Annotated in this window: 50 protein-coding genes (1 of these 50 running past the window's edge); 33 read left to right on the forward strand and 17 right to left on the reverse strand. The window is 42.7% G+C overall.

What is annotated here, in order from left to right; all coding sequences use genetic code 11:
• Together ACQKMF_RS20875 and ACQKMF_RS20880 are read right to left on the reverse strand one after the other, a co-directional pair.
• Positions 1–144: tryptophan 7-halogenase (locus ACQKMF_RS20875; protein ID WP_427575029.1), on the reverse strand; the 144-nt coding region annotated here is incomplete at its 3' end.
• Between the two features lie 39 nt (positions 145–183).
• Positions 184–615: a DUF1641 domain-containing protein gene (locus ACQKMF_RS20880; protein WP_101224421.1), complete on the reverse strand. Its 432-nt coding sequence runs from the start codon at positions 613–615 to the stop codon at positions 184–186.
• A 321-nt stretch (positions 616–936) separates the two neighbouring features.
• On the opposite strand from ACQKMF_RS20880, the gene ACQKMF_RS20885 reads away from it, so the two are divergent.
• Together ACQKMF_RS20885 and ACQKMF_RS20890 are read left to right on the forward strand one after the other, a co-directional pair.
• Positions 937–1,107 (forward strand): hypothetical protein, encoded by a 171-nt coding sequence (locus ACQKMF_RS20885; protein ID WP_157831108.1) that lies wholly within the window; start codon positions 937–939, stop codon positions 1,105–1,107.
• Positions 1,108–1,196: 89 nt separating this feature from the next.
• Positions 1,197–1,352: a hypothetical protein gene (locus tag ACQKMF_RS20890; protein WP_157831107.1), complete on the forward strand. Its 156-nt coding sequence runs from the start codon at positions 1,197–1,199 to the stop codon at positions 1,350–1,352.
• A 187-nt stretch (positions 1,353–1,539) separates the two neighbouring features.
• Here the strand turns inward: ACQKMF_RS20890 and ACQKMF_RS20895 are convergent, their stop codons facing one another.
• A complete protein-coding gene (locus tag ACQKMF_RS20895) occupies positions 1,540–2,124 on the reverse strand; it encodes a DJ-1/PfpI family protein (RefSeq protein WP_427574762.1) in 585 nt (194 codons plus the stop codon).
• A 149-nt stretch (positions 2,125–2,273) separates the two neighbouring features.
• Here ACQKMF_RS20895 and ACQKMF_RS20900 point away from each other — a divergent pair, with 149 nt between their 5' ends.
• Together ACQKMF_RS20900 and ACQKMF_RS20905 are read left to right on the forward strand one after the other, a co-directional pair.
• On the forward strand, positions 2,274–2,705 hold the full coding sequence (locus tag ACQKMF_RS20900; RefSeq protein WP_101224419.1) for an Lrp/AsnC family transcriptional regulator: 432 nt from the start codon (positions 2,274–2,276) through the stop codon (positions 2,703–2,705).
• 145 nt (positions 2,706–2,850) lie between these two features.
• A complete protein-coding gene (locus ACQKMF_RS20905; protein ID WP_402940674.1) occupies positions 2,851–3,681 on the forward strand; it encodes an STAS domain-containing protein in 831 nt (276 codons plus the stop codon).
• 548 nt (positions 3,682–4,229) lie between these two features.
• On the opposite strand, the gene ACQKMF_RS20910 is transcribed toward ACQKMF_RS20905, so the two are convergent.
• The gene (locus tag ACQKMF_RS20910) at positions 4,230–4,754 is read right to left on the reverse strand and encodes a GNAT family N-acetyltransferase (RefSeq protein WP_402940677.1); all 525 of its coding nucleotides are present in this window, start codon (positions 4,752–4,754) and stop codon (positions 4,230–4,232) included.
• A gap of 173 nt (positions 4,755–4,927) precedes the next feature.
• On the opposite strand from ACQKMF_RS20910, the gene ACQKMF_RS20915 reads away from it, so the two are divergent.
• From ACQKMF_RS20915 to ACQKMF_RS20925, 3 genes are all read left to right on the forward strand, one after another.
• Positions 4,928–5,074, forward strand: coding sequence for a hypothetical protein (locus tag ACQKMF_RS20915; RefSeq protein ID WP_100298038.1), 147 nt, complete (start codon positions 4,928–4,930; stop codon positions 5,072–5,074).
• A 115-nt stretch (positions 5,075–5,189) separates the two neighbouring features.
• Positions 5,190–6,155: a quinone oxidoreductase family protein gene (locus tag ACQKMF_RS20920; protein WP_402940680.1), complete on the forward strand. Its 966-nt coding sequence runs from the start codon at positions 5,190–5,192 to the stop codon at positions 6,153–6,155.
• A gap of 842 nt (positions 6,156–6,997) precedes the next feature.
• The gene (locus ACQKMF_RS20925) at positions 6,998–8,758 is read left to right on the forward strand and encodes a hypothetical protein (RefSeq protein WP_427574766.1); all 1,761 of its coding nucleotides are present in this window, start codon (positions 6,998–7,000) and stop codon (positions 8,756–8,758) included.
• A 97-nt stretch (positions 8,759–8,855) separates the two neighbouring features.
• Here the strand turns inward: ACQKMF_RS20925 and ACQKMF_RS20930 are convergent, their stop codons facing one another.
• Complete coding sequence (locus ACQKMF_RS20930; RefSeq protein ID WP_427574768.1) at positions 8,856–9,551, reverse strand: FHA domain-containing protein; 696 nt, start codon at positions 9,549–9,551, stop codon at positions 8,856–8,858.
• A 706-nt stretch (positions 9,552–10,257) separates the two neighbouring features.
• Between ACQKMF_RS20930 and ACQKMF_RS20935 the strand changes: the two genes are divergently transcribed.
• Together ACQKMF_RS20935 and ACQKMF_RS20940 are read left to right on the forward strand one after the other, a co-directional pair.
• Entirely contained in the window at positions 10,258–10,677 is a 420-nt protein-coding gene (locus ACQKMF_RS20935; protein WP_427574770.1) for a hypothetical protein, read from the forward strand.
• A gap of 337 nt (positions 10,678–11,014) precedes the next feature.
• Positions 11,015–12,472, forward strand: a complete 1,458-nt coding sequence (locus ACQKMF_RS20940; RefSeq protein WP_402942875.1) for a protein adenylyltransferase SelO — start codon at positions 11,015–11,017, stop codon at positions 12,470–12,472.
• Positions 12,473–12,555: 83 nt separating this feature from the next.
• Here ACQKMF_RS20940 and ACQKMF_RS20945 read toward each other — a convergent pair whose 3' ends face one another.
• Positions 12,556–12,984, reverse strand: a complete 429-nt coding sequence (locus tag ACQKMF_RS20945) for a MarR family winged helix-turn-helix transcriptional regulator (protein WP_427574772.1) — start codon at positions 12,982–12,984, stop codon at positions 12,556–12,558.
• A 120-nt stretch (positions 12,985–13,104) separates the two neighbouring features.
• On the opposite strand from ACQKMF_RS20945, the gene ACQKMF_RS20950 reads away from it, so the two are divergent.
• The gene (locus ACQKMF_RS20950) at positions 13,105–13,692 is read left to right on the forward strand and encodes an NAD(P)H-dependent oxidoreductase (protein ID WP_402940693.1); all 588 of its coding nucleotides are present in this window, start codon (positions 13,105–13,107) and stop codon (positions 13,690–13,692) included.
• Between the two features lie 281 nt (positions 13,693–13,973).
• Here ACQKMF_RS20950 and ACQKMF_RS20955 read toward each other — a convergent pair whose 3' ends face one another.
• The 7 genes from ACQKMF_RS20955 to nikC form a co-directional block, all read right to left on the reverse strand.
• Entirely contained in the window at positions 13,974–15,302 is a 1,329-nt protein-coding gene (locus ACQKMF_RS20955) for a sodium:solute symporter family transporter (RefSeq protein WP_427574774.1), read from the reverse strand.
• A gap of 3 nt (positions 15,303–15,305) precedes the next feature.
• A complete protein-coding gene (locus tag ACQKMF_RS20960) occupies positions 15,306–16,004 on the reverse strand; it encodes a response regulator transcription factor (protein WP_101224408.1) in 699 nt (232 codons plus the stop codon).
• Positions 16,001–16,768, reverse strand: a complete 768-nt coding sequence (locus ACQKMF_RS20965; RefSeq protein ID WP_101224407.1) for a sensor histidine kinase — start codon at positions 16,766–16,768, stop codon at positions 16,001–16,003. The genes ACQKMF_RS20960 and ACQKMF_RS20965 overlap by 4 nt, the downstream gene beginning before the upstream one ends.
• Before the next feature lie 88 nt (positions 16,769–16,856).
• Positions 16,857–17,843 (reverse strand): ABC transporter ATP-binding protein, encoded by a 987-nt coding sequence (locus ACQKMF_RS20970; RefSeq protein ID WP_402940701.1) that lies wholly within the window; start codon positions 17,841–17,843, stop codon positions 16,857–16,859.
• A 2-nt stretch (positions 17,844–17,845) separates the two neighbouring features.
• Positions 17,846–18,868 (reverse strand): ABC transporter ATP-binding protein, encoded by a 1,023-nt coding sequence (locus ACQKMF_RS20975; RefSeq protein ID WP_402940704.1) that lies wholly within the window; start codon positions 18,866–18,868, stop codon positions 17,846–17,848.
• A gap of 12 nt (positions 18,869–18,880) precedes the next feature.
• Positions 18,881–19,801 (reverse strand): nickel ABC transporter permease, encoded by a 921-nt coding sequence (gene nikB / locus ACQKMF_RS20980; protein ID WP_101224404.1) that lies wholly within the window; start codon positions 19,799–19,801, stop codon positions 18,881–18,883.
• 12 nt (positions 19,802–19,813) lie between these two features.
• Entirely contained in the window at positions 19,814–20,716 is a 903-nt protein-coding gene (gene nikC / locus ACQKMF_RS20985) for a nickel transporter permease (protein WP_101224403.1), read from the reverse strand.
• Between the two features lie 210 nt (positions 20,717–20,926).
• On the opposite strand from nikC, the gene ACQKMF_RS20990 reads away from it, so the two are divergent.
• From ACQKMF_RS20990 to ACQKMF_RS21025, 8 genes are all read left to right on the forward strand, one after another.
• On the forward strand, positions 20,927–22,483 hold the full coding sequence (locus ACQKMF_RS20990; RefSeq protein WP_427574778.1) for a glutathione ABC transporter substrate-binding protein: 1,557 nt from the start codon (positions 20,927–20,929) through the stop codon (positions 22,481–22,483).
• Between the two features lie 66 nt (positions 22,484–22,549).
• The gene (locus ACQKMF_RS20995; protein ID WP_427574780.1) at positions 22,550–24,058 is read left to right on the forward strand and encodes an amidohydrolase family protein; all 1,509 of its coding nucleotides are present in this window, start codon (positions 22,550–22,552) and stop codon (positions 24,056–24,058) included.
• A gap of 1 nt (position 24,059) precedes the next feature.
• Positions 24,060–25,559 (forward strand): chlorohydrolase family protein, encoded by a 1,500-nt coding sequence (locus ACQKMF_RS21000; RefSeq protein WP_402940712.1) that lies wholly within the window; start codon positions 24,060–24,062, stop codon positions 25,557–25,559.
• A 100-nt stretch (positions 25,560–25,659) separates the two neighbouring features.
• Complete coding sequence (locus ACQKMF_RS21005) at positions 25,660–27,225, forward strand: glutathione ABC transporter substrate-binding protein (protein ID WP_402940714.1); 1,566 nt, start codon at positions 25,660–25,662, stop codon at positions 27,223–27,225.
• 526 nt (positions 27,226–27,751) lie between these two features.
• Positions 27,752–28,999, forward strand: coding sequence for an amidohydrolase family protein (locus ACQKMF_RS21010; protein WP_230177120.1), 1,248 nt, complete (start codon positions 27,752–27,754; stop codon positions 28,997–28,999).
• A gap of 24 nt (positions 29,000–29,023) precedes the next feature.
• A complete protein-coding gene (locus ACQKMF_RS21015) occupies positions 29,024–30,274 on the forward strand; it encodes an amidohydrolase family protein (RefSeq protein ID WP_230177122.1) in 1,251 nt (416 codons plus the stop codon).
• A gap of 28 nt (positions 30,275–30,302) precedes the next feature.
• Entirely contained in the window at positions 30,303–31,544 is a 1,242-nt protein-coding gene (locus ACQKMF_RS21020) for an amidohydrolase (RefSeq protein WP_427574783.1), read from the forward strand.
• 436 nt (positions 31,545–31,980) lie between these two features.
• Positions 31,981–33,276 carry a uracil/xanthine transporter gene (locus ACQKMF_RS21025; protein WP_402940723.1) on the forward strand — a complete coding sequence of 432 codons (1,296 nt, stop codon included), beginning with the start codon at positions 31,981–31,983 and terminating at the stop codon, positions 33,274–33,276.
• A gap of 268 nt (positions 33,277–33,544) precedes the next feature.
• Here ACQKMF_RS21025 and ACQKMF_RS21030 read toward each other — a convergent pair whose 3' ends face one another.
• Entirely contained in the window at positions 33,545–34,327 is a 783-nt protein-coding gene (locus ACQKMF_RS21030; protein WP_427574785.1) for a response regulator transcription factor, read from the reverse strand.
• A 798-nt stretch (positions 34,328–35,125) separates the two neighbouring features.
• Between ACQKMF_RS21030 and ACQKMF_RS21035 the strand changes: the two genes are divergently transcribed.
• From ACQKMF_RS21035 to ACQKMF_RS21075, 9 genes are all read left to right on the forward strand, one after another.
• Positions 35,126–36,589: an aldehyde dehydrogenase family protein gene (locus tag ACQKMF_RS21035; RefSeq protein WP_402940729.1), complete on the forward strand. Its 1,464-nt coding sequence runs from the start codon at positions 35,126–35,128 to the stop codon at positions 36,587–36,589.
• 51 nt (positions 36,590–36,640) lie between these two features.
• Positions 36,641–38,956 (forward strand): stalk domain-containing protein, encoded by a 2,316-nt coding sequence (locus ACQKMF_RS21040; protein ID WP_427574788.1) that lies wholly within the window; start codon positions 36,641–36,643, stop codon positions 38,954–38,956.
• 451 nt (positions 38,957–39,407) lie between these two features.
• Complete coding sequence (locus ACQKMF_RS21045) at positions 39,408–39,671, forward strand: heterocycloanthracin/sonorensin family bacteriocin (RefSeq protein WP_402940734.1); 264 nt, start codon at positions 39,408–39,410, stop codon at positions 39,669–39,671.
• Between the two features lie 149 nt (positions 39,672–39,820).
• Positions 39,821–41,764 carry a putative thiazole-containing bacteriocin maturation protein gene (locus ACQKMF_RS21050; RefSeq protein WP_427574790.1) on the forward strand — a complete coding sequence of 648 codons (1,944 nt, stop codon included), beginning with the start codon at positions 39,821–39,823 and terminating at the stop codon, positions 41,762–41,764.
• Positions 41,761–43,704 carry a TOMM precursor leader peptide-binding protein gene (locus ACQKMF_RS21055; protein WP_427574792.1) on the forward strand — a complete coding sequence of 648 codons (1,944 nt, stop codon included), beginning with the start codon at positions 41,761–41,763 and terminating at the stop codon, positions 43,702–43,704. Before ACQKMF_RS21050 ends, ACQKMF_RS21055 begins: the two co-directional genes overlap by 4 nt.
• Before the next feature lie 23 nt (positions 43,705–43,727).
• Positions 43,728–45,296, forward strand: coding sequence for a SagB family peptide dehydrogenase (locus tag ACQKMF_RS21060; RefSeq protein WP_427574794.1), 1,569 nt, complete (start codon positions 43,728–43,730; stop codon positions 45,294–45,296).
• Positions 45,297–45,491: 195 nt separating this feature from the next.
• A complete protein-coding gene (locus ACQKMF_RS21065) occupies positions 45,492–46,922 on the forward strand; it encodes a PLP-dependent aminotransferase family protein (protein ID WP_427574796.1) in 1,431 nt (476 codons plus the stop codon).
• 1,037 nt (positions 46,923–47,959) lie between these two features.
• Positions 47,960–48,154: a hypothetical protein gene (locus tag ACQKMF_RS21070; protein ID WP_101224389.1), complete on the forward strand. Its 195-nt coding sequence runs from the start codon at positions 47,960–47,962 to the stop codon at positions 48,152–48,154.
• Positions 48,155–48,410: 256 nt separating this feature from the next.
• Positions 48,411–48,860 (forward strand): YfmQ family protein, encoded by a 450-nt coding sequence (locus ACQKMF_RS21075; RefSeq protein ID WP_048687504.1) that lies wholly within the window; start codon positions 48,411–48,413, stop codon positions 48,858–48,860.
• Between the two features lie 120 nt (positions 48,861–48,980).
• Here ACQKMF_RS21075 and ACQKMF_RS21080 read toward each other — a convergent pair whose 3' ends face one another.
• The 3 genes from ACQKMF_RS21080 to ACQKMF_RS21090 form a co-directional block, all read right to left on the reverse strand.
• Entirely contained in the window at positions 48,981–49,823 is an 843-nt protein-coding gene (locus ACQKMF_RS21080; RefSeq protein WP_053537367.1) for a MurR/RpiR family transcriptional regulator, read from the reverse strand.
• Between the two features lie 153 nt (positions 49,824–49,976).
• Positions 49,977–50,669: an N-acetylmannosamine-6-phosphate 2-epimerase gene (locus ACQKMF_RS21085; protein ID WP_427574799.1), complete on the reverse strand. Its 693-nt coding sequence runs from the start codon at positions 50,667–50,669 to the stop codon at positions 49,977–49,979.
• Positions 50,670–50,700: 31 nt separating this feature from the next.
• A complete protein-coding gene (locus tag ACQKMF_RS21090; protein WP_427574801.1) occupies positions 50,701–52,236 on the reverse strand; it encodes a maltose/glucose-specific PTS transporter subunit IIC in 1,536 nt (511 codons plus the stop codon).
• Positions 52,237–52,596: 360 nt separating this feature from the next.
• Between ACQKMF_RS21090 and ACQKMF_RS21095 the strand changes: the two genes are divergently transcribed.
• From ACQKMF_RS21095 to ACQKMF_RS21120, 6 genes are all read left to right on the forward strand, one after another.
• Positions 52,597–52,947 (forward strand): DUF2294 domain-containing protein, encoded by a 351-nt coding sequence (locus ACQKMF_RS21095; RefSeq protein WP_095679093.1) that lies wholly within the window; start codon positions 52,597–52,599, stop codon positions 52,945–52,947.
• Between the two features lie 192 nt (positions 52,948–53,139).
• Positions 53,140–54,177, forward strand: coding sequence for an ABC transporter substrate-binding protein (locus ACQKMF_RS21100; protein ID WP_427574803.1), 1,038 nt, complete (start codon positions 53,140–53,142; stop codon positions 54,175–54,177).
• A gap of 21 nt (positions 54,178–54,198) precedes the next feature.
• On the forward strand, positions 54,199–55,128 hold the full coding sequence (locus ACQKMF_RS21105; protein WP_427574805.1) for a nucleoside hydrolase: 930 nt from the start codon (positions 54,199–54,201) through the stop codon (positions 55,126–55,128).
• Positions 55,129–55,152: 24 nt separating this feature from the next.
• A complete protein-coding gene (locus ACQKMF_RS21110) occupies positions 55,153–55,977 on the forward strand; it encodes an ABC transporter permease (protein WP_427574807.1) in 825 nt (274 codons plus the stop codon).
• Between the two features lie 6 nt (positions 55,978–55,983).
• The gene (locus ACQKMF_RS21115) at positions 55,984–56,772 is read left to right on the forward strand and encodes an ABC transporter permease (RefSeq protein ID WP_133350517.1); all 789 of its coding nucleotides are present in this window, start codon (positions 55,984–55,986) and stop codon (positions 56,770–56,772) included.
• 15 nt (positions 56,773–56,787) lie between these two features.
• Positions 56,788–57,671: the 5' portion of an ABC transporter ATP-binding protein gene (locus tag ACQKMF_RS21120; RefSeq protein ID WP_427574810.1), read on the forward strand. Its footprint extends 181 nt past the window's final position; the window shows 884 of its 1,065 coding nt (coding positions 1–884); its start codon is at positions 56,788–56,790; its stop codon lies beyond the right edge, outside the window.

Here is a 57,671-nt window from a genome sequence, read left to right on the forward strand (position 1 = left end):
GTGCAATTCGGTGATGATTTGGTGCGTTGGAAATTGGTTCACCACTGTAACCTGCACTTCATCTCTTTTGTAATATTCACGTACGGATAAGGCAGTTAGCAATCCAGCGTAACCTGCACCTAAGATGACGATTTGTTTTGACATAGTTAATCCCCCGTCCTTACTGATTGAAAATTAATCAAATTATTTTTGGTTTTTACGTTCTGAAGAGACTTCAAGAAAAGCTTGGGCGAAACGGAAAAGCTTTTGTGCTTGCGGATCTTTCATCATTCTTAACAGACCAAAAAGACCGATCACATCAGTATTCGCTTCTGCACGATCCTTAGCTTCGATGGCATTAGCCGCAAGACCTTTCACTGAACCCACTACAGGTGTAGCGATCTCCGAAATGGCGCTGACCGTATCATTTTTCAAGACATCATCAGTCGCAACCGATTGAGCGAAATCATAAGACTTTGTTAAAATATTCACTAACTCAGTCAGTTTTGGTAACTGCTCAACTAAAGTGTTCAATGATTCCTGAACCTCAGGCTTTAATAATTGGTCCAGTACATCTAATTGTTTTTGGCGGGCATTAAGTTGTTCAGTTTGTGATTGGGTAATCGTTTCTGACATATCCAATTCTCCTTTGCAATAAGCATTTTGTTGAGGTAAATAGAAAAACTTGTAAAATATTACACAATGTGTGACCAGAAAAAATACTAACAAAAATGTAATAAATGCTATCCTATAGTATATCCCTTTAGTGGCTTGAAAACAGCTGATTTTTTAAAAAAGATTCATAAAATAATCTTTTCCTGCTTATTTTAAGTACAGATTCTAATGGTAGTTACTATTATTTACCTATAATGGACTTTAAGAGGGGGTCTAACATCGAAGCCTGTCATACATATTTCCATCTTGATTTGCCATCCTAAATGATGGAGGTGAAAAAATGTGACTGATTCAGAATCTAAACTTACAGAAGAGAATAATGATAAGAAGCTTCATAAACTGGTTGGCAGTATGGAATATACCAAAGCGCAACTATCGGAAGGTATGAATGGAATTTCTGAAGTTTACCTCAAAAACAGTGAGGAAGGCACATCGGTAACACCTGATAATTAATATTGTTGTGTAAGCATAGCGAAACAGTTATGCTTACTTAAAATATCAAAAACAACCGCAAACAATGGCTTGAGGAAAACATACAAAGCGTGGAAGATAAATTCGGCAAGGGAGAGCTGGATAGTCTCGATGTCATTCGCCAGTATGGTGTCATCATCGATTATGCAACGAATAAAGTCCTGCCAGAATCAACGAAACAGTTCCGTGAATCCATGAAAACCCGTTCGTTGGCATATTGGAAGTAACGTGAAAAAAATTAGGAACCTTAGACTGCAGACGAACTCGAAGAAAACGAGTTTGCCTGCAGTTTTTTCCCTTAAAAAAGATTTAGTTGATTTCAGAAATTCGGCTCCCTTTCCGCCGACTGCCTGCGGAATGCGAGCGCCTGGACGGGAAATCAACATCCAAATTGTATAGGTTCCTAAGACATTCTTAATGGAAACCCATCAATTCCTTCACATGTTTACAATTATCTCTTGAAGTGAGCATTTCCAAGAGCGTAAAGGCAACATCGAAAGCTGTGGATGGATTGTAGGATGTAATGATATTGTCCGTGACGACAATCGGTTCGTTTACGACAATCGCACCAAAATCTTTTAGCTGCCTCTGTCTCTTACTGGCTGGATGGTTGTATGTTGTGGCTTTTCTTCCATTCAATATCCCGCTTTTTCCTAGTGGGAGAGAACCTACACAAATGGTTGCTATGATTTTGTTCTTATTATGAAAATGCTTGATCACATCAAGAAACCTCTGATCATAGGCATCCTCATAGAAACCGGCTTCTTCAAAACCTCCTGGAATGGCCAAAGCATCGAAGTCATCCAGGTTCACTTGATCGAGGGTCAGTTCGGGCTGCACGATGAAATTCCATGTGCATTTCAATTGTTCGTGAAGTCCCACCGTAACCAGGTCTGTGGTGCCATCACCCTCTAATTTATTCCATCCCAATACATCTGTAAACACACTTGCTTCAACCGCTTCGAATCCATTGGATAGCAGCAGCAATACTTTTTTCATAGCAGTGTCCCCCTTGTTTATATTTGAATTAATTATATAAAAAGCAAATCCCCTAATACATACGATTAATTACGTAATCATTCCTTTTATATTTATTTTATAATGTATTTGAAAGGAATCGGTTTATAAAAAAAGTAGGGGTGATTGAATTGGATCGAACGGATAAAAAAATACTTTCCTTACTGGAGAATAATGGTCGCATGTCCATGAAAGAACTGGCACATGAAGTTTCCTTAACGGCTCCAGCAACGAAAGAACGTGTGAATAAATTAGAGGAAAGCGGAGTGATTAAAGGTTATAAAACAGAAATATCCCTTGAAAAACTTGATAGAAGCATAACGGCATTCATATTATTCGAAACGGATCGATGCAAAGACTTTTATCAATTCAGCTTGAACCATCCGGAAGTTCTGGAATGCCACCGGTTAGCCGGTCAATACAGTTATCTTATTAAAATAAGTACATTTTCCATGGAAACGCTGGAAGACTTCGTCGATGAAGCCATTAAATATGGGAAATCGTCCACCCATCTGATATTCTCTTCCGCATCGAAAAATGTTTTTTCAGGAGATGAGATCTAACCGGCTTTAACCCATTTACTTGCCAACTTTTTAATATATGACCAATTAGCAGGAAAAAACTCCACCAATATAGAAAGTAACACCAATATAGAAAGTAAATAGTAACAAAAATCACAGTTGGATGTTCAAAAAGGGAGTGGAGAGAGTGAGTTTTGTTTATGAGGAAGATAAAATAATGGAATTCCTTTTGCAAAATAAAAGTGAGTTTGAAGAATATCTTTTATCAGCAGCGGTCAATGTCAGGGATAAAATCGAAGAAATTTTACTGATTGGAAATGTCGACCTTTTGAATAATGCACATAAGCTCATTCGATATATAGTGGAACAGAATGAAACGGATATGATTGCCTTTGCCGAAAAAGAGGGAGTTACGTGGGCAACCCACTCCTTGACGCTTTCATTCAAGCTGGAATGGATTCAAGCCCTTCGCAGAACGCTTTGGACCTTTCTTTATAAGTTTGAACAAGATAAGAAAGCGTTTATTGAGGATTCCAAGGTCTTTTTTGAATTAGAGAAAAAAGTGAATGAGAGTGTTGATGTTTTTCTTAAATCGTTTTTCGTCAGTTACTCCGATTATAAAGACAAATTGATTCTCGCTCAGCAAAACTTGGTGGAAAATCTATCCGTCCCTATCATTCCCGTCACTTCCACCACCTGTGTCCTTCCTTTAATCGGGACAATTGATTATTCACGAATACAGATAATCGAAGAAAAAGTATTGATGGAGATAGGTAAACTGCGGATACAGACCTTGATCTTGGATTTGTCCGGTATCATCGAAATGGAAGTTGAAATGATCAATGATTTGATGAAAATCCTCGATGGTACAGCAATGATGGGGTGTAAAGCTGTGGTGACTGGATTACGCCCAGAGGTTGTTACGAAAATGATCCGTTCAGGAATTCAGCTCGATAATAAAGCAGAAACAAAGGGTACACTGCAGCAGGCCTTGAAGGACTATCTTGTAGTCACCTAAATCGTGAAGTGGAGTCGCCATGGTTTGGTGACTTTTTTTTGTGGGTAATTTGGAATATTAAGGTAATTTATTTGCTGTTTTATCATATCCGAATAAGTATATGGAATGGGGAACAGATGCTCCGAAAAGAACTGAATCTTGGTTTCAGAGTGAATCTATTCCGAACCCCCAATTGTTGATAAATTCAAGAAAATCCAGTTTGCCTCCAGTTTTTTCTAAAAAAATTCCATTTGATCTCCGCCGGAAACTTTATTCGACCTACCCAGCGGTTTATTCGACCGCTGAAGGAGTTATTCGACCTACCCGGCGGTTTATTCGACCTACCCAGCAGTTTATTCGACCTACCCGGCGGTTTATTCGACCTACCCAGCAGTTTATTCGACTCTACTTCGGATTCCGGAGCATTTGTCTTGCGGTCCACGCATTAAATCCCGCTCCCGATTGTTGCCAAGCCCTCATCAAAGCAAGCATCTAGCAGGTCTCGTCTAGCCAGTTATCGGCAGGAGTGCGCCAATTTCTTCTATGCAACCTTCCAAAGAAGGTTGGTTTCACTTCAGCAAGGAATAGACATATGTATCATGAGGGATACCGTTTTGGTAAATATAACTCCTTAATATTCCTTCCCGAATGAAGCCCAGCTTAAGCAAGAGCGCACTTGATGGCTGGTTTTCCAGAAAAACGACCGCGCCGATTCGGGTTAAATCAAGGTCGTTGAAACCGTAAGCGATAATTTCTTTAAGCGCTTCTGACACAAATCCTTTGCGCCAATGTGAAGGATGAATTTCATAACCGATTTCCGCTCGTCTGTATTTGGGACTGTGGGCATGAAAACCGATGGTGCCAATCAATTCCTGCGTATCTTTTCTTTCAATTCCCCATCTTATGGCTCGTTTTTCACGATGGTTTTTCGCAAAAGATGCTACAATATCCTTCGCTTGTTCGACATTTTCCAATGAGTCCTGGCCATAAAAGCGGGTGACTTCATCTTTTGATAAACATTGGAAAAGAGCTTCCGCATCACTTTCATGAATTTCCCGTAAGCGTAACCTTTCCGTGTTCAATAAAGGAAACATTTTTTCTCCTCCTCCTATATCAGTTTTCTATTTATTCGGGCTCCACGAAGGTTTTTCCTTTATTATGAAGTGCCTAATTTTCTGGTGATTTCGGTGATAATCGGACAAGCTAAAAAGGTTAGATGCATTAAACAGTTCAACCTAAAAAAGCATTAATGAAGGGGAGATAGATCATGGGAAAAAAACACCGCAACCGTATCGCTTCACCGAAAAAGAATAACCATATTCCGAAAGCGGATATCATTGCAGAACATGAAGCCCACGGTAAAGAATACTCTGCGAATAAACGAAAGAACGGTCCTGGCTCCAATACAGATTGAGTAACCTAGTGACCGCTCTAGCCTTTAAGGGCAGGGCGGTCATTTGTGTTTCTTGCCATCAAAGGGTTCATCCTATATCTTAAAGAATGAAGAACCATTGAAGGGAGTTAGGATGATGAAAGCACTTGTCTTTGAGGATTTCGGCGGGCCGGAAGTTCTGTCTGTAAGGGAAATTGCAGAACCTGAACATTCAAAATCAGCCGTGATCGTTCGAATGAAAGCAATCGGATTGAATTTTGCTGATGTATATAGAAGGAAAGGGAATTATCATTTGGTGGGTGATCCCCCATTCATTCTAGGGTATGAAGGAGCAGGGGTCATCGAATATGTCGGGGAAGAAGTCCGTCATGTGAAAGTGGGTGATCGCGTCGGGTTCGCTGATGTTCCCCATGCCAACGCGGAGCTGGTTTCAGTTCCAGCTGATAAACTTTTACCGCTGCCTGAGGGCATTTCCTTTGAAACGGCCGCTTCCGTTTTACTTCAAGGATTGACTGCCCAATATTTAACTCATGACAGCCATCCAGTTAAAAAAGGGGAAACCATTCTGGTCCATGCCGCTGCAGGGGGAGTCGGTCAATTACTGACACAGATGATCAGGATGAAGGGCGGTCAGGTCATTGGCTTGACCTCATCGAATGATAAAGCGGCTGTTGCCAAACAAATGGGTGCGGATCATGTTATCCTTTACGGATCGGACTGGGTGGATTCCATTAAGGATGTAACCGGTGGTAAAGGCGTTGATGTTGTTTATGAATCAGTGGGTCAAACCTTGATGGATAGTTTCAGTGCGACTAAGACTGGAGGAACTGTTGTATTTTTTGGGATGGCAGGCGGTGATCCAGAAAAAATCGACCCGAGAATGTTAATGGATACATCCAAGGCATTAATTGGTGGTGACCTTTGGAACGTCCTGACTACTCATGAAGAACGGACAAGAAGAACAGCAGAGCTATTCCAATGGATTCTGTCAGGGGAAATCCACATCAAAGAACCGACTCTTTTTTCGTTGGAAAATGGGGCGGATGCGCATAGACTTCTTGAAAGCCGGAAGAGTTCGGGGAAAATATTATTAATACCATAACAGGTCATGGGGCTTTCCATTCTAAATGGGGCCCATTTCTTTTACCCGTATAGCGTCCTGTCACATTCAATACCTTATTCATACTGATGAATCAGAACCTTTTTAAGTTCCTTATTATAGACCCATTCTACCCTTAGAATAACTTCAGATAAATGTCCTTGTCCTTACAGGGGTTATGACCTGCTGTCAAAACAACTTGATGACCAAGTTGGCTTATCCACAATATTCATATGCAACACGCGAATTCAGAGGAGAAATCCACAATGGGCCAATCACCAAACAACAATCGTCATTCTTCAATCCACAGGCGTTCGTTACAAGCAAAAAAAGAGAACGGACCCGTTCCCTTGGAAAACTTATGAATAGCAGGATTAGGTAATGAGAGACAAACACTTTTTTTAGTGATCCTTGTGGTACGGTGAATATATGGATGATCTGCCTTAAGTACTTTTCTGTCGTTCTGACTCCCGGGCCATCATATGAAGCGGGCTCTGAATGACCCCGTCCCAATCACTGTGGAGCAATGCATACAATCACGTATCGAATTCAGTGGAAGATACATTCCTTAATAGGTATTGGTAAGTTTCTTCATAAATCATAAGGCCTCGTCCCCTTTGGCATTCATCCTTTTATAGAGTCTATATAAACATTAAATCGGTAAAAGTAGCATCGTTGGGGTAAATAGTTTTGGAAGTATTTTGACGTTATTTCGCTATATTAAAAAAATAGTAAATTAGTTGCACAAAAGTGATAAAATGGGTAAATGGAAACATACATGACAAGGAGAGACATTTCAAACCATGATACTTTCACTACTCGGTTTCATCTTAAAAGGAATTTTAATGAAAATGCCATTTGCCATATTGGGACTTTCCTTGATTCCGCAGAGATGGACCAACGCAATCACCAAAAAAGATATACCTTTTTTCATTGAACAAGTGCTGAGACTTTTAGTTTCTGCTGCCGTATTGTTTTTCGTTATCGATATCATGCTGCTGGATCTTACTGCCGCTGCATTCTTTTCGTGTTTTGCCATTATTCTCGGGCTCATTCTCATCATCGATTCAAGATTGTTTATGTACAGTGCCAGTGAATCTTCAAGCACCCGACGGAATCGGAGGGGAAATGAAGCGGAAAAGCAGCCTAAAACACCTTGGAACGTACATTTCAACAGCTTGATGGGTGTCGTGTTGATTGCCGCATGGGTCATCATGCTGTTTTACCCGCTCACTTTTGCCGCAGATCTGCATGGATTGGCGAAGGTCGATAAGAAAAAAGAGCTGGAAGAAGTTCAAGATATAAAAACCATGCCGTTCGTTACAGTGAAAATGGCTGACGCAAAAGGCGATGCAGCGATTAATAAAATAGAAAATGCATCATATTTCACTGAAGGCGAATACCGTCTGACCAATATCAATGATGAATTGGCTTATACATCCCCAATTGAAATGGACGGGTTTTTAAAAGCCGGGAAAGCGGAATACACGCCAGGTTATAATCTGATTTCCGCCGTATCGACGGATAAAGGGGCAAGTACTGTCAAAGGGAAGATGCTGTATGCTCCCTCACAGTACCTCGATCATGATTTGGAAAGGACCATCCGCAAGGCATATCCGAATAAAATCATCCATGATTCATATTTGGAACCGAACGAAGATGGAAAGCCCTTCTTCGTAGCTTCAGTCGGACATTATTTGAAATACCGCAGCGGTCCCGTGGTGGACGGGGTGGTATTGGTTAATCCGGAAACGGGTGACACGAAATACTATCCAAAAGGAAAAGAACCTAAATGGGTAGATCGGACATTCACATTGGAAACAGCCCTGGAATATTGGACTTACTGGGGAAAATATGTTCACGGGTGGAAAAACCAGTCCTTGATTGGACCGAAGAAAGATGTCCTGATTCCTAATGAGGATAATATGCAAGTTACGTTTAACGAAAAAGGCGAATTGATTTATGTAGTGGACTTTACCCGGGCTAAATCAAAAGGTAACTCCAAAACCCTTGTAGGTTATGGTGTTTTCAATGCCAAGACCGGTGAAATGACGTACTATAAAGGCGTCACGTCCGTTCTGACAGGAAAGGAAGCAAAATCCAACGCCAATGCGAGTGAGTTTTTGTCTAAATATCCAGGCTGGAAAGCCACTAATGGAATTTTCTATACGATTTACGGTGCTCCCACTTATGTCATTCCAGTTACAAAGGGCAGCAAGTTCCAAGGTGTGGCGATCGTTTACGCAAATAGCGATAATCCCCAAGTGGTCTTTGGGAAAACGAAAGACGAAGCTTTCCGCAATTATAAAAAGCTGATTGCCTCTTTAGGGAAAGTCAGCGGTGTGACGCCTCAAAAAGGTTTTGAGATGAAAGAAATAAAGGGGAAGGTAATGAGGATCAATGATGCCAATCTTTCAAATGGATACGTCTTCCATTTAATCGTCGAAGGCAATGCCAAGAGGTTCTCGGTGGACCCTGGTGTCAACGCGCTATCTGATATTGTGTTGACGAATGTAGGAGACAGGGTTGTGCTGAAGGTGATGGATATGGAAGAAGACATCGTTCCAGTAGATGAATTCACTAATCTGGATTTGCCAAGGAAATGATAATGGATCGTGGACATATAAACTGGCCATCTCCAATATAAGCATCCAAAAAAAGCATTGTCATCCGCAATGCTTTTTTCATGTTTTCGAATGATTGTCATGATAAGTCCGATAAATTGAATGAATGGATGGATTCCATATAATATCCCTTTTGAATGACGGCTTTTATTGCAAAGTGCCCATTTAACCGTTTCCGCACGCGGTACAGAAGTGAAGCGATTTCCTCTGCCGTCACAATTTGCTCGGGATCACCGACTCGCTCTGGCCAGACTTGCTGAACAATTTCTTCCTTTGAAATAAGATTGTCCAAATTTTCATAAAGGAGCTTAAAGCAATTGAATTCCTTGGTCGGCATTTTAATGGGTGCTTCTTCATTGATGATTACAGTCTGAAGGTGCTCATTGATAGCGACGGTTTGCAGGAACTCGGGGTTCACCGGCGTGAAATCCATTGTTAAATCGTTGTCGATGGAGATTATGAATTCAATCAATCCATTGACCAAAGTAATCGAATCCCCCGGTTCAATGTGACATGGATTGCCCGGTACGAGCGGCATCTGGTTTACGGAGGTGCCGTGTTTGCTTGCCAAATCCTCAATGAGGAGCTGCCCTTCCTCCATATAAATCCGGCAATGTTCCCTGGAAACAAAGTCATTGTAAAGCCTGAAATCAGCTTTGGAGTGCTGGCTTGCTCGGCCGATCAGCAGGCTTTTCCCTTCAAATACATAGGCGAATTCCTCGGTTTGGCCTTTGTGCATGGTTCTCAATACAACCTTGAAAGTTTTATAGATCATTCACTTCATACCCCTTAAAAAATCTGAAAATTTAAATTATTTTCATGAATTTATCATTTTGGCTACATGGCTGATTAGTGGGTTCAATTTTATAATTATAAATTATCAGTCGCTTACTTACTAACGAAAAATGAAAAAAATCCAAATTAGGCACACAGCCATTATAACAAAGAGGAACGAAGGATGAAGAAGAAACTCTATTTTTGCTGATGTTCGCTTTGACTGTGGGAGAAGTACTTCCTCAGCACCGGAAGAAGTTTGCGATGAAAATGTACCTTACGCTTGTGGAAAAGGAGTTGACCAAAGGTGAGTATGTGGAGAGATAGGATAAATGCCTTCAGCATCCTGCTGATGATCATTAGTATGATCGTATATATTATTTTTCCCCAGCCCTTTACCCTCATTCTGTACTGTATATTTGGCATTGCCTTTATCAGCCTGACTTTACTGAATTAAGACTACCTTTGAATGGGTGGAGGACGGAACCAATAAGAAGAAAAGAAACAAGCCTGCCGAATCAATGGCAGGCTTTTTTGATGCATAATGTTTCATGATGAAATTATAACTATTGGCATATGAAATTGGGGGAGATGGAGTTCTGAGCGAGATGCAATTTTCCTGGTTAGTAATGCGGGTAATATTGAACGAGGCCACTAAAGTGAGTATTCATATCATGATTTAAAAAATGAGATAGGAGATTTTAATTATGAAAAAATTAATAGTGCTAATAGGATCCTTGCTGTTTGGACTAATCTTAATGAATGTTTATACTGATTCAGGAACAATGGCACGTGATGGACTTGAAATTAATACATCATATATTAAAAACTCGAAAGAATTAGTGGCTGAAATGAGTGTCTCTGGCTATATTCATAAAAAGAAAACGCTAGAAATCAGAACTACTTTAAAAGAAAAGAATACAATTTACATAGATCAAACTGGTAGTGAATTAGAATATATAGTAATCGATTCAACGGGAGAAAAGGTATACTCTGAAAAAATAAAAGGAGATACAATTCGTGCATTTGAATCAATGTCAGGAGAAGGAATCATCAAAATAGTTTTAAGTAGCGGGAAACTTACTGCGATGATTAATATAAATGAAAATGAGCTTAATAATGAATAAAACAGATTCTTAAAATCTGTACGGGAGCTAACCCGCTTCACAAGTGTAAAACGGAAGCTGATATTTAAAGGAGAAGAAGCAGGAACCGTTATGGGTTCCTGCTTCTTTCATTCAAAGGGAACCGATGAGGATATTTCCACACAATCGTACTATGAAATCCCGGGGCGCCATGGATTTAAAACGACTTTATAAGAGCCATTTTAATGCAGAAACGGTATAATTAATTGGTAGAAGTAGACATTAATATGGACTGCAACAGAGTTATACCGCGTGTTTTAATATGAATCTTGAGAGAAAGAACATTTATACAAAAGTCAAAGTAAGAAAAGGAGAAACCATGACTAATGAAACAGGATGGAATTTAGACAATAGCTATGCGCGTCTTCCGGAAAAGTTTTTCACGAGCACGAACCCGACTCCTGTACATTCACCGGAGTTGATCATTCTAAATGAACGTTTGGTGGATTCTCTTGGTTTGGACGTTAAGTCGCTGCAAAGCGAAGATGGTGTGGCGGTATTTGCGGGAAATGAGATTCCCGAAGGTGCTTCGCCGCTTGCTCAAGCATATGCTGGGCATCAATTCGGTCATTTTAACATGTTAGGGGACGGCCGGGCGATATTGCTTGGCGAACAGGTCTTGCCCGAAGGCGATAGGGTCGATATCCAGCTGAAGGGTCCAGGAAGAACGCCATACTCCCGCGGGGGCGATGGCCGGGCTGCACTTGGACCGATGCTGCGCGAATACATCATCAGTGAGGCGATGCACGGGCTCGGCATTCCTACCACCCGGAGTCTGGCAGTGGTGACGACCGGTGAAACGGTAATCCGTGAAACCGGGCTGCCTGGTGCCATCATGACTCGTGTGGCTTCGAGTCATCTTCGTGTCGGCACTTTTCAATTCGCTGCAAAATGGGGCACGATCGAGGAACTCCGGACACTTGCCGACTATGCAATTAAGCGTCATTTTCCAGACATTGAATCCGATGAAAACCGTTATCTTTCGCTGCTGCAGGAAGTGGTCAAGCGTCAGGCTGAGCTCATTGCCCAATGGCAGCTGGTTGGCTTCATTCATGGGGTGATGAACACCGACAACATGACGATTAGCGGGGAAACCATCGATTATGGACCTTGCGCCTTCATGGATGCCTATGACCCTGCAACGGTATTCAGTTCAATTGATAGACAAGGCCGCTATGCCTATGGTAACCAACCTGTTATTGGAGGTTGGAATCTTGCGCGATTCGCTGAATCCCTATTGCCGCTGTTGCATGATGACCAAGATCAGGCCGTTACTTTGGCCCAAGATAAGATTTCCGTTTTTAATGATCTGTATCATTCTAATTGGTTAGCGGGAATGAGGTCGAAACTGGGGATATTCAACGAAGAGACTCAGGATGAAGCGCTTATTAATGGCATCCTCAGTATGATGAAAAAGCATGGTGCCGACTATACTAATACCTTCCGTGCCTTGACCTTTGATAAAGTGGAGGATACGGTCCTTTTCGGGACACCGGAATTCGCTCAGTGGCAAGAGCTTTGGAAGGCGAGACTGGGCAGGCAGAAGGAATCGAAAGAATCTTCGAATCAGTTGATGCAGAACAGCAATCCTGCAGTGATCCCACGGAACCACCGGGTGGAAGAAGCGTTGGAAGCGGCAGTGGAGCAAGGGGACTACGGCGTGATGGAACGGCTGTTGGATGTTCTTGCAAATCCTTATGCACACTGCGAGGAACAAGCTGAATACGCCGCACTGCCTTTGTCAACAAAACCTTACCGAACTTTTTGCGGCACCTGATTATGAAACATGTATGAAGCAGCTCCCGCGATTGAAGTCGATTCTTTGTCAACTTCAATTGCGGGAGCCTTTTTGTGTATTCATTAGTAAAAAAGTTTTGTTTGAAGAATGTCCAGGGCACGGTCAATTTCCGCTAAATCTTCCTTCGATGCATGTTGCAGCCGGCTTTGGAAACGGGATTCTACGATTGCAAAAGCCTCGTTCATCATCATTTCCCCCTCTTTGGAAAGGCGGATGTATTGTTTCCTTCTATCTTCCGAATCACTTATTTTTTCAATTAAATTCTTTTCGCTTAATTTTTTCAGTTCACGGCTCGTGTTAGGCATGGAGATATGCTGACAGTCACTGATTTCACTTGGTGTGACAGGCTGACTGACTGTTATATATTCAAGAATTTTATATTGTACCGGCGTGATGGAATCGGATTTGGCGTTTTGTGTCAATTCGTTTGTGACTTGATGTACGGAAGTCGTAAATGTGACCATTTTTTCAAAAAGAGCTTTTTTGTCCATAACTTTCACCTCTTACTGAGAAGATAACAAAAGTGTTATCAAAATACAATTATCATTTGACAACAAAAAAGGGGGTGTAATATGATTGTTATCAAATGATAAGTAAATAGGGGGTACGTCATGAACATGCTGGTCATCTACACATATCCAAATCATAAAAGCTTAAGCCATTCTTTTTTAGAAAAAGTCATTCAAGGAAGTCAGGAGAACCCTAACATAAAAGGGATTCAGGTCTTGGATTTATATGATGAGGGCTTCAATCCGATCTTGGAGTTCAATGAGCATAAACGAAGGCGTGATATGCATCGTGATCCTCAGCTTGAAAAATATAGAAATCAGATTACCTGGGCCGACCAGATTGTCTTTGTCTATCCAATCTGGTGGGGGAGGCCTCCAGCAATGCTGATGGGATACATTGATCAATTATTTTCTGCGAATTTTGCCTACAGGGACAAAAAGGGATTGTTCCCGGAAGGCCTACTGAAAGGAAAGTCGGTCGTATGTGTGTCCACGATGAAGGGACCTGCAAAGTATCCGCTTCTCTGGTTGAATGATGCGCATAAAATATTGATGAAAAGAGCACTATTCAATTTTGTCGGAATCAAAAAAGTGAAATTTTTTGAATTCGGAAATATGGAAAGTCCAAAGGGGAAACAAACCCAAAAGCTAGAGAAGGTTTATCGGTATTTCAGAAAGGTGGCAGTCTAAGTTTTTACGTGATTGATAGGGGCACTTGATTTGTATATTTTGCTATGAACCTGATTTGCTTTTTTGATTTCCACCCCAGGCACTCGCTTTCCGTGGGCGGTCCGGAAGCCTCCTCGGCGCTCTTTGCGCCTGCGGGGTCTCCCTTGGACACGTTTTTCCCACAGGAGTTCCAATCAACATTGGGTTGGGACTTTATGTCGGCGACCTTTCTTTTTTTATCTATTTACGTGTATCAGATTACATAGTTTGTTATGTAACCACTTTGCCGTGCAGCTTCGGAATCAATCCCGTTTTGTTTTCACGGATATCCATTTGTTCTTGATAAGCGTAAGGATCATACAAATCACTAGGATCGTAAATGAAGCTAATCCGCTGAACCATATGCTTTGGAAGTCACTTACATAAGGCTGGATGATGTATGAAGCGACAATGGCCAGGACCGCGCTTATCGGTATGTAGTCAGCGACTTTCCCTTTGCTGAATACGATAACAAGGATTGGTGCAAGTAATGCCGAGTATATGTTGCCTGAGTAAAATAAGAGCTCCAATAGGTTGGGGGAATAGAAGAGTGTAGCAATGAAAACCAATCCTCCAATACAGATTGAAAGCAGGCAGGCCATCCTTATTTTTTGCTGGTCGCTTTTTTTTGTTTTTAATGGTTCAAGAATATTGGCTACGATCAGGCTTACCAATGAATGCAGGCAGGCACCGAATGTTGAGGTGATTGCACTGAAAGCGCAGAGCACAAAAAGGATGAAAAAGAATGGTGTCGTTATTTTGTTTGCCAATCCAGCCAGAATCGAGTGTATATCAGTGAAGCCGCCCGTAAAGATAACCATGATGAACAGGGATGAAAAGGAGAGCGGGAATATGATCCATATAAGGCCGGATAAAGAGAATGTCAATCGAACCTTTTTCATTTCTATCATGAATAATCGCTGCCATGATGTCAGGTCAAAGAAAAACTGGCCGAACCCGACTAGAAGCCCTGCAAAAAGAAAACTCCATAGATCATATTTATTGATTACGAGCATGTATGGATGGTATAAACGGATTCCATCATAAACGGGCTGAATCCCTTCCTTGACGAAAAAGTATAAGGGGATTAATATAACCGCGGCAAACATGAAGACGACTTGAAAAGCTGCGAATCCATGAATGAGCTTTAACCCGCCGAATCCAGCATAAAGGACACAGAAACCGAAAAAAAAGAACAGCCCGACATAGAGTGGCGTATCGAAAAGAAACTGACATAGGGTGGACGCAGCCATTCCCTGAATGAATAAAATGTGTAAGCTGGTTATGACCAGAATCACGATCAATATCCAATATCCGAGGGGATTGAGCCGGGCTTTTAAATAGTCCCCAATGGTCAAGCCCATGGGGAAGTCCTGCCGGACCCTCTTCCCGATGAAGCTGAACATGAACAGGGCGATCGCTCCCATCAGGGCGTATCCGATCCCTCCGAAAACTCCATACTTCACCATCGATTCGGGGGAGGATAATATCGTGGTTCCTGTCACCCAGCGTGCCAGGAGGGAGATGATCCCCAATCCCATCCCGATTTGAATGGGGCCTTGTACGTATTCTTGAAATGTACGTGATCGCAATGTTCATTTTCCTTTCTCGCGGAACTCCTTTGGCGTGATTCCCTCTATCTTCCGGAATAAAGTGCTGAAATAATGCTGGCTATTGAAACCCGATTTTTCAGCGACGTCTGATATGCTCCAGCTGGTGTTATTGGTTAAGGTCCTTTTTGCGGCCTTTATTCTATAGTGCATTAAATATTCCGAAAAGGAAGTGCCGACTTCTTCATGGAATTTCCTGCTTAAATAAGTCGGGTTGGTATGCACTTCACGGGCGATGTCCGAAAGGGAGAGTTTTTCGGCATAGTTTTCATGAATGAATGAAAGAGAATGGTGAATAAGGGTTGAATAATTGTGAGAAGATTCCCTTTTGTCATACTTGGCCAGGACTTTATGCAAATCACTTTCTATTACAGGTTTCGTTAAATAATCAACCACGCCTATCCTGATGGATTGCTGGGCATAATCAAAACTTTGATGCGCGGTCACCATGATGATTTCGACCTCTTTGTTTAATGCCCTTAGGTCTTCACCAAATTCAAGACCCGATCGCCCCGGCAGGTTAATATCAAGGAAAGCGAGGTTGATTTTATGATTTTGGTTGAGGGTCAGTGCCTGACAGGCATCAGCAGCTTTATGAAACTTCCAAAAAGGGTATATGGACTGAATCATATATTCCATTTGTTCAAGGACCAATGGTTCGTCATCAACTAATAATACATTCATTCCGGCTCCGCCTCCTCCGATTTCTTATCAAAAACCAGTGGCCATGATACCTCTACCTTAGTTCCCGAATCAGTAGAAGCTATATTCAATTGTGCACGATCATTGAAATACAAATATAAGCGCTTTTGGATATTATCCAGGCCATGGCCGCCTTCGTCCGTAACGAATGGTTCCTTTCCCATTAACCCATTATCCGCCACTTCCAGATACACCATCTGCGATTCCAGATAAAACCGGATATGCAGCAGGGCTTCACCCACTTTTTTTTCCAAACCGTGTTTAAACGAATTCTCCACCAATGTCTGAAGAATGAAGGGGGGAACAAGTGCGATTGCTAATGGTTCCGGGCAATCCATGTCAATCTTGAGCCGATCACCGAAGCGAAGGGTCTGGATGTCGAGATAATGCTGGGTATACTGAATTTCCTGGGAAAGGGGGATCAATGGTTCTGATGCTTTATATTTGAATTTCAGGAATTGCGAAAATGCCTCCAAGGCCCGTATCAATTCAGCCGTCCTGTTCAGGCGGGCCAAGCCCAATATGACATTTAGTGTATTAAACAAAAAGTGTGGCTGGATTTGCTGGTTCAATTTATTATATTGTGCTTCTTGCAGTGCTTGCTCCAGGCGGATCTCTTTGTTTTTATTTTCAAGAAGGTCGATCCTTTTCTCGAATATGAATAGAAATAAAAGAGCGATAGCTCCCATGATGGGAGCTAAAATGAAGAGCATGATAATTAAGGTGAAACCCTCGTAACTTAGCATGGAGAACCTCTGCTGGTTATATTTTTAAATAACTTGAATTATTCTGTTTATTAGTATCATACTAAAGACCCCTCCGGAAATCTACAGCTTATGACACAATGTGACAAGCGACTTGATGATTTTGTGCAGATTGTCTCAGTTCGGGTAGCTGTGTTTTGCAGATATCCTGTACGAAAGGGCACCGTGTATGGAAGCGGCAGCCGTTTGGAGGGTCTATGGGTGAGGGCACATCACCCGTCAATAGGATCCGTTCTCTTTCATGCACAGGATTCGGTACTGGGATGGCCGATAGCAATGCCCTTGTATATGGATGCTGGGGCTGTTCGAAAATGGACTTTTTATCGGCTATCTCGACTATCTTTCCGAGATACATGACCATCACCCGATCCGAGATATGTCTGACCACACCTAAATCATGTGATATGAAAAGAAAGGTAAGGTCGAACTGGCGCTGTAAGGATTTTAATAAATTCAGCACTTGCGCTTGAATGGAGACATCCAGTGCAGAAACTGCTTCGTCACATATGATCAATTTTGGATCCACTGCCAGAGCCCGCGCAATGCCGATCCGCTGTCTCTGGCCGCCGCTGAATTCATGCGGGTATCTTTCCATGGATTCAGGTCTCAGCCCTACATGTCCCAATAATTCTTCGATCCTGCTCTTTCGTTTTTCTTTAGGGACTACATTTTGTATCGCTAAAGCTTCTCCGAGAATTTGGCCGATAGTCTGTCTCGGGTTAAGGGAGGCAAATGGATCTTGAAAAATAACTTGCAGATCCTTCCTGGTACGCCTCATTTCTTTTTTTCCTAAACTCAGTAAATCCCTGTCCTGAAAGTGAATGCTCCCGCTTGTCGGTTCATCCAATCTAAGGATTGCCCTTCCGGTAGTCGATTTTCCGCAGCCGGATTCGCCGACTATGCTTAAGGTTTCACCCTGTTTGATATCGAAGGTAATGTCATCAACGGCTTTTACATGATTGATGGTTCTTCCGAAAAATCCGCCCTTGATCGGAAAATACTGTTTCAATTGATTCACTTTAAGCAGGACCTTTTTCTCTGCAGCTGGTACACCCATCATTAAACCCCTACCTTCTCTTGAGCGTCATATTCCTTCTCCCATTGGGGGGTGAACATCCAGCAGCTGACCTCGGTGCTTGGGCCGATAGCCTGGAGATCCGGTACGGCTTGTTCACAAATGCTCTTCGCATGTGCACAGCGGGGAGCGAAGCTGCATCCCTTGGGCATGTTGTAAGGACTTGGAACGGTTCCTGGAATTGTAGTCAGTTCTTCCTGGTCCATGTCAAGACGCGGAAGGGAGTTTAATAAACCGATTGTGTAAGGATGTTTTGGGTTTGTGAATATTTCCTTGGCCAAGGTGTATTCAACGATTTTCCCTGCGTACATGACAGCAACCCGATCACAGGTTTCGTATACGACTCCCAAATCATGAGTAATCAAAATGACAGCCGTCCCGAAATCCTTTTGCAGCGTCTTGATCAGTTCGAGAATTTGGGCTTGGATCGTCACATCCAGTGCTGTTGTCGGTTCATCCGCTATTAAAACCTCAGGATGGCAGGCAAGTGCCATGGCAATCATGACCCTTTGCCTCATTCCGCCGCTTAGCTCATGCGGCTCCTGTTTTGCCCTTTTTTCAGGTGAGGGGATCCCGACGAGCCGAAGCATGTCGACCGCTTTATTCCATGCTTCCTTTTTTCCCAGCTTTTGATGGAGCCTGATCGCTTCTGCAATTTGCTCGCCCGCTGTATATACGGGATTCAGTGATGTCATCGGCTCCTGAAATATCATCGAAATTTCATTACCGCGTATGGACCGCATCTGTTTTTCAGACTTCGTAAGCAGATCCTCCCCTTTAAAAAGGATGCTGCCACCGGCAATCTTACCGGGTGGCGATGGAATGAGCCTTAACAATGATAGTGATGTTATGCTTTTCCCGCTTCCCGACTCTCCGACGATTCCGAGCGTTTCCCCTTTATTGAGGGAGAAACTGATTCCATTGACTGCCTTACTCGTTCCTTCATCAGTGAAAAAGTATGTCTGCAGATTTTTTACCTCCAGTATTTTATCATCATCCTGTTTCATCATCATACCTCCTTAGTTCAAGTCTATTCTTTTGTTAAAGTATCGATAGAGGACATCCACCGCTAAATTCATGAATACGAAGATAACGGAAGCGATGAGGACCCCGCCTTGGACCATCGGCAAATCCCTCGTTCTGATTGCATCGACTATCAATCTCCCAAGTCCATTGATGGCAAAAACGGACTCTGTCAATACCGTACCGCCAAGGAGTGCACCGAACTGGAGGCCAACTACGGTAATGACGGGGATAAGCGCATTTTTCAGGCCGTGTTTATAAATGATGATATATTCTTTTAATCCCTTGGCTCTCGCGGTCCGGATGTAGTCCTGGCGAACGACTTCAAGCATGCTCGACCTGGTCATCCTGGCAACGATGGCCGCACCGCCGGCCCCAAGGGTTATGGCTGGGAGAACCATGTGGCTGAAAGTTCCCCAACCTGAAACCGGAAACAAATGAAGGTTCACGGAAAAGAAGTAGATAAGCATGAGGCCCAGCCAAAAACTAGGTAACGAGATTCCCAATAAAGCAACGATCATGATGGAAATGTCAGCTGCCGAGTATTGCTTGGTAGCCGAGATGATTCCTGCGATCATTCCAAGCACAACGGTTATGAAAATGCTGGCAAGTGCCAGTTCAAGGGTAATGGGCAAGCGGACCATGATTTCGTCCAAAACAGGGCGGCTGCTGCGGAGTGATTCTCCAAAGTCACCTTGAACGGCATGAAGGACATAGTCAACGTACTGATAGAGGATTGGACGATCCAATCCAAGCTCATGACGCAGTGATTCAATCGTTTCTTTAGTCGCTCCTTCACCTGCAAGCAGTGTTGCCGGGTCTCCCGGGACCATTTGCATGATGAGGAAAACAACAAGACTTACACCCAGTAAAACCGGTATGGTTTGAAGTACCCGTCGGATAATGAATACGAACATTTTCTCTCCTCCTTATTTTTTCATTCTTGGATCCAGGGCATCTCTAAGTCCGTCCCCGAAGATGTTGAAACCAAGTACCAGTGTTGATATCGCTATCCCCGGAAACAAAGCGATGTGGGGGGCACTGAACAAATAATCCCGTCCGCTGCTCAGCATCGCGCCCCATTCTGGTGAGGGCGGCTGGGCTCCCAGTCCCAGGAATGACAATCCGGCTGCCGACAGAATGGCCGTTGCCAGACGTAATGTGGCTTGAACGATGACGGGAGATAGAATATTCGGAAAAATATGCTTGCAGATGATCGTGAAGTCAGTTGCTCCCAATGCACGAATGGCATCGATATATTCCAGCTTCCTGACTGACAATGTGGAACCTCGTACAATCCGGGCAAACATCGGTATGGAAAAGACACCGACCGCTACCATTACATTGATTAAACTTGGACCAAGGGCACTAATGATCGCAAGTGCAAGCAGTATTCCCGGGAAAGCCAGCAGAACATCGACAATCCTCATAATGACGGTATCGATCCATTTTCCGTAATAACCAGCTGTTAACCCGAGGAGTATGCCAATGAACGCCCCGAAGAATACAGAGACAAATCCAACCGTTAATGAAAGCCGTGTTCCATATAATAATCTGCTTAAAATATCCCTTCCCTTATCATCTGTACCCATCCAATGTTCGGCTGACGGAGTCTGGAGTTTGTTGACTAAATCAATTTCATAGGGATCCTGAGGTGAGATCAAAGGTGCAAAGATAGCCAATAAAATATAAAAAAGTACGATGTACCCGCCTACCAATGCCAATTTATTTCGCTTGAATTTTTTATAAAAAGCTTTCCAGTGTCTTAGTTTCGGAGTTTTTCTTTCTTTTACATTCAATTCGGTATTATTGATGACGACCTCTGGCTTCATTGGATTTCCTCCTTTTCTTTCATTCAATTTATTCAAAAAAGGTATTGAAGTAAATATGATGCGGAAAAGCAGTAAAGATAATTAAAAAATGAGTAAAGATTCTGAAAATATAAAATTCGGTTTTTTTTTATAATTTACATTAAGCCCGATGTACTCATAGCTGAAAGTTACTTGGAGAAACAAAGGCAGGTTGAAAAGGGAGGAAATAGAATGAGAAAAAGTATGATTGGGTTGCTTTTTGCTTCTTTATTAGGCATCTCATCCGTTTTATCAGGCTGTGCAACAGAAGAAACCGGCAGTAAGGAAACAGTAGAAAAAGCGAAGGAAGGAGGAACGCTGATCGTCGCGCGATTATCTGATGCGACCACCCTTGACCCTCATTTCATAACAGACATTCCATCTGCAAACGTCGTTTATGAAAAGGTTTATCAAACATTGGTCGTTCCTGACAAAAACATGAACCCTAAACCGCTGCTCGCAAAAGAGTGGAAACAACTGGATGATGTCACTTGGGAGTTTAAATTGCAGGAGGGAGTCAAATTCCATGATGGAGCTCCATTCAATGCCGAAGCGGTGAAAACCAATTTCGACAGGGTACTGGATCCGGCAACAGCTTCTCCGCAGGCTGGTAAATTGGAAATGATCAAAGAAATTAAAGTCGTTGACGAAACGACTGTACAATTCAAGCTGAAATATCCTTATGCTCCGCTGTTATCGATTTTAGTGAGTAATGAAGGAAGCATCATCAGCCCTAAAGCGATTAAGGAAAATAGTGACAAACTGGCTCAAAACCCCGTTGGGACAGGGCCATTCGTTTTTAAATCGTGGAAGCCTGGTGAAGAAATCGCACTTTCGAAAAACAAGGACTATTGGGGGGGTAAGCCTAAGATCGATGGGGTGGTATTCAAGGTTGTCCCTGAAGATGCCACGAGGATTGCAATGATAGAAACGGGTGAAGCACATGTGACCGATCAAGTGCCAGTGACGGAGATTGATAGAATCGAAGCGTCAGTCACGATGGATTTATATCGCACGGAGGGACTTGCAGTTGAATACTTAAGCTTCAATGTTAAGAAAAAACCCTTTGATGATGTACGGGTCCGTAAGGCGGTCGCACATGCCATCGAGGTTGATTCCATTATCAAAGGGGTTTATAACGACGTCGGTACGAGGGCGAATTCAACAATGAGCCCGAAGGTGTTTGGTTATGATCCGGATATAAAAGGCTACGACTATGATATTAATGAATCGAAGAAGCTCTTGACTGAAGCGGGGGTCAAGGATGGTTTGGAGTTTACATTGACGACGAGTGATCGTAAGGAAAGGATCAATATGGCCGAGGTGATTCAATCCCAGTTAAAAGGAATTGGAATTAAGGTCAAGATTCAAGTCCTTGAGTACGGGGCTTACATTGATGCGACAGCCAAAGGTGAGCACCAGGTAGCGATAGGCGGCTGGGGCAATGCTACCGGGGATGGAGATTATAATCAATACAATCTTTTCAATAGCAAATCCCAAGGTGCTGCGGGAAATAGTTCATTCTATAGCAATCCGGAAGTTGATAAATTGATTGAAAGTGCACGTAAAGAATCGGATGGAGATAAACGTAAGGAACTATATTCCAAGGCTCAGGCAATTGAAAGGGAAGAAGTTCCATATGTTCCTATCCGTAACTATGAACACTTGGCCGTATATGGCGGGACGGTTAAAGGACTTTGGCTGAATCCGGCAAATTATTTAATGCTTGATGACGTAACCGTGAAGTAGGAATTCATCACAAAAGGAAGGCAGCATAAGGAAGTTATGCTGCCTTCTCAATTAGGAGGGGAAAATATGATAGATTTACTGCTAATCCATGGGACCGTGATAACCATGGATCAAAACAGGAGAATTCTGCAAGATGGCGCCATTGCCATACATCAAGGAAGGATTTTAGCCGTAGATTCAACGGAAAAACTGAAATTGAAGTATGAGGCAGTTAAAGTCATGGATTGCAGCCATCAGTGCATATTGCCTGGATTGATAGATGTTCATGGTCATGGGGGGCATTCCATGTTCAAAACGATTGCAATGGAGAATATTGATTTTTGGATGCCGATCATGACGAATGCGTATAAGCATTTTGTTACGGATGACTTTTGGTATTACGAAGGAAAGCTATCCTCGCTTGAGAGATTAAAGGCGGGCGTGACAACTGGGGTTAGCGTGTTGGGATCCATGCCGCGGTCCGATGAACCGATTTTCGCCATCAATCATGCAAAAGCATACGCCGAAGTGGGAATCAGGGATGTGGTATGCACGGGTCCTTGCAACCCTCCATGGCCCCATTCATTCAGCCGGTGGATCGACGGAAAGCGAGTGGTAAGGGAAGTTTCCTATGAAGAAGTGTTACAGGGGGCGGAAGCTGTAATCGAGGCGCTGAACCATGCGAATGAAGACCGCACGAGAGCCTTCATTACACCATTTGTCATCGTTACATCAGTGGATCCCTCGAATCCCACCTCACCGGACAGGCTTTATGGGCTGAGTGATCATGACCTTTATCAAGCGAAGAAAATAAGGGAGATTGCCAGGAAATATAAAACACGCATTCACTCAGATGCCTTTGGCGGGATGATTCATTTAGCGATACAGGATAAGGAAAATGCCCTATTGGGTCCAGATGTCCATTTACAGCATTGTCGGGGCATTTCCTTCGATGAGGCAAGAATACTGGCTGAAACAGGTACCAACGTCAGTGCATCACCTGGTTTTGGCCAGGTTCATGCCCGTACCCCGATAACCGAATTATTGGAGATGGGGACAACTGTGGCAATCTCCACGGATGGGACTTCCCCTTCCACAAGCTTTGATATGTTTCAGGCAATGAGGAAAACACAGTTTGTTCACCAGGCAGCGCTTAGGGACTACTATTATTTACCTCCAGGCAAGCTACTGGAAATGATCACGATAGATGCTGCGAAATGCATTGGCTGGGATGATGAAATAGGCTCCCTTGAGATCGGGAAAAAAGCGGATGTCATTACGGTCAATCTGCATCAGCCTCATCTGACCCCTGAATTCATGCATGTTCACCGGCTTGTATTTCAAGCAGTGGCGAATGATGTGGAGCATGTCATCGTGGATGGCAAATTGATCATGGAAGGAAGGAAAGTACGGACGGTCCATGAAAGTACAGTGCTTGATGAAGCAAATGAGGAGGCCTTTTCAACGATAAAGCGTGCCGGGCTCGAAAAGTATATGCAGCCGACGAAATACTTCTGGGGGCATGCCAGGGCCTATGTAGATGAAAAGCGATATGACGAACGCGAAGACGCTGCCGTGATGGTGAAAGGGGAATAAGATGAAAACCAAGCTTAAAGGAAGATATGTAATTGGATATGATGGATACGATCATGTCATTTTGGAAAACGCAGAAATTGTTTATGAAAAAGACACGATTCTGTATGTCGGAAAAAATTATCCTGAAGAAGTGGACAAGGTAATGGATGCCGGTAACGCCATTATCAGTCCCGGGTTCATAGATTTAAATGCATTAGGGGACATTGACCATGATATTTTACATTTTGAGGCCGGTGCCGACAGACAGAAAAACCTTCTTTGGTCAGAGAATTATATAAAAAGCGGACATCCTGAATTAATGACCGAGGAAGAAGAAGCTTTTAAATCTCTATATGCTTATTCACAACTCATTCTTCATGGCGTGACGACGGCGATGCCCATCACTTCCGTTTTTTATAAAAGCTGGGCTGAAACCTATAATGAATTGGCAGCTGCGGCAGAACATGCCGCTGGATTGGGATTAAGGATTTACCTTGGTCCGAGTTTCCAATCAGGAATGAGAGTCATCCAGCCTGACGGGAAAATTAAACTGCATTGGGATGAAAAAGCCGGTGAAGCAGGGTTACGGAAAGCGGTCGAGTTTGTGGGGAAATTCGATGGAGCCTATGAAGGCATGGTCAGGAGTATGCTTGCTCCAGAACGTATAGAGTCTCAAACGGCAGAGCAATTAAAACAGATTAAATATTACAGCGAAAAATTGGAAGTACCGATAAAGCTTCATGCTGCACAAGGAAGTTTTGAATTCAACACCATATGGGAAGCCCATCAGGTTACACCGATCAGATATTTATACGACCTTGGCTTTCTCGGTCCAAGAACAGGGATCCCGCACTCCCACTTTGTATCAGGATATAGTAAAGCGAAATATGGCCAGGGCGATGACTTGAAGCTGCTTGCTGAAACGAATACAACGGTGATTCATTGCCCGCTGATCATCGGTAGGCATGGGGAAGGGTTGGAATCTTTCGCTAAATATAAACGGGCTGGGATCAATATAGCCCTTGGAACGGACACATTCCCTCCGGATATGTTCCAGAACGTTAGGACAGGCAGCATGCTCTCACGGCTGGCGGAAGGAGAAACGGAAGGCTCTGTATATGCCGATTTCTTTCGGTCAGCCACACTTGATGCGGCCGCTTTTCTTGGCAGGAACGATCTAGGACGCATCGCAGTTGGGGCCAAGGCGGATATCATCGCGATTGACTTGGACGGTTTCCATATGGGAGTAATCGATGATCCGATTCGAACCATGTTCTTAAGCGGGTCTGGGAGGGACGTTAAATTATCGATCATCAATGGAAAGGTGGTCATGAAGGATCAAATAATCCCCGAACTTGATTTAACGGAAATCAAATATAAGGGGCAGCAATATTTTAAAAAGATGAGAAAAGGATATATGGAAAGGGATTATCAGGAGCTTCCCGAGAAAGAATTGTTTAAGCCATCATTCAAGGTCGTGGAATCGATAAGCGATCCAGAAGCCATTTATGAAAACAAGTAAAGAAAATGAAAAACATAGTAAAGATATTCGAAATGAATAGTCAGAATATTTCCTATAATTAGATAAGTATTCAAAAAATGAAATTGGGAGGTCGAAGTCCATGGGGTTAAAACGTGGGACAGGAAAGTTTTTTCTAGTCATGATCATGGCCATCATCATTACAGGCTGTTCTTCTAACAATGACGTAAGCACAACAGCAAGTGATCCGAACAAAGCATCAAACGAAGGGGGTACATTGGTTATTGCCCGCTTATCCGACGCCGAGAATTTGGATCAGCAGTTCATGTCCACGATTAACGCCGCTAGCGTCACTCACCATAAAATCTATGAAGGTCTTGTACAACGGGATGAGAATAGTGAGATACAGCCAATGCTAGCAGAAAAATGGAAGCAAATAAATGACACGACCTGGGAATTCAAGCTTAGGGAAGATGTAAAGTTTCATGATGGCACACCATTTAATGCAGATGCGGTAAAAAAGACGTTTGATCGACTATTGAATCCGTTGGTCGCTTCTCCCAGAGCGGTAGTATTCGATATGGTAAAAGAGGTGAAACCGGTTGATGAATTTACCGTGCAATTCATTTTGAAGGAACCTTTTTCCCCTCTCCTTTCCATATTGGCGAATCATGAAGGCGGAATCATCAGTCCGAAAACGATTGAAAAGTATGGCAAAAAGATTATCCAGGAACCGAATGGAACAGGTCCTTTCGTTTTTGATTCATGGTCCCCGGGCCAGGAAATCATATTGAAGAAAAACGACAGCTATTGGGGAGATGAGCCAAAAGTGGACAAGGTCCTATTCAAGGTCGTCCCGGAAGACTCCACGAGGATATCGATGATAGAAACCGGTGAAGCGCATATCGCAGAGCCTCTTCCTGTTGCTGTAATGGACCAGGTGGAATCTTCACCGGCAATGGACGTTTACCGCAGTGAAGGGTATGGAACCGAATATTTAGGGTTCAATGTCAATAATGAACCGTTCAATGATGTAAAGGTACGTAAAGCTATTGCTCATGCCATTGAAATGGACTCGATCATCAAGGGTGTCTTTAATAATGTGGGAGTAAAGGCGAACTCCTTGATGGGCTCTAAAGTATTCGGGTACAACGAAGATCTCGAAGCCTATGATTACAACCTGAAGGAAGCAAAGAAACTGATGGCCGAAGCTGGATATTCTGAGGGACTGGATGCAACCATCCTGACAATGGACAGTAAAGAAAGAGTTAACTTGGCCGAGGTCCTGCAATCCCAACTAAAGGGTATCGGCATTAATTTGAAGGTACAGGTGATGGAGTACGGTTCGTTCGTGGAACAAGTGAATAAAGGGCAATCGGAAATGTTCATCATCAGTTGGAGAAACGCGACCGGCGATGCTGATTATAATCAATATAATCTATTTCATACCGATTCACAGGGAGCGGCAGGCAATACATTCTTTTACAGCAATCAAAAGGTTGATCGTTTAATAGATGCCGCGAGGAAGGAAAAAGAAGAAGAGAAGCGCAAAGAACTATACGCAGAGGCACAGGAAATCGAGATGGGTGACACCCCGTATATTCCTGTAAGGGTCATAGAAAATGTTGCTGCAGTCGCGAAAGATGTAAAAGGATTTTCAATCAGCCCTTCAGGCTATCTGGAGATAAATGACGTAACGATAAAGTGATGCGCAGATAAGAACAAAGGGTTCATCCATTTTAGGGTGAGCCTTTCATTTTGTAAACGAATGGGGTTCGGAAAACGATATTTAATCAAATGATGTTCCCGAACCAATTGACCCAAAGCATTTTCATTTCCTCAGATAAGGTTACGATCTAAATGTTCTAACAAAGTTGATTGGAACGGGTGTGCGAGACTCCTGCGGGAAAAGCACGACCCCACAGGCGCAAACGCCGAGGAGGCTCCCGGACCGCCCGCGGAAAGCGAGTGCCTTACGATTCAATCAACGTCTACAAAAAAAGGGAGCGGCTTTCTAAATCAATTGAACTTATTAAATAAAATACTGCAGGCAAACTGAGTTTTCATAGAGTTGTCTCCAATCTGAAAGAGTTCATCCATTTTAGGGAGCCTTTTCTTTGGCACAATAAGTAAAAATAACATAAAAACGAGTAAAAATTCTGAAATTATTTGCTGATCTTTAAAACTATAATGAAAGTGATGCATGTTCAATCTGAAATGGAAGGGTGAGTTTAATGTCTCAATCGTATTGGTTGACGAATGTACGCTTGGAAAATGGTTTTACTTATAATGAAAATGAAACGATCACCGGCACTGAAACCGGTCATTACCACATCAAGATTGAAAATGGAAAAATATCCTCCATTTTATTGGCGAAGGAATCGATAACGGATCAGGACCCGCAGCATGATGTTCATGGTCTCCTGATGGTCCCCTCGTTTAAGGAAATGCATATCCACATAGATAAAACCTACTATGGCGGTCCGTGGAAGGCTTGCATGCCTGCCATTAATGGCGTGAAAACCCGGATAGAGGAAGAGCAGGTTTTACTGCCAGAATTATTGCCTACCGCTAAAGTAAGGGCAGAGAAAATGCTGGATTTATTATTGGACTTCGGATCTACCCATATACGCACACATTGCAACATTGACCCCGTTATAGGACTGAAAAACTTAGAGGCGACCATTCAGGCACTGGAAGGATATAGTGATAAATTGACGTATGAAATCGTCGCATTTCCGCAGCATGGACTATTACGCAGCAATTCCGCTGGTTTAGTAAGGGAGGCCATGAGGAATGGGGCAAATCTGGTAGGAGGCGTGGATCCAGCCACCATTGATGAAAACATAGAGCGGTCACTTGAAACGATCATGGATATCGCGGTTGAATACAATTCCGATATCGATGTCCATTTACATGATCCGGATCACCTTGGTCTCTTCACCATGCAACGCCTAGCTTCACTTACGGAAGACGCAGGCTGGCAAGGAAGGGTAACGGTTAGCCACGCCAGCGGTTTGGCAGATCTTTCAGTCCCGGAGGCAACGGGCATCGCCGAAAGATTTTCGGAAACAGGCATATCGATTACATCCACAGTGCCCATCTTCAGAACGATCCCCATCCCCCTGCTTCATGAAAAAGGGGTGAAAGTCGAATTGGGTAATGATAGCATCACTGATCATTGGACACCCTTTGGCATCGGGGACAATCTGGAAAAGGCCGGTCGCCTTGCAGAGAGGTTCCGCATGATTGAAGAACGTTCCTTAGCGCAAAGCCTGCAATTCATAACAGGTGGGAAGACCCCATTAAACCAAGACGGGGTCAAGACATGGCCTAATGTCGGGGATGAGGCAAATATCGTTTTGCTTGAAGCAAGCTGTTCAGCGGAAGCGGTGGCTAGAAGGGCAAAGCGTGCCGCTGTCATCTTCAGGGGCAATGTTGTTAGCGGATCTATTTCATCTTTTGAGACGACAGGTGTTTAATCTTCTATTAAAGAGAGTGATTTGATGAATGAAGCATACTGGCTTACAAACGTTACGCTTGATAGTGGATTTGTTTTTGAGAATGAACGAATTGATCGGACGAAGACAGCTACATACAACATGTATATACAAAATGGGGTCATAAAGGATTTGCAATTGGCTTCAACTATGCCTTTGAAAACGGATGGTCCTGTTCACGACGCGGGAAAGCTGCTTGCACTTCCTCCTTTTAAAGAGATGCATAACCATCTTGACAAGACTTATTTAGGACTGCCATGGAAATCATGCACTCCGGTTCCGAACTTAATCGAACGCTTAAAATTAGAAGCAAAAGAGCTTGCTGAACTGGCTGAAACCGGGCGGCTCCGGGCTGAACGGATGCTTCAACTATTGTTAAGCGGCGGGGCAACGCATGTAAGGACGCATGTTAACATCGATCCATACATCGGTATGAAGAACTTGGAAGAAATTCAAAAGGCGCTAAGTAGTTTCAGTGGGAAAATGACATACGAGATCGTGGCTTTCCCGCAGCATGGACTGCTAAGAACGAATTCAAAAGGGCTGATGAGACAGGCGATGAAAGAAGGGGCGTCATTAGTGGGCGGCCTGGATCCTGGCGGAGTGGATAATAATATAGAAGCTTCCCTATATGAAATGGTTGATCTGGCCGTTGAATTTGATGCAGATATTGATATTCATATACATGATCCCGGTCATCTTGGTTTATATACGATCAAGAAACTGGCTTCTTTGATCGATGAAGCAGGGTGGAAAAACAGAGCGGCCATCAGTCATGCTTTCGCACTTGGTGATGTTTCAATCGGAGAATCAAATGAACTGGCCGGTGAATTATCAAACCTGGGGATAGCCGTCATGTCTACGGTTCCGATTAACCGGGTCATTCCCCCGATTGATTCACTGCATGAAAAAGGTGTCCATGTTGCTCTCGGATGCGATGGCTTTTATGACTCCTGGTCACCATTCGGTACCGGAGATATGCTGGAAAAGGCCGGCCGATTGGCCGAGAGGTATAACTGGAAGGACGAGTATGCATTGTCCCAATCGCTTCAATTCATTACGGGCGGGGTCAAGACACTGGACCATGAAGGTAATCGTTTATGGCCGAATGTGGGAAATGACGCAAGTATGGTTTTTGTGGATGCATCATGTGCTGCCGAGGCAGTTGCCAGGAGATCGACGCGTGCTGCCGTTATGGTCGATGGAAATGTGGTTTTTGGCGGACTCGATCGCGAATTTGCCTTGAAGAAGAATTGAAGGTCTATATCAAGAAGGGATGAAGATCATGAATACAATCTATTGGTTAAAGAATGTTCGTTTGGAATGTGGCTACCGAAAAGAGAATGGTAGAGTTACAGGAACGATGACCGGGCTATTTCATCTGTTGATCGAGGATGGGAGAATCACGAAGATTGTCAAAGATGGAGAAGCCATACGTGATGATTTACCAGTGGAAGATGCAAAAGGATTGCTGGCGTTACCATCCTTCATTGAAAAGCATGTTCATCTTGATAAAACACTGATGGGGGATGTTTGGAGGGCGTGCACTCCTTCTTCAAGTGTCATTGAACGCTTTGAAAATGAGAAGAGGGTGCTGCCTTCCATTGCAACAAGCACATGTAAACGTGCAGAATCATTACTGGAAATCCTTTTAGCTTCTGGATCTGCACATATCCGTACTCACGTTGATATCTATCCGGAAGTGGGCTTGCAAAACTTAGAGCAAGTACAACAGGCGCTTACTGGCTATTCCAATAGACTCAGTTCGGAAATAGTCGCATTTGCCCAGCACGGATTGTTGCGGTCCGGTTCTGTCAAGCTTGTCAGGGAGGCATTGCGAAACGGAGCAGGAATCGTCGGGGCGGTGGATCCAGCGACAGTCGATAACAATATTGAAGCATCGCTGGTTCAATTGATGGATTTAGCAGTGGAAGCGAACGCTGATGTGGATTTGCATTTACATGATCCAGGCCATCTGGGCACGTTCACCATGAAACGTTTGGCAGCTCTGACAAAGCAAGCGGGCTGGGAAGGCAGGGTGGCATTAAGCCATGCTTTCGGTATCGGGGACGTATCCAGGGAAGAAGCCTATGAACTGGCTGACGTTCTGAGGGATGCGGGGATGTCCATCGTCACCAGTGTCCCTATTAACAGGCAGATGCCCCCTGTCGATTTATTACAAGAAAGAGGGGTTGAAGTATCGGTAGGAAATGATAATATCTTTGATGTATGGTCACCTCTTGGGAATGGTGACATCCTAGAGAGAGCAGGGAGGCTCGCAGAACGTTTCAAATGGATTGATGAAGTCTCACTTTCCCGAACACTCGGGTATATAACTGGGGGAAAAACCCCATTGGATGAAAAGGGTAACAAGGTCTGGCCGAAGGCGGGGGATGCTGCAAGTCTTGTGTTGATTGACGCAAGCTGTTCGGCAGAGGCAGTTGCCAGGCGTTCTGAACGTAAAGCGGTCATTTACAAGGGGAACTTAGTTGCCGGTTCACTATATAAACAAAAGCAGTCAATTTAACGGTAGTACTAAACGAAAAAGGAATTCTGGATACTTCCGGATTTCCTTTTTCGTTTTGGGTATGGAACGGCTTCCATGTACTTTTACTTACTTATGTTATATGCTGAGGAAGTGTTTTTTTTGCTCTCATTTCATTACTGTTATACCCCAATATATTTAAAACGGTCTCGCTTCTAATTGCCCATTTGCCTTGCAACAGTAGTCAAGCCAACAAATTAGCAGGGAGACTCAGTCTTTGTTACTATTAATGGTAACGTTATCATCTTGCATACGATCTGCAAAGATCATATGCCATAAAACATCTGTCCAGCAATGGCAGCCACCCTCGGGGGACCGCGTTTACTATCATGATGTTGCCCTATCGCCTTTGAAGGGAAGGGCAATTGAAATTCACCATGAGCTTTAAAAAGTATCATGTTCAAAGGAGATGGAATCTATGAAAAGTTGGAGATCTTCTGTGACTCTATTTTCTTCTTTTCAATGGTTGTTTTTTATTTTTGCAAATACGGTAGTAGTGCCCATATCTATTGGCGCAGCTTTTGATCTTCCTCCCAATGTCACGGAAATGACCATGAGAAGCTCGCTCATTTTCACCGGGATCGCTTGCGTGTTTCAGGGGTGGAAGGGGCATAAGTATCCACTTATGGAAGGTCACTCCGGTCTATTGTGGGGAGTGATGTTGAATTTAGGACTATCTGCACCATCCATAGGGCTAGGTTATGCCGAGATAGGAGGGGGAATTGCTACTGGACTCATTGCCGCTGGTGTCGTGACTGTCATTATTTCTGCCTTCAACCTTATTTCTTATGTCCAGAAGATTTTCACTCCCATGGTCATGACGGTTTATTTATTCCTTCTGACGTTCCAGCTCATTTTTGTCTTTTTTAAGGGGATGCTGGGGATAACGGAGAATGGGGAAATCAACATCCCGGTCAGTTTCCTATCAGTGGGGATTGTACTTTTAGTAAGTATACTAAAGATAAAAGGTCCAAGGACCATAAGCAATTTCTCGATATTGATCGGAATTATGGTGGGATGGATTTTTTACGAGCTGTTATTTCCGGAGGCCGGGGGAGAAATAGGCTCGACGGGTGCCGCTTTTTCATTTTTCCCATTAGGTGCTCCAAACCTGGAATTCGGGATCATAGCGATTTCCTTTTTTGCAGGATTACTGAATTTGTGCAACACGTTCGCTTCGATTCAGGCTGCATCGGAATTAATCGGCGATGAAGCTGAACACAAGCAGTATCGAAATTCTTTATTCATGACTGGCGGCTTTACCATTTTCGCTCCGGTGCTTGGTCTTGTTCCGTATACACCTTTTACTTCATCCATCGGATTTTTGCAGAGCACTCAAATCTATGAGCGGAGGCCCTTCTTACTTGGAGGCATGTTATTGACCATAATTGGGCTCATTCCTCCTTTCATCTCTTTCCTGGCCACCATGCCGATAACAGTCGGGAATGCAGTATTGTTCGTTGCTTATCTACAGCTGTTCGGTACGGCTTTCAACAGCGTCAAGGGTCAGCATTTCACCTCAGATACGATTTTCAGGCTTGCCGTACCGGTATTGATTGGAGTAAGTTTGATGAACATCCTTCCTAATGCATTTTCGAACGTTCCCGCGCTTCTACAGCCCTTTTTGACCAATGGGCTCATAATGGGCGTATTAATATCAATCGTGCTGGAAAAATCGGTAAACTGGAATCGATATGAACAACTGCAGAACTAATTGGAAAGAGTGATGTGTGGAATTCTTATTAAGCACAAGAGGTAACTTCCTATTAAAGATTCTATACAGCTTTCTTATATTTTAAAAGACATGGAGAAACGCCTGATTGGATACGGCAGTACATAAGTGATTCTCCCATCAACAAGGGTGGGGCAATCTTTATAATAAGGATTTTTTCATTGTAAATGACGAAGAAAAAAGGTACTTGTAAGGCAATTAATATGAAAACCAGAAGGGTGTTGGGGCCTTCTGGTTTTTTTGATTGTGTTTAAGGTTTAACAATTTTATAGCATAAACTTGTTCGGTTTGAGACATCAAACTTTCTATAAAGATTTTGCAAATGTCTTTTTACTGTATTAACACTAATAAATAGTTCGCTGGCAATGGTGATATTGGTATGGCCTTTTAGAACCAGTTGTAATATTTCTGCTTCTTTTGATGTTAAATCTGGTTGTCTGAGATCTTGAGAACTAGCCAGAATCTTATTTTTCAAAGGATTAATGTTTTCTTTGGGAACGCTTACATAAGGATAAGGGAAATCACTTGTTTTTTGCGATAAGAACCTAGAAATAACCTCTAAACACATAATATCGGATGTACTAAAAGGCTTCTCCTTTTTGGATCTAACGAAGTTCAGAACACCTTTAATGCTGTTTCTATCATATAAAAAAACACCCACATCATAATAAAATCCATATTTAAACATGAAATCATTGTAGTATACACTTTTTTCATATAATTCAGGCGGAAGTAAATCAAGGTTTTTTATAACAGTTTGTTTACTTGCTTTTAGCCTATTATATTTTGGGGCTAGCAAATCTAATTGATAAAAGTTATTAAGATAATCATCCATAACATATTTATCTATATTTAACGTAATAGGTTCGATCAAGTCATTATTATCATCACATAACCAAAAAACAGATTGGCAGTAACCAAATAAATTTTCAAAGGTCTGTAGTACTTTTTCACGGAAATTTACATTAGAAAAAGTAATTTCATCCATAAAAGATAAAATTTTTTTATAGCTGGGGTTAGACATATCCTTCATAGGCTTTCCTCCAAGTTAACTTTTTTTGATTATATAACATTTTAAAATAAAATGAATTACTTTTTGATATAAAATGACCCATTTGGGTAATAGTAAATTTTTTGATTTTTCTGGATAATATAAAATACTAACATGTAATAGTTCATAAATTAAAAGACTTTTTAAAATTAACCTAAGGAGATGAAAGGAACGGAAGTGTGTGAGGTAGGAAAATAAACATCTCCTTATCAAAACCGAATAAGTGGATGCATAGTACACTTCTGAGTTATTGAATTAAGGGTAATTGAAGGAGAGTAATGTTTATTTGTATAACGTTTTTGTAACGGTTGTTGAATTTTTAGGTATATTTATGTGTTTTTTAGAGTTACTAATTACTCTATCTCTTTAAAAAAATCAATAAAATAATGGAAGAGGTATGCTTTCATGGACAAATCAGAAATTGAAACGCTAACTCGTGCTGAAATAGAAGCACTGTAAATGAGCAGATTTCAGACTACATTATGACATATCTATCTGAATATAGAGTTTATCGAATGAAGTTTAAAGAGCTAAGGATTACTCCTGATGACATTCAATTTTAATGGATGCCATTTACCAAAAAACAAGACTTAAGAGTTCATTATCCATGTTGAAAAATCATAATAATGTAGTCGCTTTCAACTCTGTGTGTAAACAAAGTTAGGGGCTTTTAGCTTATTCAAGATACGCATCACATAAGGAAACCTAGCTATTTTTTTCAAAATTGTATGGTTAGTAATTTCGATTTTTTATCAAAAAAATAAATAAGAGGTGGAGAAAATGAATAAATATCAACTATTTATCGATGGAAAATGGACAGATTCACTCTCAGGAGAAACATTTGAAACGATTAATCCTGGCACAGGAGAAGTTTATGCCCTTGTTTCACAAGGGGGCGAGGAAGATTTAAACCATGCAGTTAAAGCAGCTCGAAAAGCGTTCGAATCCGGACCATGGGCGACTATGTCTCCTAGTGACCGAGGTAGACTTCTGTATAAAGCAGCTCAGAAAATGCGGGAGAATTCAGACTTTTTAGCGGAAGTAGAATCAAAAGATAATGGTTTACCAATCAATGAAACCAAGCATATAGCGCTTCCTTCTACCATAGATGTACTGGAGTTCTATGCAGGACTTGCAAACAAGGTTCAGGGTGATACATTAGCATCACCTCATAATCGTTTCAACTACACACTAAAAGAACCATTAGGTGTAATTGGCGCCATTGTCCCTTGGAACTTTCCTTTAATGCTGACGATGTGGAAATTAGCTCCTGCTTTAGCTGCTGGAAATACAATTGTAATTAAGCCAGCAAAAGAAACATCAACAAGTATTTTAGAGCTGGCTAAACTGTTCCAAGAAGTCGGTATTCCTGATGGGGTGATTAATATTGTACCCGGTCCAGGTTCAACCGTGGGATCTGCTTTAGCTTCTCATCCAGACGTCGATAAAATTGCCTTTACGGGGTCAACGGACACGGGTCGCTTAATTATGCAAGCAGCTACAAAAAACTTGAAACCAGTTTCGTTAGAATTGGGAGGGAAATCACCTAACATTGTATTTGACGATGCCACTCTTGAAGATGCAGTTAATGGAGCGATGTTTGGCATTTACTTTGCACAAGGTCAAGTTTGTGCTTCTGGTTCTCGTTTATTTGTCCAAGAAAGTATTTATGATAAATTTATGGATCTTTTTGCTAGTAAAGTACAATCAATACGGGTAGGAAATCCCCTTGAAGCGACAACACAAATGGGTCCACAAGTTTCCGCACAACAGTTAAAGACGATTGAAAAGTATGTAGCGATTGGTCTTGAAGAAGGTGCGGAATTAGTGACGGGTGGCAAAAGAGGCAAGAAAAATGGATATTATTTCACACCTACCATCTTTGGAGATGTAACCAACGAAATGACAATTGCGCGTGAAGAGATATTTGGACCAGTCGTGTCGGTTATTCGCTTCAAAGATGAAGAGGATGCTCTACGACAAGCAAATGATACTATTTACGGTTTAGCTTCAGGGATATGGACCAATGACTTAAAAAGAGCTCATCGTATGGCGCGCGGTATCCAAGCAGGAACTGTCTATGTTAATACGTACAGTATGCTAGATAGTACAACTCCTTTTGGAGGAATGAAACAAAGTGGATTTGGTAGAGAATTAGGGGTACAAGCCATGGATATGTATACACACTCAAAGAGTGTATGGATTGATTTAAGTGAAAAAGGCTTAAATTGGTACGGTGGCTAAGACTATTATTTCTAATGAAAGTTAAAAATATAAAATGAAAGGAAACATTCTATGAAAACAATGCAAAGAACTTTCAAAGCAGCAATTATTGTAATGACTGCACTAACTTTCATATTCTCTCCTTATTCACTAATTCATAATAACAATGCTTCTGCTCATGGCGGTGAAGTGGAATTAATTAAGCTAGAATCAGCTTTAGAAGGTACTGGTGCAACTGTTAAATCTGATTTTTGGAGTTTTTTCACAAAAAAAATCACCATCGAAAAAGATGATACGGTCATAAAAATAATACCTGATTCTGATAAAGCGTATATTAATGGAAAAGCGATTACACTCGAATCAAACGTGATAGAAAAAGATGAGAAAATCTACGTAACTGATCATTTTGTGAATGAAGTTCTCCCTGAAATCAAGCAAACAGCTAAAATAAAAGAAGCTTATCATCCTTTAGATCCTTTAACTCCTAAAGAAATTAAAGCAGTGGTTAATGTAATCAAAGAGGCAGGGAAATATAAAGATACTCTTCGTTTTACAGAAATTACACTGAAGCTTCCCGAAAAAAAGAAAGTGTGGGAGTGGGAGTACGATAAAGAGAAAAAAGACAACGCATTTACAAGAAAAGCAGAGTTCATTGCATTGAATGGCAAACAAGTTATTGAGGGTGAAGTGAATATATCATCAAAAAAACTAGTTTCATGGAATGAAATGGACGGCGTTCAGGGCATGGTAATTATGGATGATTTTGCTACTGTCCAAGGAGCCATTGAAGCAAGTGAAGACTATGCAAAAGCGCTAAAAAAGCGGGGGATAGATGACCCTAAAAAGGTCGTTGCGACCCCTTTGACAGTAGGTTATTTCGATGGTGAAGATAAATTGGAGCATGATAAGCGTCTATTGAAAATAGTATCTTATTTGGATACAGGTGATGGGAATTTTTGGGCGCATCCAATTGAAAATTTGGTCGCAGTTGTAGATCTTGAAAAGAAAGCGGTTATTAAAGTAGAAGATGATGGTGTCATTCCAATCCCGATGCAATTAAACGCATATGATGGTAGAGATTATGAGAAGAAATCCAAAGTAAAACCGCTTAATATTACCGAGCCAGAAGGCAAGAACTATGAAATAAAAGGAAATACGATTAGCTGGCAAAACTGGGATTTCCATTTGCGATTGGATACTCGGGTAGGACCTGTGTTATCAACCGTTACTTATGATGACCATGGGAAAAAAAGAAAAATTATGTATGAAGGATCACTCGGTGGGATGATAGTTCCTTACGGAGATCCTGACGTTGGCTGGTACTTCAAGTCCTATTTGGATGCTGGTGAATATGGAATGGGCACATTAACTGCACCGCTGGAACTTGGAGCGGACGTACCAGAAAACGCCGTGCTGCTAGATGCAACAATTGCAGATAACTCGGGCAATCCTTACGTTATTAAAAATGCCATTGCAGTATTTGAACAATATGCGGGGCCAGAATATAAACATGCCGACCTTGCGACATTTAAAGAAGAAAATCAAAGCCGTGAACGCCGTGAATTAGTGGTTCGCTGGGTTAGTACAATAGGAAACTATGATTATATCTTTGATTGGAAGTTATCGCAAAATGGAATAATTAATATTGATGTAGGAGCATCCGGTATTGAAGCAGTAAAAGGTGTTAAATCAAAAACAATGCATGACAAAACTGCAAAAGAGGATACAAAATATGGTACTTTGCTTGATAATAATATTGTCGGAACCACTCACCAGCACATTTACAATTTCAGGCTTGACCTAGATGTTGATGGCGAAAGTAATTCCCTAATGGAAATTAATCCAAAGGTAGAAAAAAATCAAGAGGGCGGTCCACGCAAAAGTGTTATGGTAACAGAAGAAAAAACAGTAAAGACGGAGCAAGAGTCGATTCAAAAATTTGATTCTTCCACTATTCGACTGTTCAGTAATCTTAATAAGGAGAATAAGGTAGGAAATCCTGTTTCCTATCAAATCATCCCTTTTGCAGGAGGCACTCACCCGATTGCCAAAGGAGCCTTATTTAGTGATGATGACTGGCTTTTTAAGCGAGTTAACTTTATGGACAAGCAGTTGTGGGTCACAAATTATGACCCGGACGAGCGATATCCGGAAGGTAAATATCCGAACCGCAGCAAAACAGATACAGGATTAGGACAATATTCGGCAGACAATGGTTCCATTGACAATACAGATAATGTGGTATGGATGACCACAGGTGCAACTCATATAGCACGAGCTGAAGAATGGCCAATGATGCCAACAGAATGGGTACACGCCATGTTAAAACCGTGGAATTTCTTTGATCGTACTCCAACATTAGATTTACCAAAAGAAAATTCAAAGTGATTAAATAAAGTCCTTGTATAAGTTAGTGCAAGGGCTTTATTTTGGTTCGAAGCGAGATTGAATTTCATACATTATTGTTTGGAGTAGCATCGTAATTCATAGATGAAAAGGATATTGAGGTTCTATGTTTCTAACTAGCAAAGGACCCCTTTTCGAGTTGATAAGCTAAGCTCCTATAGGCTTGCCAACTTAGTTCCAGGTTCTTTCAGCTTTGTCTCGAAGTTTTTCATTTGTACTAAGCCACATAATTAATATAGTGATTATCCTGTTTCCGTCTTGAACCGTTTTAAGGAGATTCAAGGAAATTAGGCGCTTTAATCAGTGGCAATACCCACTCCCCTGACATAATTTGTTGGAGGGAATACTTGATGTGGTGTTAAATTCCCTGACCATTTCGTTCAGGTTTCCTGTTCTAAGCATTACCTTTAAAAAAAAACGGAGGTTATATAAAATGTATGAATTTCAAAATCAATTGCAAAATCTGAATGTAGATGATTTCCAGGTGACTCAGCCAGTTCCTTGGGATCAAAACCAGTACAATCTGGATGATTCGTCCCGACAATTCATTGGTGTGGGTGGCTGCTTCGGCTGTTTTGGCTGTTTCTTGTGCTTTGGTTGCTTTGGTTGTGGCGGTCGCTGCGGTCGTTGTGGTCGCTGTGGTGGATGCGGACGCTGCGGAGGTTGCGGCGGTCGTTGCGGTCGTTGCGCCGGTTAAGTATCCAGGTTTTCTAAAGGAAGTCCCTGCATGTGCAGGGACTTTTCTTTATAGCATGAGACATAAGGGACAAATTGTCGTACATAGGATTAAAGTGAAGTGCTGTGCTAATAGCAGTACTTAGAATGCTTCGGGTTAGGAGGAGCGGAATGGTGAATTTGACCCCTTCTATGCGTTTAAAAGTGAAAAGGGATACGTTTTTTCTTCCGGAACCAAACAGAGGTGTGTATTTCAGGAATAACATAAGTTCATTCCGTATGGAGGGCAGCTCGATCGTTCAATGGATTGAAAAGTTATTACCGATGTTCAATGGGAACCATACATTAAGCGAGTTGACGGATGGATTGCCTGGCCCATACCGGAACCGGGTGATGGAAATTGCCGAGGTTTTGTACGGTAATGGGTTTGTTCGGGATGTAAGTCAGGACAGTCCCCATCAATTAAGGGAACAAGTTCTTGAAAGGTATGCTTCGCAAATCGAGTTCCTGGAAAGTTGCGGCGATTCCGGGGCTTACCGTTTTGAAACTTATCGAAAGAAAAAGGCGTTGGCTATAGGCTCTGGTCCATTGTTCCTTTCATTGGTGTCCTCACTGATTGAATCCGGATTGTCCACATTCCATATCTTCATTACGGACACGGTACCGACCAATAGAAAGAGATTGAATGAAATCGTGGCACATGCACGTAAGACGGACGACGAGGTTGTGATAGAGGAGGTCGTGCTTGAAAAGGGAACAGAGATTGAATGGCGGGAGATCGTGCAGCCCTTTGACTCGATATTATATGTGTCACAGGAGGGTGATATAGAGGAATTAAGAGAACTTCATTCGGTTTGCAGGCAAGAGGAAAAGACCCTGTTTCCTGCAATGATCATCAATCAAGTAGGCATGGCTGGTCCGCTTGTCCATCCAGATTCAAATGGTTGTTGGGAGTCAGCCTGGCATCGTTTACATCAAGCTGAACTGGAAAAGAATCAGACATCATCTTCTTTTTCCGCTACAGCTGGAGCGATGTTAGCCAATATAATGGTATTCGAATGGTTTAAAGACGCTACAGGAGTTACGGCAGCAGAACAAGCCAATCAATTTTATCTGTTGGATATGGATACATTGGAGGGAAAGTGGCATCCGTTCATTCCCCACCCGGGGGTGACGGGAAAAGGGACTGCTGCATGGATTGAAGATTTTGAACGGCGGCTTGAACAGAATTTGGACCCGGTTGAACCGGGGAAGGTATTTATGTATTTCAGCCGGTTGACATCCTCGGAATCCGGTATCTTTCATCGTTGGGATGAGGGGGATTTAAAACAGCTGCCGCTGGCTCAATGCCGCGTTCAGGCTGTTGATCCGCTGTCGTCCGGTCCGGCAGAACTCCTGCCCGAAATCATCCGTTCAGATTTGACGCATGAGGAAGCGAGGAGGGAATGCGGTCTTGCAGGAGTTGAAGCATATGTATCCAGAACACTCAGCCAACTTGTTGCGACTCTTCCTCCGATTCGGGGAGCAGACGAAATAAAGGAATCGATCGGTGTCGGAGCAGGGGAAACATTTGCTGAATGTGTTTGCCGTGGACTGCAAAGCAGTTTGGATACAGAGTTTTTAAATAAGCGGTTCAACCAAGAGAAACTTGTGACAGTGCAATTGGCTCAAGTGGAAGATGAGCGCTGCAGGTATTATCTACAAGCGTTGACCCGGCTGCAGGGAGATCCGATCATCGCCTTGGGTGAGGGAGTGTCAGGCTTCCCGGTAGTTTGGGCAGGAACGAGCGATGGCTGGTCCGGCGCTGTCGGTTTGAATGTTACGATCGCATTACGGAACGCATTGCAAAAGGCCGTCATGAAAGTCCAAAACCAGACCGTTTGCTTAACAGCTCCAGGTTTAGTGGCATCGCCTGTTCTTGAAGAAGAAAAGGTCGATCTTGTGATTCCTTCATGCGGGGTGAAAGGGAATCTCGAATTGGTACAGTCCGCCATTCAAGTCTTGAAGAAGAACAGTAAGCGAATCCACGTTTTCGAAATAGATCTGGAACCTTTCTTGAAGGAAGAAATTGCAGGTGTGTTTGGGGTGTTTTTGCGAGAGGAGGAATCAGGGTGAAAACTGACGTATTGGTTGTCGGGGAAGGAGTGTTGGCCGACCATGTTCATGGGGACCTGTCCGGCCAATATCAGGTAAATCGCCATACCGATTTCGAGGCAGGAATCCCGCAAACGACGGCAATGGTCCTTCTGCTGCAAGACGCTTGGAATCCCGCTGACCATGTAAAGGCGGAAGAGGTGATAGGGAAAGCGGGCATTCCATGGCTGCGGGGGTTTGTATCATTTGGAGAGGGAGTGATAGGTCCGCTGGTGCGCCCGGGTGTTCCTGGCTGCTCACAGTGCGCGGACCAAAGGTATCTCATGGCTGGGCGTGATCGAAAGGAAATGTGGGGAATCCGCCAACAGCTGCAGGAAAATGGGGGGATAGAGCGTGATCCGGCGGCATCCCGCACAGGCCTTTTACAGATGGCCCACTTGATTTGTGCAGAGGTAAGGAAGGTGATGAAAGGAGAACACGCCCGGTCGGAAGGGCATGTATCATTAATCAGCCTGAAAACGCTGAATGGTTCGTGGCACTCTTTTTTACCTGACCCATTGTGTCAGGTTTGCTCAACATTACCTGATGACTCGAAGGAGCGTGCAAGGATTTCGTTGAAGCCAAGTCCAAAAATCAGTCCCGAAAGTTACCGTACCCGTTCGATGGAGGAGCTGAATGAAGTTCTGGCCAAGGATTACTTGGACCACCGAACAGGATTCTTGAATAATAAAATGATAGACCTTGTACCGCCATTTGCCGATGTAAGTGTTAATTTGCCTTTGTTCATAGGAGATGAGGGATCGGCGGGCCGGACTCTATCATATGAGGTCAGTGAGATGACTGCCATATTGGAGGGACTGGAAAGGTATTGCGGAATGGAGCCCCGCGGCAAACGGACAGTCATTCATGACAGCTACAACAACCTGAAAGATTTTGCGCTAGATCCCATCAGGATAGGGGTACATTCGAAGGAAAATTATGCACAGAGGGATTTCCCGTTTCAACCGTTTAATCCTGACCGCTCGATAGATTGGGTGTGGGGCCACTCATTTTTGCAAGAGCGGCCAATCTTGGTCCCGGAATTGCTTTCCTATTACAGCTTGGGCTGCGGTCATGGATTTGTCTATGAAACTTCCAATGGATGTGCTCTAGGGGGAAGTTTGGAGGAGGCCATTTTCTACGGCATCATGGAAGTGGTCGAACGTGATTCGTTCCTGCTGACCTGGTATGCGCAGCTGCCCCTCACACGGCTTGATCCTTATTCAGCAAAAGACAAAGAACTGGAGCTGATGATTGACAGGGCAAGGGCGGCAGCGGGATATGATATCCATTTATTTAACTCAACGATGGAACATGGTATACCGAGCGTATGGGCGCTGGCAAAAAACAGGAAACAAAAAGGGTTGAATATTATTTGTGCGGCAGGGGCCCATCTGGATCCGGTCCGGGCGGTGAAAAGCGCGGTCTTCGAGCTGGCTGGCATGATGCTGACCCTTGACGATAAATTGGAAGAGAATCAGGATGAGGTTGAGAAAATGCTGCATGATTCCTCACTGGTACGGAAAATGGATGATCATGGCATGCTGTACGGTTTACCGCAAGCCGAAGAGCGATTGCAGTTTCTGCTGGATGATGACCGCTCGATGCGAACTTTCGCTGAAGAATACGGGGAAAAGGTCAATCATCCGGACTTGACGGAAGATTTGCAGGAAATCCTTCAGGAGTTTCGCCGCTTGAAACTCGAGGTGATTGTGGTGAATCAAACGACACCGGAAATTGCACGAAATGGACTAAATTGCGTGAAAGTGATGATCCCGGGGATGCTGCCGATGACATTCGGCCATCATCTTACCCGCATAACGGGGCTTGAGAGAATACTGAGGGTTCCGATGGAACTTGGATATGCAAAACAGCCGCTTGAATTCGAACAGCTCAATCCGCATCCGCATCCATTTCCATAAGCGGTGACTTAGGAGGTTGGAGGATGAGTCTAGAGGCATTTTTGCAAAATTTGCATTTTGATATCGAAAAGGCAAGTCCGCCGGATTGGGAAGTGGATTGGGAAGATGCACCGCTAACGTATAAGCTTTACCGTGACTTGCCTGTTTTTCCACTCTCACTGGAGGTACCGCTGACGCTCGAGGGGGGAAGCGGGCCTTCACGGCAGGACCTTGAAGGAATCGGTCATTTCCTCTGGTACGCATATGGCCTGACCCAAGTCAGCCAGGTCCCGAGATCTTCGGAATCTGAGGACCTCATGCAGTCATTCCGGCGTTTTCCGCCATCAGGGGGAGCTTTGTATCCAAGTGAATTGTACGTATACTTGAAGATGGAGGGATTACCTGCTGGCGTATACCATTATGATGCAGCACACCACCGGTTGGTTTTGCTGCGGGAAGGGAATTTTGATTCCTATTTAACAAAGGCTCTTGGTGAATCCTTTGATATGTCAGCATCCTTTGGCACGGTTTTCGTATCGACGATGTTTTGGAAAAACTTCTACAAATATAATAACTTTTCATACCGTCTGCAAGGTCTGGATGCGGGCGTGCTTCTTGGACAGTTGCTCGAAGTGGCGAAACGGTTTGGAATCGCCGCCGGGGTGTGCTTCCAATTTCTTGATCGGGCCATCAATCATCTGCTTGGGCTTTCGGAAGAGGAAGAGAGCACGTATGCGGTGATCCCCTTATCGGCAGAACCTTCTTTTAGATTTAGAGAAGAAAGGAGTATGGACAGAAATGTCACCTCGACGGAATTATTGCTGGAATTGACGGATATCCAGCCTGAACACTATGTTCGGTCGCAGAGGATCAGGGAATTTCCGATGCTAACCAAAATGAATGAAGCATCCATGATGGCATCCACTCAATCATTCCGGCGGGTCAATCCAAAGAATGGGACGGAATTCGAAGGGAAAATTGTAGCCCTTCCTATCGTGAAGCGGTTGTCCTATGACTTGGCATCAGTTTGCCGGAAGCGATTTTCACCTGAAATGGACTTTGTACTCGGGAAAGTCAGTCAATCGCAGCTGGCCGCTCTCCTGCAGGAGGCAACCGCTTCGTTCTCCTATCGAAATGACTTGGATGGAACAAACGAGAACAACGAAAATCGCGTTTCCCTCTATGCTTGTTTATATAATGTGGAAGACATACAAGATGGTGCATACCATTATGACAGCACGACCCATTCATTACGACAGATACAACCAGGAGATCATCGGCTCCTATTGCAATACGGAATGTCCCTCGATATCATGAATTTTCAGCAAGTGCCGATCTGCATACATGTAGTTGGTGAGCGGGACCAATCCAAAACGCAACTTGGATATAGAGGATACCGCATCCAGCAAATGGAGGCGGGGATGCTCGTTCAGAAGCTACTGCTAGCGTCATCAGCCCTCGGAATGAACGGGCACCCGCTGCTCGGCTTTGATGTGAATATGTGTGATGAACTTTATAAGATAGACGGACCGCAAAGGAAAACGAGCCTGATCCAAATCCCGATCGGACACTATCTGAATCGCCCTTGGCTAAAGGGGAGTCTGCATAGTTGAAGAAGATGAAACGAAAGCCTCCATTTCATTTAAGAAATGGAGGCTTTCGTTTTTATTTTGTAGTACGGCAGAGTGCAATAATCTCTGCTGAAGATTATACTGAAATAAGAGGTTTTACTGCTTTTGGGAATGAATAAGTATATAAAGTTAATAATTTAGTATGCTTTTAACTAAACAATTTAAAGGATGTAGCTTATGGAATGGAAAACTGACAGAAAATCCAAGAAGCCTTTATATAAACAAATAGCGGCTTACATCGAGAGTGGAATTGCTGATGGAACATTTTTATTGGATAAGCCGCTACCGTCTGAACGCTTCTTGGCAAGTGAACTGGGAGTTAACAGAAGCACAGTTGTTGCGGCATATGATGAATTGGAAGCAAATGGACTGGTTGAACGAATAAAAGGTAGCGGAACGATGATCAGCAAGGATATCTGGGGAATTACACGAAAGCGCATACCCAGCTGGAATAGATATATCGAAGCGGGTTCTTTTTTGCCCAATATGCCAGTAACCCAAAGAATACGTAGAGAGGCGGAAGGGCATAACCTTATTAACTTAGCTAGCGGGGAGCTTTCAGAGGACTTATTTCCAGTCCAACCCTTACGTGAAATCATTTCCAATAGGTCCTTCATTGGTAGCTTGGGTTATGATCACCCTCAAGGCAATGCAATTTTAAGGGAAACGATAACCAATCATGTGAAACAGTATAGGAGAATTGACACGGATCCATCTTCCATACTCATTACTTCTGGTGCACAGCAAGCCCTGCATCTGGTGGTCCAATGCTTGTTAAAGCCAGGTGATGCAGTCGTATTGGAAGATCCTTCATATAGTTACAACCTTCCCATCTTTCAATCCGCTGGCCTAAGAATTTTTCCTTTACCAGTTGATAAAGATGGCATCAACCCAGAGGATTTACTGGAACTCCATAAAAAACATCGGATCAGGATGATTTTTTTGAACCCTATATTTCAAAATCCTACAGGAACTGTCCTTCATATCAACCGTCGTAAAAGGATTCTTGAACTTTCATCCCAATATGGAATACCGGTCATAGAGGACGATCCTTATAGTTTAACTTCCTTTGCCGGTGAAGAAATTTCCACTCTTAAATCGATGGACAACAACGGAAATGTTTTATATATAAGCTCTTTGTCAAAAATTGTTGCTTCCGGTTTAAGAATTGGGTGGATCATTGGACCGAAACCAGTCATAGATAGACTATCTGATGCTAAGCAGCAGGTTGACTTCGGTCATGGCTCATACACTCAATGGATAGCAAACGATTTTTTGGATTCAGAGTATTTTCCTGCCCATATTGCCGGCTTAAGGGGGCATCTGGAAAATAGAAGGGATGCAATGGTTTCGAGTCTTCAACAATTCCTGTCAAAAAAAGTTGAATATTATTTGCCAAATGGCGGAATTCATTTGTGGTGTAAGCTGAAAGTGGCATTGAACGAAATAAAGTTACTGGAGGAATCCATCAAAAGGGGAGTCATATATGTTCCGGGTTCAACGCTAGGTACAGATGAGGGATACGTACGATTTACTTTTGCAAGGGAAAATGAGGCTTCCATTCACGAAGGCATCAAAAGGTTTGCAGAGGCGGTAAAAAGTTTATAATCATACGCTTTGATATTCACGAGAAAGAGTCATGATGATTCCAGACTGTAGACAAACTTGATGAAAACTCAGTTTGCCTGCAGTTTTTTTTATTAAAAAGTGTTGATTTCAGAAATCCGCTCCCTTTCCGCCGACTGTCTGCCAAGCCTCCTCGACTCAAGCGTCTGTGGGGTCTCGGCTAGCCAGTAATTCGGCAGGAGTGTCGCAAATTTCTTCAACCTAATGAGGGTTCCATCCATATAAAAAATAAAAAAACATGAAGGATAATCAGGTCTTCTTTAAAATCATGGTTCAGGATGAGACCATTTCGAACCATGATTTTAAAACAAAGTTGATTGGAACGTAAGGTACGAGACTCCTGCGGGAAAAGCGCGTCGAAGGGAGACCCCGCAGGCGAGCGCCGAGGAGGCTCCCGGACCGCCCGCGGAAAGCGAGTGCCTGGAGTGGAAATCAACATCTACTTTGTACAAGCCATAAAAAACGGTAGGCAACGCCATTATTATCGAGTTTATCTACAGCATGAAAGGTGCATCATGGCACATTCCTGTTTTCACAAAGAAGGTTTCATCTAAATGTTAAAACAAAGTTGATTGGAACGTAAGGTACGAGACTCCTGCGGGAAAAGCGCGTCGAAGGGAGACCCCGCAGGCGAGCGCCGAGGAGGCTCCCGGACCGCCCGCGGAAAGCGAGTGCCTGAAGTGGAAATCAACATCTAAAAATTGTAACCATACCCGAGGGGTTGAAGGTCTTTTTTGTGGATACAAGTTAGGCATGAGTTCCTGCAATCCGCGGTATCTTAGCCATTTCTTCAGTAGCACTTTGCACTTTTCTATGTATATTACGAAAGAATTCAGCAAGTGGATGGTGGAAATTTCACTTAATTGGATGGTCCAAAAATTGGTTGTTCTTTTATTATAGAGAAGTGGGCTTTTTCTAATATATCTACTCATTAAACATGAAGCGCGATCTACGATGGGAATCGGAATGATTGTAAATGGATCAAGGTAATGGATAATAATATTTGGAGGCGTTGAATCATGACGATAAGTGTAATATTAGTAGTGGCCATTAGTTTAGTTGCTCTGGTTGGCACCCTTTCATTAACGGGGAAGAGTGATAGTAATTATTCTGCAGCAACGAGAGGGAATTTGTTGAACCTTAGTTATATTTATATTGGTCTTGCGCTAGTATTAACTGTGGGTATCATCTACTTCGTAATAAAATCAGCCTAAGAAAGCGTGAATGATTATTATAATAGTATATCAAAATGCATAGAAATATTGCCTTGATTCGTAAGACATACTCTATTTGCTTGTGAAAAAATGTGAATTTGTTCACAAATGTTACGGAAATATGAACAAAAAGAATCTGATAGATGCCTTGAAACAATCACCTTTGTAAGCTGAGTGAACAATCCTTTCGACATAATTATGGATGAAAAATATATAGATGAATCATTAAATAATAGTGTAGCGGAGATGATCAAATATGACATGGCCTGTATTGATTTTGACAATTATCTTAAGTTTGCTTAAATTATTAGTTACCTGTCTTCCAACCGATGCCGTGAATTGGATTATGAGTAAATTTAAAATACATTCTGAAATTAGTGACGCGGATGCAATCGTGACCTTTGATGGAAAGCGCTTGGAAGGTGAAGATAAAATTCAAGTGCTTAATTACTTTAACGAAGCTAAGTTTTTGAAAAAAAATCATATATTTCCCGGGAACGAGAAATTGTTTTTGCATCCAGAGAACAGTGGGACTCCCATTATAATTGATGTAAAAAGAGGAAAAAACGATGTTAGATTATATGTGTATATGTACAACGACCATGTGGACGTAGTCAAACAGTACAAGAATAAAGTAGTGGCGTATAGTCTTCTTTCCGAGAGCCTTCAAGAACGTTCCATGCCAGTAATAAGGAATTTAGTTTAAAAGGAATAAAAGTGAACTGCACCCCAATTGGAGATGCAGTTTTTTTATGAAGAATAACGAAAAGGACTATCGCTCAGGTTCAGCTAAACAAGCAAACTGATAACTTTTAGATGCCAAAAGTCAGTCGGTCTCGGTTAATACCTTTAAAGTCTTTTCCCTGATGCTTATCCGGTTTTTATAATCTTTTGCTACCAACTCTGTATATAATAAATCAAAAAGCAATAGGAGCGGAAGCAATGGAGAGATGTTTTGTCCCATATGCATGCTGTTTTTGCTTGTGACCAATAGTGTTAGATCGCCAAGCTGGGAGAGCTCGGAATTCTTATCTCCAGTAAAGACCAAGATGCATGCGCCTTGCTTCTTTGCGATTTTAACTGCAGAAATCACTTCTTTCGTCGTTCCGGAAATGGAAATGCCGATGACAACACTATTCTCGTTACTTAAAGCTGCATCCATCATGGACTGATGGGGGTCTGTAATGGCTTCGACAGTTAAGCCGATACGAAAGAACTTAGACTTGAACTCCTGGGCCGCTATACCAGAACTCCCTATTCCATATACATGAATCTTATTTGCCTTTGTAAGGAAAGAGACAGCTTTTTGGATATTGTCATATGTCGTTATATGAAAGGTATTATCAATGATACCTAAGTGATCTTGATACAGTTTAGCGAAATAATCCACCTGCTTGATGTTCTTCATGTTTTTCGGCGTATTTCGGAGATCGACGAACCTTTTTAACTCATGCCTGAACTCATTAAACCCAGAAAAGGCTAATTTCTGGCAGAAACGCGTAATGGTTGCAGGTGAAATATGGAGCTTTTTAGCTATTTGGCTGATCGTTAACTGACTTACTTCTTCAGGGCGCTGCAGAATATAATGGGCCAATTCTTCCTCTGTTTTGGTGAACTTGTCCATGCTGCATTCTATGCCATATATGAGGTTTTCTGCTAGGTATTCCATTTGATCACCCATTTCGGATTTCTTATCTGTATTTATAGTTTAATGTATCCAGTAGGGACGTCAATAACCGGAGGAACGTTTGCAGCAATTTGAATCGAAAAAAAGACCCAAACTGCTGCCAGTCTGGGTCTTTTCTTTACCATGTGCCATTTTCTATTCTTGGATGGCGTCCACGAATCTTTTGGTGATTTGCTGCGGCCTGGTAATGGCACCGCCCACCACTACTGCATGGACGTTCATATCCAAAACAGAGCGGGCGATTTCTGGTGTGATGACATTTCCTTCAGCGATCACTTTCGCTTTGTTCACTGCTTTTACAATCTCTTTGAGCACAGCATAGTCATCCTGATATATTTTCTCGCCGAGAGTTTCGTTCGTATAGCCGTATAAAGTGGGCGCCACAATATCGAATCCTAAATCGTCAGCGTATTTGGCTTCCTCAATGGTGGATACATCCGCCATTAGCAGGACGTCCGGATATTTTGCTCTTATTTCACCATAAAACTGCTTTAGCGTTTTACCGTCCGGCCTTACACGGGATGTAGCATCCGTCGCAATGATTTCAGATTTGGTTCCCATCAATGCATCAATTTCGGCCATGGTGGGAGTGATATAGACATCGTTTTGTCCATACACCTGTTTAATGATCCCTATGACTGGAAGGTCCACATTTTTCTTGATTTCCATTATGTCAGCTACAGAGTTTGCGCGAATGCACTTCGCACCGCCTTCTTTGGCAGCAATGGCCATGCGTCCCATAATAAAAGAGCTGTGCAGCGGCTCATTCTCCAATGCTTGACATGATACAATTAAGCCCTTGTGAATTTTATCCAGCACCTGTTGCATGTTTAACACATCCTTATCGTTGTCTATATTCTCAATGTCCCAAGAATTCTTCCACTTCATTTTTGATGATCGTCACTTGGGGACCGTAAACTATTTGAATGCCGTTTCCTTTTTTTACGACACCTTTTGAACCGGTTTGTTTTATGACGTCTTCTTTCACCAATGTTTCATCCTTTACCGTGACACGGAGACGGGTTGCACAGCAATCGACGATCTCGATATTTTCCTGTCCGCCCAATCCATTAACGATGGTCTGGGTTCTCTCTGATGCCGTTACTTGTGTAACAGCGGCCTGCTCATCATCTTCACGGCCAACCACTTTCAAATTCTTCTTCCTGATCAAGAATTTAAAAGTGAAGTAGTATAGGAAAAACCACGGAATGCCGACGAGAAGTACATAAATCCAGTTTGTTTTACTGATGCCCTGGAGTATCCCGAATAAGGTAAAATCAATAAATCCTCCAGAGAAGGTTTGACCGATCGTTATATTGAATATATCTGCCATCATGAAGGCAAGTCCGTCAAACAAGGCATGAAAAACATAAAGGATCGGTGCGACAAATAAGAAACTGAATTCAAGCGGTTCGGTGATGCCTGTTAAGAAAGAGGTCAAGGCAGCTGAAAGCAGCAAACCGGCCACGACTTTCTTATTTTTAGGTTTAGCGCAATGGTAAATGGCCAATGCCGCGCCAGGCAGACCAAACATCATCGTGATGAACCGTCCCGACATGAACCGGGAAACACCCTCATAATATTTGACGGTAGTTGGGTCGGCCAATTGCGCAAAGAAGATATTCTGGGTCCCGCTGACAAGCTGCCCTTTAATCTCCATCGTTCCGCCTAAAGCTGTTTGCCAGAAGGGAAGGTAGAAGATATGGTGCAGCCCTAACGGCCCGAGCATCCGTAATATGAATCCGTAAAAGAAAGTCCCGATCGTACCTGTGCTCGTTACCAGCGCACCTAATTGGTTTATGAAAAGTTGGAAATAAGGCCATACGATAAAAAGCACGGCTCCAACCAAGATGGACGCGAAGGAAACGATGATGGGAATGAAACGGGAACCCCCGAAAAACCCTAACACTTGCGGAAGCTGAATTTTATTATATTTATTGTGCAAAAGTGCGGCAACGATCCCTACTACGATACCGCCGAACACACCGGTCTCCAGTGTCTGGATCCCGACCGCCATTCCTTGTCCGGCACCTGCCAAATTGTCTTTGGCAAGTTCCCCGTTTATTTGAAGCAGTGCATTAATTGAACTGTTCATGACAAAATAGCCAATCATGGCAGCCAGTGCAGCGGTACCTTTATCCGAACGTGCCAACCCTACTGCAACACCTACGGCAAAAATAACCGGCAAGTTGCCGAATACGATGCTTCCTGCAGAACTCATTATCGTGAAAATGGCCTGCAGCCAAGCAAAGTCTAAAAATGGATAGGCTTCAACTGTATTTGGATTAGAAAGAGCACCGCCAATTCCCAGCAATAAACCGGCCGCTGGCAAAACGGCAATCGGGAGCATAAAAGATTTACCGAATTGCTGCGCTTTCTCGAAAGCTTTCTTCATAATGATTCCTCCCTCATTTAACGAGCCTTTGATACTCTTTATTTTTTATCGCTCTATACTAGCTATATTAAATCCCTTTGAGAGCGTTTTCAATGCGATGCAAGGTTATATCAACTGTTTTCAATCTTGTGCTTATTTCTCTGAAAAAGTTTTCATTAATAGAAGGTGCTGGATTGGATAAAAAGTTATATGAATATATTGAAATCTTTATTGCTTATTTTTATAATTCGTGTATTGGTGAGTAAACGTACTATTTAATAAGAAAAAACATTTTTTTTATCCAAAATCCGAATATTATCTTGTGCAATTAAGAAAAAGTATATATAATTACCTCAAACGATAGTTTGGCAGGTGATAGTCATCTTACCGATAAACGCTAACGAAACGAAGAAATTGCTTTCTCATATGTATAATGAGGTATCGAAGGAATTGTTCGGCTTTGGTACGACGCTGCTGAAGGTTACTGTTGAGCAGAATGTGATTACATTTCAGGCCAAACATCGACGTGCCCCGCGCTCTGAAGCTTTAGAAGGGGAAGTTCCCAGCCTGAAGCAGGAGGTTGACTTCCATATGTCCCTGCTTTATAAAAAGAAACTGAAACAAAAGCTGGAAACGCAAACGAATTGGGATATCGAAGCTGTCCTGAGGGATTATGACTCAGCGACACAGCTGGCATTCACCAATATTGTATTGAAGGAAAAAATTATATAATCATATAAATGGATTTCCCTTCGGATTTATCTGGAGGGAACGCCGCTAGAGAACCAAATGATAAGTTTTATCTTTGTTTACAAAGAAAAGACAATCTTGGGTAGAATTTCAATTCTATTTAAGATTGTCTTTTTTTACATTTATATAAGTAAAAAGGAAAGTTTAAACAATATAAAATTGGAGGTTTGGATGATGAAAAAAATATTGATGATGTTATCACTGTTCACATTAGTTTTAGCTGCATGCTCTTCAAAGGACAATGGAAAGGAAAAACCAGCGAAATTAGTCGTTTCCACTTGGGGATTCGCCGATGATTTCTTCCGTCCTGAAGTCTATGAGCCATTTGAAAAGAAGCATAATGTCGAGATTGTCGTTGATTCAGGAAATAATGCAGATCGATTGAACAAAGTACGCCAAGCGAATAGCGATGTGGATGTTATCTATTTATCCGACTACTATGCACAGCAGGGCATCGATGAAGGGTTATTTGAGAAAGTTGACCATAGCAAAATTCCGAATATTGATCATATATACGACAAAGCAAAAGCGCCGAATGGTGCTGAGTATGGACCAGCCTATACGATTGCACAATTTGGGATTGCCTATAATCCCGATGAATTGAGTAAACCGATCACCTCTTGGAAAGATCTTTGGAGCAAGGATATGGCAGGGAAGATCACGATCCCATCCATCACTTCGACAACTGGACCGATGTTTTTGGATGCCGCTTCAAAAGTTAGCGGAAGTAAAGAGTTCAATGAAGATAAAGCCTTCGATCAAATGAAAAAGATCATGCCGAATGCGGTAAAGGAATATGGGCAAACATCAGAGTTCGTCAACATGTTCTCGCAAGGGGAAATCGCTGCAGGCCCGATCATGGAAATGTATTTTGGCGATTTACAAGAAGCCGTTCCCAATGCTAAGTTCATTTCCCCTGAAGAAGGCGGCTACGCAGTGATGAATACGGTGAATATTGTTAAAGCCAGCGATCAAAAAGAATTGGCCGGCGAATTCATGAATTACATCTTAAGCAAGGAAGTTCAGGGAAAATCAGCGAAAGCGAAAGTGGATTCTCCTGTCAATACGGAAGTCGAGCTCTCTAAAACGGAAGCGAAAGGCTTAACCTATGGAGCTGACGTCATTGACAGCCTGCGTGTATTGGACATGAAGTTTGTTAATGAAAACTCGAAACAATGGATCGATCGTTGGAATCGTGAGCTTACACACTAAGAAAGAAACGAGGTGTGCTTGATGAAGAAAAAAATGATTCTTGATGTGGATACTGGAATAGATGATGCAATCGGGATCATTCTTGCTGTTAAAAGCCGTCAATTCGACATATTGGCGGTCACGACAGTGAACGGGAATGTATCACTTGATACGGCCACATTGAATACATGCAAAATATTGGATTTATTGAATGAACAGGACATTACAGTCATAAAGGGGGCAGATAGCCCAATTATCAGGAGCCCCTTTTTTGAACACCGGATCCATGGCGAAGACGGGATTGGCGGAGCCTTGAAGGATGTGCCAGTCAAAAAGCGGCCTGATGATGGATTTGCTTCTGATTTCATCATCAATTCCATTTTGAATTTTCCTGGTGAAGTGACGCTTGTCATGACGGGACCTCTTACGAATTTGGCATTGGCGGTGAAAAAATGTCCGCAAATCACCAAGCTCGTTAAAGAAGTCATTTTCATGGGCGGAGTTGTCAAAGGGGTTGGCAATGTCACGCCAACCTCTGAATATAACACGTATGTCGATCCTGAAGCAGCCAAAATCGTATTACAGGCGGGATTCGCATCGATCACGCAAGTTGGTCTTGATGTCACGAGAAAGGTTTTATTGGGTGAAGAGCATATCCAATTGATTCAAAACCATGAACTTGCTGACTATATAAGGCAAAGCACATCAGATTATCGGAAAAGGTATTTTGAACGTAACGGCATATGGGCATGTGCGATGCATGATCCATTAGCTGTAGCCATTGCTTTGCAAGAAGATCTTGTCACCAGAGAAGAATATTATGTGGATGTTGAAACAAAAAGCGAGCTTTGTGACGGACAGATGGTTTGCGACTTTCAAAATAGGCTGATGAAGCAGCCGAATGCGCAAGTTTGTCTGGACGTCGATGCGGAAGCGTTTTTCGACCTGTTCATTCGCATAATCAATTCATAAATAATACGAACAGGGGGTTCCGAGGTGAAGAAACGCTATCTATACCTGTTGCTGTTACCAGGCGTTCTATTTTTAACGATTTTCATGATCATTCCGATCCTAATGACGATTGGCACGACCTTTTTTCATGAAGGCAGCGGTTTTTCCATACAAGGATATCTCGACTTTTTCCAAGACCGATACTTTATTGAAATTCTGCTGACGACACTTAGGGTGAGTCTGTTCACGACAATCATTTGCATTCTATTGGGATTTCCAGCAGCTTATTATATTTCAAAACTGAAACAACGAAAAAAAGCCATCATGCTTTTGCTGACGATCTTCCCGCTATTAACAAGCCCTGTTGTCCGCTCATTCAGTTGGATGGTGATCATCGGTAAAAACGGTGTGGTGAATAAATTGCTTATGGGCATGGGCTTGATTGATAAGCCGCTTGATATATTGTACACGCCCACTGCCATCATCATCGGATTGGTCCATTTATTCCTGCCATTGATCATCGTGACGCTGGTGGGTGTGATGGAGAACATCGAGACTGACTTATTAAAAGCGGCGGAAAGCCTTGGAGCATCAAGGTTGGCCGTATTCTCAAAAGTGATCATTCCGCTTTCGGTTCCAGGTTTGGTCATTGGCAGCATCCTTGTTTTCGTAGGAAGCTTCACGGCTTATACTACGCCTGCTTTATTAGGCGGGAAACAGCGGGTCATTTCGACCTTTCTTTATCAAAACGCGATTACATTGAACGAATGGCAAGTGGCATCGATAGTCGCTACGATAATGATTGCCGTGACAGTTCTGATCATATCGATCATGAATGGTTTGGCAAAAAAATTAAATCCAAAGGGGTAGAGGTGTATGCAGGAAAAAAATCGAGGATTGGCCCTGTTTACACTCCTGGTGTTCCTTTTTTTACTAGGGCCTTTGCTTATCATATCCGTTACGTCATTTGAAGGCGGAAATATTTTGAAGTTCCCGCCAGAAGAGTTTTCTTTAAGATGGTACGAAAATATTTTTAATGTGGACATGTTTTTGGTCGCTTTTAAAACTTCCATCCTTGTTTCACTGGGTGGCAACCTCTTGGCACTGTTACTGGGAGTGCCGGCTGCCTATGCATTAAGCCGGTTTGATTTCAAAGGGAAAAGCGTGATAAATGCCTTTTTCGTTTCGCCAATATTAATACCGGGAATAGTGCTGGGCTTTGCGTTTTTACGTTACATTGTGGGGACTTATCAGCTTCCGATATATGCGGCCCTGTTTGTGGGACATACTGTTATCATGCTGCCTTTCATCATCCGTGTGATTTCTTCAAGCTTATCAAACTTTGACTTTTCCATTGAAGAAGCGGCCGAGAGTCTCGGAGCGAGTAAATTGGGCACATTCTTTACAGTCGTCCTCCCGAATATAAAATCAGGAATTCTGGCGGCAGTCATGATCGCCTTCTTGGAATCCTTCAATAATGTAGACATTTCAGTTTATATGACAGGCCCTGGGGTAAGTACGTTTCCGATTCAGATGCTGACGTATGTGGAGAACTACTTCGATCCCACCATTTCGGCCATTTCCGTATTGCTCATGTTCATAACGGCTTTCTTCATGTTTATAGTAGAACGGCTCATGGGATTGTCTTATTTCACAAAACGATAAAGGAGGTAATGATGGGTGGCTTTATTCACTTTACAGGATATATCTGTAGCATATAACAAACAGAATATATTAAAAGATTTCAATCTAGAGATTGAAAAAGGGAAACTGGTATCCCTTCTTGGCCCGAGCGGCTGTGGGAAAACGACGACCCTGCGTTTAATTGCCGGGTTTTTACAGGCGAATGAAGGGAAGTTTTTATTCAAGGAAAAGGACTATACGAAAGTGCCCGTCAATAAGCGGAACTTTGGCTTTGTGTTCCAAAACTATGCATTATTTCCGCATTTGTCGATATTCGATAATATTGCATTCGGTCTCCGTCTGAGAAAGAATGCTAAAAGTGAAATCGAAAAAAAAGTAATGAATGTGCTCGAAATCGTTAATTTGAAAGGTTTTGAAAAACGATATCCCCAAGAGCTTTCCGGAGGGCAAAAGCAGCGGGTAGCGATTGCCAGGGCGCTGGTGATTGAGCCGGACATCCTCTTATTTGACGAGCCATTGAGTAATCTTGATGCCAACTTAAGGGTGAATATGAGAGTCGAGATTCGCCGTATCCAACAAGAGCTGGGGATTACAACGGTATATGTTTCCCATGACCAGGAAGAATGCTTTTCGATATCCGACCAGGTGGCGATCATGAACAAAGGGATCATCGAACAGCTAAGTGACCCTGCGACCATTTACAAATATCCTGAAACCAAATTTGTCGCGGACTTCATCGGCTTCAAGAACTTCATTGACTTCGATAAGCGGACAGATCATGACGGTAAAATCGAACTGAACAAATCTGGATACTCATATGTGCTGCACAAGGATCCGCAGATGAGCAATTCAACGGGAAAAATAGGCGCCATCAGGCCTGACGATCTGTTGATCCGGGAAAAAGATAACACGGGAGCTGT

The organism is Peribacillus sp. NPDC101480, assembly GCF_050277335.1.
In the GTDB taxonomy this organism is placed as follows: Bacteria; Bacillota; Bacilli; order Bacillales; family DSM-1321; genus Peribacillus.

Coding starts and splice junctions, on each gene's coding strand:
- ACQKMF_RS20945 (WP_427574772.1), bottom strand. CDS start 12,984: ATGGACAAAAAAGCTCTTTTTGAAAAAATGGTCACATTTACGACTTCC.
- ACQKMF_RS20895 (WP_427574762.1), bottom strand. CDS start 2,124: ATGAAAAAAGTATTGCTGCTGCTATCCAATGGATTCGAAGCGGTTGAA.
- ACQKMF_RS21090 (WP_427574801.1), bottom strand. CDS start 52,236: ATGAAGAAAGCTTTCGAGAAAGCGCAGCAATTCGGTAAATCTTTTATG.
- ACQKMF_RS21020 (WP_427574783.1), top strand. CDS start 30,303: ATGAATACAATCTATTGGTTAAAGAATGTTCGTTTGGAATGTGGCTAC.
- ACQKMF_RS21005 (WP_402940714.1), top strand. CDS start 25,660: ATGGGGTTAAAACGTGGGACAGGAAAGTTTTTTCTAGTCATGATCATG.
- ACQKMF_RS20975 (WP_402940704.1), bottom strand. CDS start 18,868: ATGAAACAGGATGATGATAAAATACTGGAGGTAAAAAATCTGCAGACA.
- ACQKMF_RS21115 (WP_133350517.1), top strand. CDS start 55,984: ATGCAGGAAAAAAATCGAGGATTGGCCCTGTTTACACTCCTGGTGTTC.
- ACQKMF_RS20970 (WP_402940701.1), bottom strand. CDS start 17,843: ATGGGTGTACCAGCTGCAGAGAAAAAGGTCCTGCTTAAAGTGAATCAA.
- ACQKMF_RS21015 (WP_230177122.1), top strand. CDS start 29,024: ATGAATGAAGCATACTGGCTTACAAACGTTACGCTTGATAGTGGATTT.
- nikB (WP_101224404.1), bottom strand. CDS start 19,801: ATGTTCGTATTCATTATCCGACGGGTACTTCAAACCATACCGGTTTTA.
- ACQKMF_RS21000 (WP_402940712.1), top strand. CDS start 24,060: ATGAAAACCAAGCTTAAAGGAAGATATGTAATTGGATATGATGGATAC.
- ACQKMF_RS21070 (WP_101224389.1), top strand. CDS start 47,960: ATGACGATAAGTGTAATATTAGTAGTGGCCATTAGTTTAGTTGCTCTG.
- ACQKMF_RS20920 (WP_402940680.1), top strand. CDS start 5,190: ATGAAAGCACTTGTCTTTGAGGATTTCGGCGGGCCGGAAGTTCTGTCT.
- ACQKMF_RS21065 (WP_427574796.1), top strand. CDS start 45,492: ATGGAATGGAAAACTGACAGAAAATCCAAGAAGCCTTTATATAAACAA.
- ACQKMF_RS21025 (WP_402940723.1), top strand. CDS start 31,981: ATGAAAAGTTGGAGATCTTCTGTGACTCTATTTTCTTCTTTTCAATGG.
- nikC (WP_101224403.1), bottom strand. CDS start 20,716: ATGAAGCCAGAGGTCGTCATCAATAATACCGAATTGAATGTAAAAGAA.
- ACQKMF_RS21040 (WP_427574788.1), top strand. CDS start 36,641: ATGAAAACAATGCAAAGAACTTTCAAAGCAGCAATTATTGTAATGACT.
- ACQKMF_RS21030 (WP_427574785.1), bottom strand. CDS start 34,327: ATGAAGGATATGTCTAACCCCAGCTATAAAAAAATTTTATCTTTTATG.
- ACQKMF_RS20910 (WP_402940677.1), bottom strand. CDS start 4,754: ATGTTTCCTTTATTGAACACGGAAAGGTTACGCTTACGGGAAATTCAT.
- ACQKMF_RS21035 (WP_402940729.1), top strand. CDS start 35,126: ATGAATAAATATCAACTATTTATCGATGGAAAATGGACAGATTCACTC.
- ACQKMF_RS21010 (WP_230177120.1), top strand. CDS start 27,752: ATGTCTCAATCGTATTGGTTGACGAATGTACGCTTGGAAAATGGTTTT.
- ACQKMF_RS21080 (WP_053537367.1), bottom strand. CDS start 49,823: ATGGAATACCTAGCAGAAAACCTCATATATGGCATAGAATGCAGCATG.
- ACQKMF_RS21100 (WP_427574803.1), top strand. CDS start 53,140: ATGAAAAAAATATTGATGATGTTATCACTGTTCACATTAGTTTTAGCT.
- ACQKMF_RS20930 (WP_427574768.1), bottom strand. CDS start 9,551: ATGATCTATAAAACTTTCAAGGTTGTATTGAGAACCATGCACAAAGGC.
- ACQKMF_RS20925 (WP_427574766.1), top strand. CDS start 6,998: ATGAAAATGCCATTTGCCATATTGGGACTTTCCTTGATTCCGCAGAGA.
- ACQKMF_RS20915 (WP_100298038.1), top strand. CDS start 4,928: ATGGGAAAAAAACACCGCAACCGTATCGCTTCACCGAAAAAGAATAAC.
- ACQKMF_RS20940 (WP_402942875.1), top strand. CDS start 11,015: ATGACTAATGAAACAGGATGGAATTTAGACAATAGCTATGCGCGTCTT.
- ACQKMF_RS20990 (WP_427574778.1), top strand. CDS start 20,927: ATGAGAAAAAGTATGATTGGGTTGCTTTTTGCTTCTTTATTAGGCATC.
- ACQKMF_RS20965 (WP_101224407.1), bottom strand. CDS start 16,768: ATGCTAAGTTACGAGGGTTTCACCTTAATTATCATGCTCTTCATTTTA.
- ACQKMF_RS21045 (WP_402940734.1), top strand. CDS start 39,408: ATGTATGAATTTCAAAATCAATTGCAAAATCTGAATGTAGATGATTTC.
- ACQKMF_RS20935 (WP_427574770.1), top strand. CDS start 10,258: ATGAAAAAATTAATAGTGCTAATAGGATCCTTGCTGTTTGGACTAATC.
- ACQKMF_RS20950 (WP_402940693.1), top strand. CDS start 13,105: ATGAACATGCTGGTCATCTACACATATCCAAATCATAAAAGCTTAAGC.
- ACQKMF_RS21105 (WP_427574805.1), top strand. CDS start 54,199: ATGAAGAAAAAAATGATTCTTGATGTGGATACTGGAATAGATGATGCA.
- ACQKMF_RS20960 (WP_101224408.1), bottom strand. CDS start 16,004: ATGAATGTATTATTAGTTGATGACGAACCATTGGTCCTTGAACAAATG.
- ACQKMF_RS21060 (WP_427574794.1), top strand. CDS start 43,728: ATGAGTCTAGAGGCATTTTTGCAAAATTTGCATTTTGATATCGAAAAG.
- ACQKMF_RS20880 (WP_101224421.1), bottom strand. CDS start 615: ATGTCAGAAACGATTACCCAATCACAAACTGAACAACTTAATGCCCGC.
- ACQKMF_RS20995 (WP_427574780.1), top strand. CDS start 22,550: ATGATAGATTTACTGCTAATCCATGGGACCGTGATAACCATGGATCAA.
- ACQKMF_RS21085 (WP_427574799.1), bottom strand. CDS start 50,669: ATGCAACAGGTGCTGGATAAAATTCACAAGGGCTTAATTGTATCATGT.
- ACQKMF_RS21075 (WP_048687504.1), top strand. CDS start 48,411: ATGACATGGCCTGTATTGATTTTGACAATTATCTTAAGTTTGCTTAAA.
- ACQKMF_RS21050 (WP_427574790.1), top strand. CDS start 39,821: ATGGTGAATTTGACCCCTTCTATGCGTTTAAAAGTGAAAAGGGATACG.